The 57,671-nt window shown below is 69.8% G+C and carries 48 protein-coding genes; 30 read left to right on the plus strand and 18 right to left on the minus strand.

All coding sequences use genetic code 11. The features are described from left to right. Positions 1 to 232: 232 nt before the first annotated feature. The 9 genes from ACYVGI_RS11830 to ACYVGI_RS11870 all read left to right on the plus strand — a co-directional run bounded on the left by ACYVGI_RS11830 (position 233) and on the right by ACYVGI_RS11870 (position 9,394). Complete coding sequence (locus ACYVGI_RS11830; protein ID WP_460632804.1) at positions 233 to 1,204, plus strand: AraC-like ligand-binding domain-containing protein; 972 nt, start codon at positions 233 to 235, stop codon at positions 1,202 to 1,204. Between the two features lie 255 nt (positions 1,205 to 1,459). Then, on the plus strand, positions 1,460 to 2,593 hold the full coding sequence (locus tag ACYVGI_RS11835) for a zinc-dependent alcohol dehydrogenase (protein ID WP_460632805.1): 1,134 nt from the start codon (positions 1,460 to 1,462) through the stop codon (positions 2,591 to 2,593). Further along, positions 2,590 to 3,369, plus strand: coding sequence for an SDR family oxidoreductase (locus tag ACYVGI_RS11840; RefSeq protein WP_460632806.1), 780 nt, complete (start codon positions 2,590 to 2,592; stop codon positions 3,367 to 3,369). Before ACYVGI_RS11835 ends, ACYVGI_RS11840 begins: the two co-directional genes overlap by 4 nt. A gap of 26 nt (positions 3,370 to 3,395) precedes the next feature. After that, positions 3,396 to 4,235: a MoaF C-terminal domain-containing protein gene (locus ACYVGI_RS11845; protein ID WP_460632807.1), complete on the plus strand. Its 840-nt coding sequence runs from the start codon at positions 3,396 to 3,398 to the stop codon at positions 4,233 to 4,235. Between the two features lie 67 nt (positions 4,236 to 4,302). Continuing rightward, entirely contained in the window at positions 4,303 to 4,692 is a 390-nt protein-coding gene (locus tag ACYVGI_RS11850; RefSeq protein WP_460632808.1) for a nuclear transport factor 2 family protein, read from the plus strand. 129 nt (positions 4,693 to 4,821) lie between these two features. Beyond that, positions 4,822 to 6,009 (plus strand): ABC transporter substrate-binding protein, encoded by a 1,188-nt coding sequence (locus tag ACYVGI_RS11855; RefSeq protein ID WP_460632809.1) that lies wholly within the window; start codon positions 4,822 to 4,824, stop codon positions 6,007 to 6,009. Between the two features lie 67 nt (positions 6,010 to 6,076). Next, complete coding sequence (locus ACYVGI_RS11860; protein WP_460632810.1) at positions 6,077 to 6,937, plus strand: branched-chain amino acid ABC transporter permease; 861 nt, start codon at positions 6,077 to 6,079, stop codon at positions 6,935 to 6,937. After that, positions 6,924 to 8,702 carry a branched-chain amino acid ABC transporter ATP-binding protein/permease gene (locus ACYVGI_RS11865; protein ID WP_460632811.1) on the plus strand — a complete coding sequence of 593 codons (1,779 nt, stop codon included), beginning with the start codon at positions 6,924 to 6,926 and terminating at the stop codon, positions 8,700 to 8,702. The genes ACYVGI_RS11860 and ACYVGI_RS11865 overlap by 14 nt, the downstream gene beginning before the upstream one ends. Further along, the gene (locus ACYVGI_RS11870; RefSeq protein WP_460632812.1) at positions 8,699 to 9,394 is read left to right on the plus strand and encodes an ABC transporter ATP-binding protein; all 696 of its coding nucleotides are present in this window, start codon (positions 8,699 to 8,701) and stop codon (positions 9,392 to 9,394) included. Before ACYVGI_RS11865 ends, ACYVGI_RS11870 begins: the two co-directional genes overlap by 4 nt. Positions 9,395 to 9,487: 93 nt before the next feature. On the opposite strand, the gene ACYVGI_RS11875 is transcribed toward ACYVGI_RS11870, so the two are convergent. Genes ACYVGI_RS11875 through ACYVGI_RS11885 form a run of 3 tightly spaced genes read right to left on the minus strand, consistent with a single transcriptional unit; the run spans position 9,488 to position 12,587 of the window. Next, positions 9,488 to 10,294: an SDR family NAD(P)-dependent oxidoreductase gene (locus tag ACYVGI_RS11875; RefSeq protein WP_460632813.1), complete on the minus strand. Its 807-nt coding sequence runs from the start codon at positions 10,292 to 10,294 to the stop codon at positions 9,488 to 9,490. Between the two features lie 38 nt (positions 10,295 to 10,332). After that, positions 10,333 to 11,100: an SDR family NAD(P)-dependent oxidoreductase gene (locus ACYVGI_RS11880; RefSeq protein WP_460632814.1), complete on the minus strand. Its 768-nt coding sequence runs from the start codon at positions 11,098 to 11,100 to the stop codon at positions 10,333 to 10,335. A gap of 23 nt (positions 11,101 to 11,123) precedes the next feature. Beyond that, positions 11,124 to 12,587: an APC family permease gene (locus ACYVGI_RS11885; protein WP_460632897.1), complete on the minus strand. Its 1,464-nt coding sequence runs from the start codon at positions 12,585 to 12,587 to the stop codon at positions 11,124 to 11,126. A gap of 275 nt (positions 12,588 to 12,862) precedes the next feature. On the opposite strand from ACYVGI_RS11885, the gene ACYVGI_RS11890 reads away from it, so the two are divergent. From ACYVGI_RS11890 to ACYVGI_RS11910, 5 genes are all read left to right on the plus strand, one after another. Continuing rightward, entirely contained in the window at positions 12,863 to 14,848 is a 1,986-nt protein-coding gene (locus ACYVGI_RS11890; protein WP_460632815.1) for a primary-amine oxidase, read from the plus strand. 77 nt (positions 14,849 to 14,925) lie between these two features. Further along, the gene (locus ACYVGI_RS11895; protein WP_460632816.1) at positions 14,926 to 15,822 is read left to right on the plus strand and encodes a molybdenum cofactor biosynthesis F family protein; all 897 of its coding nucleotides are present in this window, start codon (positions 14,926 to 14,928) and stop codon (positions 15,820 to 15,822) included. Next, positions 15,819 to 17,483, plus strand: coding sequence for an amidohydrolase (locus tag ACYVGI_RS11900; protein ID WP_460632817.1), 1,665 nt, complete (start codon positions 15,819 to 15,821; stop codon positions 17,481 to 17,483). The genes ACYVGI_RS11895 and ACYVGI_RS11900 overlap by 4 nt, the downstream gene beginning before the upstream one ends. Positions 17,484 to 17,596: 113 nt before the next feature. Next, on the plus strand, positions 17,597 to 18,190 hold the full coding sequence (locus ACYVGI_RS11905; protein ID WP_460632818.1) for a TetR/AcrR family transcriptional regulator: 594 nt from the start codon (positions 17,597 to 17,599) through the stop codon (positions 18,188 to 18,190). A gap of 5 nt (positions 18,191 to 18,195) precedes the next feature. After that, positions 18,196 to 18,426, plus strand: coding sequence for a hypothetical protein (locus ACYVGI_RS11910; RefSeq protein ID WP_460632819.1), 231 nt, complete (start codon positions 18,196 to 18,198; stop codon positions 18,424 to 18,426). Between the two features lie 4 nt (positions 18,427 to 18,430). Here ACYVGI_RS11910 and ACYVGI_RS11915 read toward each other — a convergent pair whose 3' ends face one another. Beyond that, complete coding sequence (locus ACYVGI_RS11915) at positions 18,431 to 19,408, minus strand: MBL fold metallo-hydrolase (protein WP_460632820.1); 978 nt, start codon at positions 19,406 to 19,408, stop codon at positions 18,431 to 18,433. Positions 19,409 to 19,768: 360 nt separating this feature from the next. Beyond that, a complete protein-coding gene (locus tag ACYVGI_RS11920) occupies positions 19,769 to 20,758 on the minus strand; it encodes a methyltransferase family protein (protein WP_460632821.1) in 990 nt (329 codons plus the stop codon). A gap of 154 nt (positions 20,759 to 20,912) precedes the next feature. Here ACYVGI_RS11920 and ACYVGI_RS11925 point away from each other — a divergent pair, with 154 nt between their 5' ends. Then, positions 20,913 to 21,848, plus strand: a complete 936-nt coding sequence (locus tag ACYVGI_RS11925; RefSeq protein ID WP_460632822.1) for an alpha/beta fold hydrolase — start codon at positions 20,913 to 20,915, stop codon at positions 21,846 to 21,848. Positions 21,849 to 22,049: 201 nt separating this feature from the next. Here the strand turns inward: ACYVGI_RS11925 and ACYVGI_RS11930 are convergent, their stop codons facing one another. After that, on the minus strand, positions 22,050 to 23,024 hold the full coding sequence (locus ACYVGI_RS11930; protein WP_460632823.1) for an aldo/keto reductase: 975 nt from the start codon (positions 23,022 to 23,024) through the stop codon (positions 22,050 to 22,052). 101 nt (positions 23,025 to 23,125) lie between these two features. Here ACYVGI_RS11930 and ACYVGI_RS11935 point away from each other — a divergent pair, with 101 nt between their 5' ends. Further along, positions 23,126 to 23,866 carry an SDR family NAD(P)-dependent oxidoreductase gene (locus ACYVGI_RS11935; protein ID WP_460632824.1) on the plus strand — a complete coding sequence of 247 codons (741 nt, stop codon included), beginning with the start codon at positions 23,126 to 23,128 and terminating at the stop codon, positions 23,864 to 23,866. 504 nt (positions 23,867 to 24,370) lie between these two features. On the opposite strand, the gene ACYVGI_RS11940 is transcribed toward ACYVGI_RS11935, so the two are convergent. Further along, positions 24,371 to 25,957: an amidohydrolase gene (locus ACYVGI_RS11940; RefSeq protein WP_460632825.1), complete on the minus strand. Its 1,587-nt coding sequence runs from the start codon at positions 25,955 to 25,957 to the stop codon at positions 24,371 to 24,373. 112 nt (positions 25,958 to 26,069) lie between these two features. Between ACYVGI_RS11940 and ACYVGI_RS11945 the strand changes: the two genes are divergently transcribed. The 5 genes from ACYVGI_RS11945 (at position 26,070) to ACYVGI_RS11965 (ending at position 31,747) form a co-directional block, all read left to right on the plus strand. Further along, positions 26,070 to 27,224 carry a zinc-binding dehydrogenase gene (locus ACYVGI_RS11945; RefSeq protein WP_460632826.1) on the plus strand — a complete coding sequence of 385 codons (1,155 nt, stop codon included), beginning with the start codon at positions 26,070 to 26,072 and terminating at the stop codon, positions 27,222 to 27,224. A gap of 90 nt (positions 27,225 to 27,314) precedes the next feature. Next, positions 27,315 to 28,304, plus strand: coding sequence for an aldo/keto reductase (locus ACYVGI_RS11950; protein ID WP_460632827.1), 990 nt, complete (start codon positions 27,315 to 27,317; stop codon positions 28,302 to 28,304). An 89-nt stretch (positions 28,305 to 28,393) separates the two neighbouring features. Then, a complete protein-coding gene (locus tag ACYVGI_RS11955; protein ID WP_460632828.1) occupies positions 28,394 to 29,395 on the plus strand; it encodes an alpha/beta hydrolase in 1,002 nt (333 codons plus the stop codon). 43 nt (positions 29,396 to 29,438) lie between these two features. Then, entirely contained in the window at positions 29,439 to 30,470 is a 1,032-nt protein-coding gene (locus ACYVGI_RS11960) for an alpha/beta hydrolase (protein WP_460632829.1), read from the plus strand. Beyond that, positions 30,467 to 31,747 (plus strand): multidrug effflux MFS transporter, encoded by a 1,281-nt coding sequence (locus ACYVGI_RS11965; protein ID WP_460632830.1) that lies wholly within the window; start codon positions 30,467 to 30,469, stop codon positions 31,745 to 31,747. Before ACYVGI_RS11960 ends, ACYVGI_RS11965 begins: the two co-directional genes overlap by 4 nt. Here ACYVGI_RS11965 and ACYVGI_RS11970 read toward each other — a convergent pair. Then, entirely contained in the window at positions 31,728 to 33,287 is a 1,560-nt protein-coding gene (locus ACYVGI_RS11970) for a GMC family oxidoreductase (RefSeq protein WP_460632831.1), read from the minus strand. The two genes, ACYVGI_RS11965 and ACYVGI_RS11970, sit on opposite strands and share 20 nt — an antisense overlap. 200 nt (positions 33,288 to 33,487) lie before the next feature. Here ACYVGI_RS11970 and ACYVGI_RS11975 point away from each other — a divergent pair, with 200 nt between their 5' ends. Then, positions 33,488 to 34,927 carry an aldehyde dehydrogenase family protein gene (locus tag ACYVGI_RS11975; protein ID WP_460632832.1) on the plus strand — a complete coding sequence of 480 codons (1,440 nt, stop codon included), beginning with the start codon at positions 33,488 to 33,490 and terminating at the stop codon, positions 34,925 to 34,927. A gap of 103 nt (positions 34,928 to 35,030) precedes the next feature. On the opposite strand, the gene ACYVGI_RS11980 is transcribed toward ACYVGI_RS11975, so the two are convergent. The 5 genes from ACYVGI_RS11980 to ACYVGI_RS12000 all read right to left on the minus strand — a co-directional run bounded on the left by ACYVGI_RS11980 (position 35,031) and on the right by ACYVGI_RS12000 (position 42,626). Further along, entirely contained in the window at positions 35,031 to 37,421 is a 2,391-nt protein-coding gene (locus ACYVGI_RS11980; RefSeq protein WP_460632833.1) for an arylsulfatase, read from the minus strand. Beyond that, complete coding sequence (locus ACYVGI_RS11985) at positions 37,418 to 38,257, minus strand: ABC transporter ATP-binding protein (RefSeq protein ID WP_460632834.1); 840 nt, start codon at positions 38,255 to 38,257, stop codon at positions 37,418 to 37,420. Before ACYVGI_RS11985 ends, ACYVGI_RS11980 begins: the two co-directional genes overlap by 4 nt. Then, on the minus strand, positions 38,254 to 40,077 hold the full coding sequence (locus ACYVGI_RS11990) for a dipeptide/oligopeptide/nickel ABC transporter permease/ATP-binding protein (protein WP_460632835.1): 1,824 nt from the start codon (positions 40,075 to 40,077) through the stop codon (positions 38,254 to 38,256). Before ACYVGI_RS11990 ends, ACYVGI_RS11985 begins: the two co-directional genes overlap by 4 nt. Continuing rightward, the gene (locus tag ACYVGI_RS11995; RefSeq protein ID WP_460632836.1) at positions 40,074 to 41,015 is read right to left on the minus strand and encodes an ABC transporter permease; all 942 of its coding nucleotides are present in this window, start codon (positions 41,013 to 41,015) and stop codon (positions 40,074 to 40,076) included. Before ACYVGI_RS11995 ends, ACYVGI_RS11990 begins: the two co-directional genes overlap by 4 nt. An 87-nt stretch (positions 41,016 to 41,102) precedes the next feature. Continuing rightward, positions 41,103 to 42,626, minus strand: a complete 1,524-nt coding sequence (locus ACYVGI_RS12000; RefSeq protein ID WP_460632837.1) for an ABC transporter substrate-binding protein — start codon at positions 42,624 to 42,626, stop codon at positions 41,103 to 41,105. A 295-nt stretch (positions 42,627 to 42,921) separates the two neighbouring features. Between ACYVGI_RS12000 and hpaH the strand changes: the two genes are divergently transcribed. The 7 genes from hpaH (at position 42,922) to ACYVGI_RS12035 (ending at position 50,714) form a co-directional block, all read left to right on the plus strand. Next, a complete protein-coding gene (gene hpaH / locus ACYVGI_RS12005) occupies positions 42,922 to 43,707 on the plus strand; it encodes a 2-oxo-hept-4-ene-1,7-dioate hydratase (RefSeq protein ID WP_460632838.1) in 786 nt (261 codons plus the stop codon). Next, positions 43,692 to 44,501, plus strand: coding sequence for an HpcH/HpaI aldolase family protein (locus tag ACYVGI_RS12010; protein WP_460632839.1), 810 nt, complete (start codon positions 43,692 to 43,694; stop codon positions 44,499 to 44,501). Before hpaH ends, ACYVGI_RS12010 begins: the two co-directional genes overlap by 16 nt. 96 nt (positions 44,502 to 44,597) lie before the next feature. Continuing rightward, complete coding sequence (locus tag ACYVGI_RS12015; protein WP_460632840.1) at positions 44,598 to 46,079, plus strand: fumarylacetoacetate hydrolase family protein; 1,482 nt, start codon at positions 44,598 to 44,600, stop codon at positions 46,077 to 46,079. After that, positions 46,061 to 46,756, plus strand: coding sequence for a GntR family transcriptional regulator (locus ACYVGI_RS12020; protein WP_460632841.1), 696 nt, complete (start codon positions 46,061 to 46,063; stop codon positions 46,754 to 46,756). Before ACYVGI_RS12015 ends, ACYVGI_RS12020 begins: the two co-directional genes overlap by 19 nt. Positions 46,757 to 46,850: 94 nt before the next feature. After that, positions 46,851 to 48,347, plus strand: coding sequence for a 5-carboxymethyl-2-hydroxymuconate semialdehyde dehydrogenase (gene hpaE, locus ACYVGI_RS12025; RefSeq protein ID WP_460632842.1), 1,497 nt, complete (start codon positions 46,851 to 46,853; stop codon positions 48,345 to 48,347). A gap of 38 nt (positions 48,348 to 48,385) precedes the next feature. Next, entirely contained in the window at positions 48,386 to 49,468 is a 1,083-nt protein-coding gene (hpaD, locus tag ACYVGI_RS12030; protein ID WP_460632843.1) for a 3,4-dihydroxyphenylacetate 2,3-dioxygenase, read from the plus strand. A 130-nt stretch (positions 49,469 to 49,598) separates the two neighbouring features. Next, complete coding sequence (locus ACYVGI_RS12035; protein WP_460632844.1) at positions 49,599 to 50,714, plus strand: PLL family lectin; 1,116 nt, start codon at positions 49,599 to 49,601, stop codon at positions 50,712 to 50,714. 36 nt (positions 50,715 to 50,750) lie between these two features. Here ACYVGI_RS12035 and ACYVGI_RS12040 read toward each other — a convergent pair whose 3' ends face one another. The 5 genes from ACYVGI_RS12040 to ACYVGI_RS12060 form a co-directional block, all read right to left on the minus strand. Then, complete coding sequence (locus ACYVGI_RS12040) at positions 50,751 to 51,293, minus strand: isochorismatase family protein (RefSeq protein WP_460632845.1); 543 nt, start codon at positions 51,291 to 51,293, stop codon at positions 50,751 to 50,753. Between the two features lie 49 nt (positions 51,294 to 51,342). Then, positions 51,343 to 53,151, minus strand: a complete 1,809-nt coding sequence (locus tag ACYVGI_RS12045) for a glycoside hydrolase family 35 protein (protein ID WP_460632846.1) — start codon at positions 53,149 to 53,151, stop codon at positions 51,343 to 51,345. Between the two features lie 20 nt (positions 53,152 to 53,171). Next, on the minus strand, positions 53,172 to 54,041 hold the full coding sequence (locus ACYVGI_RS12050; RefSeq protein ID WP_460632847.1) for a carbohydrate ABC transporter permease: 870 nt from the start codon (positions 54,039 to 54,041) through the stop codon (positions 53,172 to 53,174). Continuing rightward, on the minus strand, positions 54,038 to 55,009 hold the full coding sequence (locus tag ACYVGI_RS12055) for a carbohydrate ABC transporter permease (RefSeq protein WP_460632848.1): 972 nt from the start codon (positions 55,007 to 55,009) through the stop codon (positions 54,038 to 54,040). Before ACYVGI_RS12055 ends, ACYVGI_RS12050 begins: the two co-directional genes overlap by 4 nt. Before the next feature lie 91 nt (positions 55,010 to 55,100). Further along, positions 55,101 to 56,399 (minus strand): ABC transporter substrate-binding protein, encoded by a 1,299-nt coding sequence (locus tag ACYVGI_RS12060; RefSeq protein WP_460632849.1) that lies wholly within the window; start codon positions 56,397 to 56,399, stop codon positions 55,101 to 55,103. 150 nt (positions 56,400 to 56,549) lie between these two features. On the opposite strand from ACYVGI_RS12060, the gene ACYVGI_RS12065 reads away from it, so the two are divergent. Then, on the plus strand, positions 56,550 to 57,587 hold the full coding sequence (locus ACYVGI_RS12065; protein ID WP_460632850.1) for a LacI family DNA-binding transcriptional regulator: 1,038 nt from the start codon (positions 56,550 to 56,552) through the stop codon (positions 57,585 to 57,587). Positions 57,588 to 57,671: the final 84 nt, after the last annotated feature.

The following is a 57,671-nucleotide window of genomic DNA, read 5'->3' on the forward strand; positions in this document are numbered from 1 at the left end:
CGCGCATCCCGGTTGCCCGCCCCCGCACGCTTCACCTTCCCGACGCCGCCGTCGAGCCCAGGGTTATTCACGGTAACGCGGCGGATTGCGGTGAAAAAGCCTGGGCTCGATGGCGTCGGGGGCAAGCAGGGCGGAAAGCGAGGAGGCGAGCGGGAGGCGCGCGGGGGCGCGCGTGATACGATCCGTGTCACGGATCGTATACAGTGTCGTCCCGATTCAGATGAGGTGACCCGTGCCATACCCGACAACGCAGGCCGTCAGTCCGTCGCGCGTGACCACGTCCGTCGCGAGGAACTTCAGCGAGTTCCGCACGGCGGTGTCCGAGTCGTTCGTTCCCCTGCACGTGACCAGTTCGCATCCCGACCCGTTCTGGGGGCGCATCCGATCGGCGGACGCCGACGAGGTGCACGTGTCCGAGGTGAGCGCCGCAGAGCACGTGGTCGAGCGGACGCCGGAGCTCATCGCGCGCTCCGACCGGCACTACTTCAAGCTGAGCCTGCAGCTCTCCGGCACCGGTCTGCTCATCCAGGACAACAGGGAGGCCGTGCTGCAGCCGGGCGACCTCGCCGTCTACGACACCCACCGGCCGTACTCGCTCGTCTTCGACGACGACTTCCGCACGATGGTCGTCATGTTCCCGAAGCACCTCATCGACCTTCCCGCTGACGTCGTCGCCCAGCTCACGGCTGTGACGATGAGCGGTAAGACCGGCGTCGGCAGCATCATCGTGCCGTTCCTCGCCCAGCTCGTCGGCAACCTGGAACAGCTCAACGGAGCCACCGGCGCCAGGCTCGCCCACAGTGCGCTCGACCTGGTGACCACGATGTTCGCCAACGAGCTCGACATCGCCAGCGGGCCAGGCAACCCGCACCAGGCGCTGATGCAGCGCATCCGGGCGTACATCGACGCGAATCTCGCCTCCACCGACCTCGGCCCGACGCAGATCGCCGCCGCCCACTTCATCTCCACCCGGCACCTTCACGGGCTGTTCCGCGAGCAGGGCACGACCGTCTCCTCGTGGATCCGCACCAGGCGGCTCGAACGGTGCCGCCGCGACCTGCTCAACCCGCTCTACGGTGACCGGCCGGTGGCGGCGATCGCCGCCCGCTGGGGATTCGTGGACGCCGCGCACTTCTCGCGCGTGTTCAAGGCGACCTACGCGGAGTCGCCGAGCGAGCTGCGCGCCTCCGGTCGCGCCGCCTGACGCGCCGCCCGTCGCGCCGCTCCGCGCGCCTCCGCCGCCCACCGCACCCATCGAGTGGTCCCGACTTGTCGCGCGCGCACGGGCGCCACGGCAATTCGGGACCACTCGATGGGTCGCGGCCCCAGCGATTGTCGGGGAGGGAACGAGGCTTGACGGTCGGGGCACGATCCAGGGCGCGCCATTGATGCCGGTGGATGCCGCCGCGCACGATGGGTCCGACCCGCGCGACGCAGCGTGGGCGGAAACGGAACCCGTATGCCAGGCACCGCCCTTCCCCCGGTCAGTCGTCAGGTGGTCTTCCCATCCGCGGGTGTGATCGAGACCGCCGAGCAGGCTCTCCCCTCCCCTGGACAGGACGACCTCATCCTGCGCATCGCCCTCGTCGGCGTGTGCGCGACGGACCTGCACCTCCTCGCCGGGCACATCGGCGACCCGTTCCCTCTGGTGCCCGGCCACGAGTTCGTCGGCGAGGTCGCGGCCATCGGCGATGCCGCGGCGGCGACGCGCGGACTGTCGGTCGGCGACAGGGTCGCCGTGGAGATGCTGCTGCCCTGCCAGGTCTGCGCCCGCTGCCGCGAAGGCAGATACAACCTGTGCGAGGCGGACGACCCGTCCTCCGGTCTCCCTCACGGTCGCCAGCTCGGGGTGAACATCCCGCGCACCGTGACGCCCGGGCTCTGGGGCGGCTACGCGGAGCACCTGTTCGTGCCCCGCGAGGCGATCGTGCACCGGCTGCCGGATGCGGTCCCCTGGCAGAGCGCCGTGCTGGTCGAACCGCTGGCGGTCGCCTGCCGCGCCATCGCTCGCGGGCGGGTCGCCCCCGGCGAGTCCGTGGTGGTGATCGGGCCGGGACCGGTCGGCATCCTCGCCGCCGCTGCCGCACGCGCGGCCGGGGCTGGGCGCGTGATCGTCGTCGGCACGCGCGCCAACCGCCTGGAGCTCGCGAGACGGTTCGGTGCCGACGCCGTGGTGAACTCCCGCGAATCCGACGCCGTGGATGCGGTCAGAGCCGACCTCGACGGACGACTGGCCGACGTGGTGATCGAGATCGCGGGCGCGACGGCCGCGCAGCAGCAGGCGGTGCGACTGGTGCGACGCGGCGGGCGCGTCGTGCTCGCCGGTGCGTGCGGGGCGAACGCTCCTGTGACGTTCCTCGCCGACGAGGACCTGCTGACGAGGGAGGTCGACCTACTGCCGTCGTTCCTGTCCGCCGGCGGTTTCGAGCCGGCGATCCGGATGCTCGAACGCGCCGAGTTCGACTACGCATCGCTGGTCACCCACCGGTTCGGGCTCGACGAGGTGCGGACCGCGTACGACGTGATCGAGAACCGCGACGGCGGCGTGCTGAAAGCCGTGATCGACCCGACCGTCGGGGTCTCAGCCCGATGAGCGGCGTGGGCGCAGGGCGCACAGGGAACGCAGGGAACGCAGGGAGCACAGGGAGCGCCGACCGGTTCGACGGGCGCATCGTCGCGGTCAGCGGCACTACCAGCGGGATCGGTCGCGGCATCGCCTCCCGGCTCGCCGCGGAGGGAGCGACCGTCTTCGGCCTCGACGTGGAGCCCGGCGGAATCGGCGAGCACCTGTCCTGCGACGTCTCCGACGCCGACAGCGTCGCCCAGGCGGCGGCCGACCTTCTCGCGCTCACCGGTGGCCGCATCGACCATGTCGTCGCGAACGCGGGCATCCGCGGGTCGGACACGGCGGCCGAAGAGCTGCCGATCATCGAGTTCGACGCCGTGCTCGCGGTGAACCTCCGCGGGGTGTTCCTGACACTGCAGGCGTTCGCGCCGACCATGCTCGCCGCCGGACGGGGCAGCATGGTGGCCGTCGCATCCATGTCGGGCAATCGGGTGGTGAACGTTCCCCAGCGCACGGTGCACTACAACACCGCCAAGGCCGGTGTGACGGCGATGGTGCGCACTCTTGCGGTCGAGTGGGGCGGCAGAGGGGTGCGGGTGAACACGGTCTCCCCCGGCTACGTGTCCACGCCGTTCCTCGACGGAGACACCGCCATGCACGCGCAGTGGCTTCCGAACACCGTCCCCGGCCGGTTCGCGACGATCGACGAGATCGCGGCAGGCGCCCTCTACCTGCTCTCCGACGACGCGGGCTACTGCTACGGCACCGACCTGCTGATCGACGGCGGATACTCCCTGCGCTGAGACGCGCGGACAACGAAAGGAACACGATGACGGACACCACGCACGACCCGGCGACGGACGAATGGCGCACCTACGACGAGTTCGCCGCGGGGATCGACACCTACCGGCTGCCGAACACCGACCTCGCGGGAACGGAGCTCGCGCTCACCCTCGACGACGGCTCGACACTGACCCTGGCGTTCGAGACGGAGGCCGTGGTGTGGACCGCCTCCGGTGCCGCTGACGGCGCAGACGGCGCTGACGGCGCGGACGGGGCGGACCGCGCGCGCGGCGGCCGTGACCCGTACGACGCCGTCGCCGCCCGCGACGACGTGATCTTCGTGAACCTGCCGCTGACGAGCGTGGAGCGGGAGGCGATCACGGTGGTGTTCTCGACCACGACGCACCGCGCGCTCGTCGCGCGCTCGGTGATCGGCGAGGAGGACGTGGACGGCACGCCCCGTGTGCGGCAGACGTTCCACGCCGCCGTCACCGATGCAGGAGAGCCCGCCGGAGAGGTCCCCGGCCCGTCCCGCGACCTCATCGGCAAGCGCAACATCTACCGCTACAGCCCGCACCACCTCTACGAGCACGTCTACGTCTCGTCGCAGCGCTACGCCTGGCAGTGCCTGGAGGGCGTGCAGCGCGGGCACGGCGACATGGACCTGTCCACCGTGTGGAAGTTCGCCGACGGACTCTACCTGTTCTGCTTCCGGGAATTCCGGATCGCGGTCGCGAGCGTCTGGCTGCACGACCTCGGCTACGCCCTGCGCACCACCGGGATCTTCCTCGGGCTGAACGGCGCGGGCGAGTCGGAGCACTCGCGCGCGGGTGGCCACATCTACCCGCTCGGCTCCGTGTCGTACCCCGACGCGCAGCCGGTGTGAACGCATCCAGAACCCGTCGCATCCAGAACCCAGCGCATCCACCGCATCCACCGATCGGAGCACAGCCATGACACGCAACCACGACATCATCAAGGCCCACTACGACGCCAGCGACCGAGGCGACATCGACGGGATGCTCGCCCCGCTCGCCGCCGACGCCCGCTGGACCGAGATGGCCGGCTTCCCGTACGCGGGCACATACGTCGGCCCCGACGAGGTGCGCGCAGGCGTCTTCGAGCGCATCGGCGCCGACTGGGACGGCTACACGGCCGCGATCACCGAGCTGATCGACGGCGGAGACACCATCGTCGGCCTCGGCACATACAGCGGCACGAACAAGGAAACCGGCCTGGCCTTCGAGGCCAGGGTCGCGCACGTCTGGCGGCTCTCAGACGGCCAGGTCGTGGCGTTCGAGCAGTTCACCGACACCGCGCGCGTCCGGGATGCGCTCGCCTAGTCACCAGAGCGCGCACGGGCAAGAAGGGTGCAGCCACAGGCAACCGGCGGCAGGGCACCCGGCCGTAGGTTTCAGAACGAGATGCCACGACGAAGTGGTCGTGGCGCAACCCGAGAGGCAGGGAAGCGCATGAGGAAACACCTTTTCTACGCCACCGCGGCGCTCGCGGCATCCGCAGCACTCGTGCTGAGCGGCTGCAGCGCAGGCGGCAGCGGCGACGGCAAGGCTCCGATCGTGGTCGGATCGGTCAACACCAAGAGCGGTCCGGCGACCTTCCCCGAGGCGTCGCTCGCCGCAGCGGCCGTCTTCGACGCCCAGAACGCCAAGGGCGGGATCAACGGCCACAAGATCGACTACAAGGCGCTCGACGACAAGGGCGACCCCGCCACGGCATCGGCCAACGCCCGCGAGATCGTGGGAAGCGACGAGGCCGTTGCGATGGTCGGCTCCGCGAGCCTGATCGAGTGCGAGATCAACGCGAAGTACTACGAGCAGCAGAAGGTCCTCAGCATCCCAGGGGTCGGGGTGGACACCGGCTGCTTCGACAGCCCCAACATCTCCCCGGCCAACGTCGGGCCGTTCAACGACATGACGCTCACGCTCTACTGGGGCTCGGAGGTCGCCAAACTCGACAACATCTGCGTGCTGCTGGAGATCGCGGGAAGCACCCGCCCCGCGTACCAGAAGGCCATCGACACGTGGACGGAGCTCACCGGCAAGAAGCCGCTCTACATCGACGACACCGTGCCGTACGGCGCGAGCGACTACACGCCGTACATCGTCAAGGCGAAGGACGCCGGCTGCAAGGCCCTCGCGATCAACCCGGTCGAACCCGACGCCATCGCCCAGGTCAAGGCGGCGAACGCGCAGGGCTGGAAAGACGTGAACTGGCTCTACCTCACCAGCGTCTACAGCGACAACTTCGCCAAGGCGGTCAGCGACGCAGGAGCAGGCATCTACGTCCCGGCCGAGTTCTACCCGTTCACCGACGCGTCCAGCGACATCAACAAGGACTGGCGCGACCTGATGACGAAGAACAACATCCCGCTCACGTCGTTCTCGCAGGGCGGCTACCTCGCTGCCAAGTACTTCATCCAGGTGGCAGAGGGCATCAAGGGCGACATCACCCGCGATTCGGTCACGAAGGCACTGCACGACATGCAGCCGATCAAGAACCCGATGGTCGGGACGCCGTACACCTTCGGAACGGCGAAAGTGCACGACGGGAACACCGCAGGGTGGCCGATCAAGCTCGTCACAGGCAAGAACGCCTGGGAGCTGAACGGCGACGACTGGATCACGATCCCCAAGAAGTGACCACCAGCGGGGCTCGCCTTCCGTGCGGAGGCGAGCCCCGCATCCACTGTTTCTGAAAGGAGCCCGGATGCTGCAGGGCGCCCTCGCCGGTCTCGCTGCCGGCGGACTATACGCCGTGCTCGCGGTGTGTCTCACCCTGATGTCCCGCCTGGTGCGGGTCGTCAACTTCTCCCAGGCCGCGACAGGAATGTTCGGCGGCTTCGTCGCCGTGTGGCTGGTCAGTCACGCAAGCTGGCCGATCTGGCTCGGCTCCCTGGCCGGCGTGCTCATCGGCGGCGCGCTCAGCGCCCTGATCGGACTCATCATCGCCACCTGGCTGCCGGAGGCGGACACCACGACGCGCTCGGCGGTGACCGTCGGGCCGCTGCTGCTGCTCATCTCGCTCTCCTTCATCCTGTTCGGGAACAAGCCGCAGCCGTTCAGCCCGATCCTCTCCGGACCCGCGTTCTCGATCGGCGGCGTGGTGGTCAGCCAGGTCACGGTCGCCACCGTGGTGCTGGCGATCGTCGTCGCGCTGGCCTGCCGCCTGGTGCTCACCCGCACCTCGATCGGCACCAAGCTGCGCGCCCTGTCGGAGCGGCCGACGACGGCCGAGCTGATCGGCATCCCCGCCCGACCGCTCAGCGTGGCGGTGTGGGCGGTGACCGGGATCATCTCGGCGCTCGTCATCATCATCGTGGCCCCATCGCAGTCCAACGACGCGACCAGCCTGTCGATGCTCATCGTCCCCGCCTCCGCCGCCGCCCTGCTCGGGGCGTTCCGGCGACTCGACCTCGCCGTGATCGGCGGCCTGGTGCTCGGCCTGCTGAGCGGGCTGGTGGCGCAGATCGACCAGGTGTCGTTCATCCGGAACTTCCTGCCGTTCCTGTTCATCATCGGATTCCTGCTGTGGACGCAGCGCAAGGAGGTGTGGGATGCGGCGCGCTAGCGGCACCCCCGCGGCACGGATCGCCCTGCCGTTCATCGTCGGAGCCATCGGCCTCGCAGCCGGATACCTGCTCAGCGTCTCGCTCTCCGGCTACTTCGTCTTCCTCGCCGTGAGCGCCGTCGTCGCCGCCATCGCGATCCTCGGACTCGGCATCGTGACAGGCAGCGCCGGCATGATCGCCCTCTGCCAGTTGACGTTCGCCGCGGTCGGGGCGTGGATCGTCTCGCTGCTGAACGTGCTCAACGCGCCGGGCGGCTTCATCGTCTGGCTGATCCTCGGCGGCCTGGCGGCCGGGGTGGTCGGCGTGCTCGTCGGCCTGCCCGCCCTGCGACTGCGCGGGGTCAACCTCGCGGTCGTCACGCTCGGCTTCGCCGCGGCGGCCGACGTCACCCTGGTGCAGATCCAGTTCCCCGGCTCGACGGACGGCGTCTCCGTGCTGCGGCCGGATGCGTTCAGCGACGACAGGTCGTACTTCTTCTTCAGCGTGCTCGTGCTGGTGATCTGCGGCATCGGGGTGTACTTCCTGCAGCGCGGGAGGTGGGGGTCGAGCTGGAAGTCTGTCGCGTTCTCCGAGCGAGGCACCGCATCCGTCGGCGCCAGCGTCCCCGGCTCCAAACTCACCGCGTTCGCGGTCAGCGCGACACTCGGCGGGGTGAGCGGCGGACTGATCGCCGGGCAGGTGGGGCTGCCGTTCGCGAGCAGCTTCACGCCCATCCAGTCGCTCGCGCTCTACGTACTGGCGATCATGTCCGGCGCATACCTCATCGACATGGCGATCTTCGGCGGCATCGTCTGGATCGCCGTGCCAGAGCTGCTGAAGCGCTGGGGCATCCCGCAGGACTGGGGATTCGTGATCTTCGGCGTGCTCGGCGTTCAGGCGCTGACCAGCGGGTCGAACCTGGGGCAGAGCATCCGGAACGCCTGGTGGAAGAGGCAGGCGGCGAAGCATCCCGTGGAGCCGGCTGCGGCGGTCGATGAGGCAGGCGCGCCCGGGGTATCCGCGCCCTCCCTCCTGGCCGCGCCGCCAGCAGTTCTCCCAGCGCCCGACCCGTCCGCCGCTCCCGTGCTCGTCGTCGACGACCTCGGCGTCGCGTTCGGGCAGGTGAAGGCTCTGAACGGTGTGAGCCTCTCGGTGCCGCCGAACACGATCATGGGACTCATCGGGCCGAACGGCGCAGGCAAGTCGACGTTCGTCGACGCGGTGACCGGATTCCTGCCGCAGCACACCGGCGCGGTCTCGCTCGACGGACGCGACCTGCGCGGCCTGTCGGCGACGGCGCGGGCCAGGCTCGGCCTTCGCCGCACCTTCCAGCAGGACAGGGTGCCTCCCACGCTGACCGTCGAGGCGTACGTGCGCTTCGTCGCCCGCAGACGACTCACCGCCGCGGAGATCGACGACACACTCGCCTTCTTCGGCTGCCCCACCTCCCGCACCCGCCTGCAGAACGTGGATGTGGGCACCCGGCGCCTCGTGGAAGTGGCGGCCAACGTGCTCGCCAGCCCGCGCATCCTGATCCTGGACGAGCCGGCGGCCGGTCTCTCGCACGAGGAGCACCTGGAACTCGGCGCGCGACTGGTGCAGGCGCCGGCCAGGTTCGGGATGTCCATCGTGCTGATCGAGCACGACCTCGACCTCGTCCGCTCTGTCTGCTCGACCATCACGGTGCTCGACTTCGGCGAAGTGCTCGCCAGCGGACCGCAGGCGGAGGTGCTCGCCGACCCCGCCGTCATGAAGGCGTACATGGGTGAAACGGAGATGCTGTGAACGCGCTCGTCCTGGAATCTGTCACGGTCAGCCGCGGGGCGGGCCCCGTGATCAGCGACGTCAGCCTCGTCGTTGAACCGGGACAGATCACGGCGCTCGTCGGCCCGAACGGCGCAGGGAAGACCAGCCTGCTCGAATCGATCTCCGGGATCGTCGCGCCGAGCGGAGGGACGATCAGCGTCGCCGGCGAGTCGATCGCCAAGCTGTCGAGAGTGCAGCGCGCACGACGCGGCATCGTGCACATCGAGCAGGGGCGCGCGATCTTCCCGTCGCTGACGGTGCAGGAGAACATCCGGCTCACCGCTGGCACGCAGGAGGGCGTCGACGAGGCGCTCGCCCAGTTCCCCGAGCTGGAGAAGCGGCGGACGAGCGCATCCGGGCTGTTGTCCGGCGGCGAGCAGCAGATGGTGGTGCTGGCTCGCGCATTCGCGTCGAAGCCGCGGTTCCTGCTGATCGACGAGATGTCGCTGGGGCTCGCGCCGGTGGTGTTCATGCGGCTGCTTCCGATGATCAAGCAGTTCAGCGAATCCGGGGTCGGCGTGCTGCTGGTGGAGCAGTTCACGCACCTCGCCCTCGGCGTCGCCACCGACGCGCTCGTCGTCGCGGGCGGCCGGGTCACCTACGCCGGGACCGCATCCACCCTCCAGTCCTCCCCCGAGATCCTCCACCGCGCCTACCTCGGCGCCCCCTGACCCCCTTCCCCACTTCCCCCGACCGACGCCATCGAGCCCAGGGTTTTTCACCGTATCCGCGCGGTTTACGGTGAAAAACCCTGGGCTCGATTATCAGGGGGCGTCGAGGGGGATGGTGGGCACGTCGACGATGTGGGCGCCGCCGTCGGCGACGATGGTGGCGCCGGTCACGTAGGAGGACTCTGCGGAGCCGAGGAAGCGGATCACCGAGGCGATCTCGTCCGGCTGAGCCGGGCGGGCCAGCGGAACGGCGGCCGTCACGATGCGGTAGCCGTCCTCGCGACTCGCCAGCCCAGCCGCGCGCGCGAAATCGTCCATCTCCTCGTCGGCCATCGGCGTCTGCACCCAGCCTGGGCAGACCGCGTTGACGCGCACCCCGTAGCGGCCGTAGTCGCGTGCGAGCGAGCGGGTGAGACCGATCAGCGCGTGCTTGCCGACCGTGTAGCCCGCGACGCCGGGGCCGGCGAACAGCCCGGCGAGCGACGACACGATCACGATCTGGCCGTGCGACTCGACGAGCTGCGGCAGAGCAGCCCTGGCGAGCACGAATGCCGTGGTGACATTGGTGCGGAACGACAGCTCCCACGCAGCGTCGTCGGTCTCGTCGACCGTTCCCACCCCGTGGCCGCCCGCGTTCGCGACCACCACGTCGATGCGGCCGAGCTCGGTCACGACCCTGCGCACCGCCGCCTCCGCGTCCTCGCGCACGCTCGCATCCGCGACGACGGCGACGCCGCCCGTCTCAGCGGCCACGGCGTCGAGCGGCCCCTGTCGCCGCCCGACGAGCACGACATGTGCGCCCTCCGCTGCGTAGCGGCGGGCGGTCGCGGCGCCGATGCCCGTCCCTCCCCCGGTGATGACGACGACTTTGCCGTCGACGGATGCTCGGCTCAGTGGCACGACTGCCTGCTCTCTCTTGGTGGTCGGCCCCGCGCGCCTCACGCGGGGAAGGACGAACGCGCCAGATACCCGAAGTCGGAGACGAGCGCGTGCCCGTTCACCGGCCGGGAGACCGGCGACGCGAGGTAGAGGACGTGCCTGGCGACCTCGTCCGGGCTCTGCACGGGGAACTCCGCATCCGCGAACCCGCCGGGCTCCACCCCGAGGTCGGCGCGCGCCATCGGGGTGTCCACGATCGACGGGCACACGGCGTTGACCCGCACACCGTCCGCTGCGAGGTCGACCGACAGCGCGCGCATGAGCTGCAGCACCGCCCCCTTGGATGCGTTGTACGGCACCATCCCTGGCGCCGCGACGAAGCTCGAATCGGAGGCGAGCAGCACGACGGCGGGCTGCGCGGCGAGCCGAAGGTGCTGCAGCGCGTGCTTCACGATCAGGAACGGGCCCGTGACGTTGACGGCGAGCACGGCGTTCCAGTCCGCGAGCGCGATCTGGTCGACAGGGGAACCGAACGGACCGGAGATGCCGGCGCAGGCGATCACCGCATCCACTGTGCCCAGTGCTGCTGCCGCTGCCGTGACCGCCGCGGAGACGGACGCCTCGTCCGTGACGTCGACCCGGACCGCGACCACAGCCGCAGCCCCGGATGCGCGCAGTTCGGCCTCCACGGAGGCCAGCCCCCGCGCATCCCGGTCGAGCAGCGCGACGCGTGCGCCTTCCGCCGCGAACGCCAGCGCGCACGCCCGGCCGATGCCGCTCGCCGCGCCCGTCACGAGCACGGCGCGGCCGTCGAGCTGGAGATCCATCTGCTGCGCCAGGTCCTCGCCGCTCAGTCTTCCCTGGCCAGTTCGGGCGCTCCGGCCAGTTCGGGCGCTCCGGCTTCCTCCGTGCCATGGCCGATCTGCGCATACACGCGCGGGTTGCGCTTCTTGAGGATGACGCCCCAGACGATGCCGAGGATGCCGGGCACGATCACGATGGCGGGCAGGATGAAGGTGGTCGCCGTCGGCGGCGCCGTCGGGTCGCTGGTGAGCAGCACGTTGAAGTTCACCAGGATCAGCACGAACACCACGAGCAGGGCGACCCCGGAGACGATCGGCGCGACGAGCCGCTGCCAGACGCTGACGCCGCGGCCGTCGCGCAGGAAGAAGCCGATCACGGCGACCGAGACGATGGCCATCAGCAGCACCAGCCCCATCGCGCCGCTGTTGGTCAGCCAGGAGAACAGGGTCAGCACGGGGAACAGCGCTGCGGGGGCTCCCTCAGGAGGCACCCAGCCGACGCTCGCGATGGCGAACGCGGCGATGACGACGACGGCGAGCACGGTCTGGGTCACCGAACCTGCCCACGGCGCCCCGCTGCTGGCGCGCACGCGGGACAGCCAGCCCGGAAGCACGCCCTCGCGGCCCAGCGAGAAGAAGTAGCGGGCGACGGCGTTGTGGAAGCTGACGAGCGAGGCGAACAGGCTGGTCACGAAGAGGAGCTGGGCGATGTCGCTGACGACGACGCCGACATTCGTGGACAGGAAGGTGAAGATGAGGTCGGGGCCCTGCTTGGTGGCGTCGGCGATGACCTTGCTCGGGCCGGAGCCCACCGTCATCGCCCAGGACGACAGCGCGTAGAACAGGGCGATGATGCCGACAGCGGTGTACGTCGCCCTGGCGACCGTGCGCTTCGGGTCCTTCGACTCCTCGCCGTAGATCGCGGCGGACTCGAAGCCCATGAAAGCGGCAATGCCGAACGCGAACACCGCGCCGATGCCGGTGACGAACAGGCTGGACGGGCTCAGCGCTTCGCCGCTCACGCCCTCCGGCGCGACGATGAAGGCGGCGACGTCATAGACGATGACCACCACGAACTCGAGGGCGACCAGCACACCGAGCACCTTCGCAGAGAGGTCGACGCGGTTCACGCCGAGCACGGCGATCAGGGCGATGCAGACGATGATCGGCACCCACCACGGCACATCCCAGCCGAACTTCGCGTTCAGCAGCGACGAGACCTGGAAGCCGAACAGCCCGTAGACGCCGATCTGCATGGCGTTGTACGACACCAGGGCCACGATCGAGACGCCGACGCCGGCCGGCCGCGAGATGCCGCGGGCCACGTAGGAGTAGAACGCTCCCGCGTTGGTGACGAACCGGCTCATCGCCGCGTAGCCGACAGCGAAGATCGCGAGCGTCACACCGAGGATGAGGAACGAGAGCGGCACGCCGGTCACCCCGGTGACGGCGAAGGTGGTGGTGACGCCGCCGGCGAGCACGGTGAGCGGGGCGGACGCCGCGATGATCATGAACGTGACGGCGGGGACTCCGAGGCGCCTCGGACGCGTGTTCGGTGTCACGGCGACGACGTTGTCTGCCTGTTCTGTGGAGGTCACGGGAGGTACTCCTCGGTCGGCGCGGCACGGGATTCGCCACGGCTACTGCGATGCTCCCGTTTCCTCCACAGGTTGGCCTTGGCTTCAACTGCACACAACTTGACTCAAAGGGAACATCGCACCCAGCCCCATTCCGCAGGATGGAGTACGGCTTCGATACTGAACAGACCACCACGAGAAGGATGTCCATGTCCGCGCACCACCACACCAGCACCTCGACCGCACCGACCGCTGTCGCACACCCCCTGGACCCGCTGACCGCCGCCGAACTCTCGCGCGGTCGCGACATCCTCGACGCGGCAGGGCTGATCGGGCAGGACACACGGTTCCCGTCCGTCCTGCCGGTCGAGCCGTCGAAGGAGGCCGTCGCCGCCTTCCAGCCAGGGGATGCGATCGATCGGCGCATCCTGTTCGTGCTGCTCGACACCGCGACGGGCGAATCGGCGGAGGCAGTCGTCTCGGTCACCACGTCCGAGCTCGTGAGCCACACGCCGCTGGCGACGGCGGACGCGCCATACGGCCAGCCGCAGTACCTCCTCGAAGAGTACGAGGCCGCCGAGCGGATCGCGAAGGCGTCGCCGGAGTGGCAGGCGGCCATGACGCGCCGCGGGCTGGCGGATCGCATCGAGCTGGCGTTCTGCGCGCCGCTCGCTCCCGGGTTCTTCAACAGGGCGGACGAAGCCGGCAGGCGCGCCATCCGGTCGCTGACGTTCCTGCGGTCGAGCCAGGAGGACTCGCCGTGGTCGCACCCGGTCGAAGGACTCATCGTGCACATCGACCTCACCAAGGGCGAGGTCATCAGGGTCGAGGACGAGGGCGATGTGCCCGTTCCCGCTCTTGACGGCAACTACGACGCTGCCACGGTCGGGCCGGCGCGCACCTCGCTCAAGCCGATCGAGATCACCCAGCCGGACGGCCCGAGCTTCCACGTCGACGGACAGGCGGTCGAGTGGGAGAACTGGAGGTTCCGCGTCGGGTTCAACGCCCGCGAAGGGCTCGTGCTCAACCAGGTGAGCTTCCGCGACGGCGACGAGCACCGGCCCGTGCTCTCACGCGCCTCCGTGCCGGAGATGGTCGTGCCGTACGGCGACACGACGCCGACACGCTTCTGGATCAGCTACTTCGACGCCGGCGAGTACCTGCTCGGCAAGAACGCCAACAGTCTGACGCTCGGCTGCGACTGTCTCGGCGTCATCCACTACTTCGATGGCGTCGTGGCCGACGACCACGGCAACCCGATGACCATCCCCCAGGTCGTGTGCATGCACGAAGAGGACTACGGCGTGCTCTGGAAGCACACCGATCTGAACGGCAAGGCCGAGGTGCGCCGTTCGCGCAGACTCGTGGTCTCCTACTTCTCCACCATCGGCAACTACGACTACGGCTTCTTCTGGTACTTCTACCTCGACGGCACCATCCAGGTCGAGGCCAAAGCCACCGGCATCGTGTTCGCCGGAGCGGGCATCCCCGGGTCTGACGACCCGCACGCCACCGAGATCGCGCCCGGGCTGTTCGCTCCCGTGCACCAGCACCTGTTCTGCGCCAGGCTCGACGTCGCCATCGACGGTGAGCGCAACTCGCTCGCCGAAGTGGATGTGGTCGGCATCCCGATCGGCGACGACAACCCGTACGGCAACGCGTTCACCTGGAACACCACGCCCATCCGGAGCGAACGGGATGCGGCACGGCTGGCGAACACGGCGTCGTCGCGGGTGTGGGAGATCACCAGCGCCGAGCGGCGCAACCTGGTGGGCAAGCCGACGGCCTACCACCTCATCCCGCAGCCGGGGGCGACGCTGATGGCGCAGCCGGAGTCGACGGTCTACGGACGGGCGACCTTCGCCACCAAACACCTGTGGGCGACGGCGTTCGACCCTGCCGAGCGCTTCCCGGCCGGCGACTACCCCAACGCACACGCCGGCGGCGCCGGCCTGCCGGCGTGGACTGCGGCGGACCGCTCGCTCGAAGACGCGGACATCGTGCTCTGGCACGTTTTCGGGCCCACCCACATCCCGCGCCCGGAGGACTGGCCGATCATGCCCGTCGACTACTCGGGCTTCCTGTTCAAGCCGTACGGCTTCCTCGACCGCAACCCAGCGCTCGACCTGCCGGACGGCGCGTCAGCCGCTGCCGCCTGCTGCGGTGGCGGCAGCGCGTGCAGTTGCGAGCACTGACCTGTGACCGAGCCTGCACGCTTCACACGCCACACACGCTTCACTCGCCACACACGCCACATCGAAACGGAGACATCATGAGCGCACTCACCCTGTCGGACACCTCCACCTGGCTGCCGCTCGACGGCCTCGCTCCCGGGTTCGACGCCAACAAGGCAGAACTCAGCGGCGACCTCGACGGCCGCACCGTGACGCTCGTCGACGAGCGCGGCACGCGGATCGTGCACCGGTTCGGGGCGGAAAGCGTCGAGTGGGAGTACCAGCCGGGAGCGACGGATGCGATCCCCGCGTCGTCCGGCACCGACCCGTACGAGGCGTTCGAGGTCGACGGCGGACTGTACTTCGCGCAGTTCCACCACCAGCACAAGCCGGACGAGGCCGTGTCGCTCGTCATCGACCTGACCAACGGCCGCGCGCTGTCGATCATCCAGGGCATCGGCGACCAGTTCCCCGGCACCACCGCCGTGCGCCAGCTTTTCGTCCCGTCCCTGATCGACGGGATCGAGACGGCCGGTGCCGAGCCGGCCCCGACCACCGCGCTGATCGGCCGCCGCGTGATGTGGGTGTACAGCAGCCAGCACGCGTACGAGCACGTCTACCTGAGCCCGCAGTGGTACACCTGGCAGTGCCTCGCCGGACCGGAGAAGGGTCTGGCCGACACCGACGAGAACTCGGTTTGGGAGATTCGCCCCGGCATCTACGTGTTCACCTGGCGCGAGAAGGTCATCCCGTGCGCGTCTGTGACCATCGCCGACCACCGCAATGTGCGCTCGATCCGCTCGCACGGCGTGCTCTTCGGGCTCGACGAGTCCGGAACCGTGCCGACGCACTTCACCTTCGGGGCGTACGGGCGGCTGCTGAGCAACACCGTGCATCCCGAGCCGTACGACCCGGCGGTCGGCACGACGGAGGGTGCTGAGGCGCACACTGCTGCTGCTTCTCCTGACGACGACGCTGCGGGCGCGACGCGATGAGCAGCGTCGACGGGGCAGCCGACTTTCTCGTCACGAACGCCGCCGTGTACACGGTAGACGGCGAGCGGTCACGCGCTGACGCCTTCGCCGTGCGCGACGGCCGGATCGTCGCTGTCGGGACGGAGGACGACCTCGCCGCAGTGCGCGGCGCGGAGACCGCCGTGCTCGACCTCGCCGGAGCGTTCGTGATGCCTGGCCTCGTCGACGTGCACAATCACCACTCCCACGCCGGGCGGGCCGCACTGTTCGAGCTGACCTTCTCGAACACGGCGGGCTACGACGAGATCCTCGCCGCGGTGCGTGCGTATGCGGCGACGAAGGGTCCCGACGAGTGGATCGTCGGCAGTAGCTGGGGCACGGGACTCCTCGACCTGCTCGGGCACGCCCAGGCGCGGCGCGGGCTCGACGAAGCAGCAGGGGGTCGTCCCGTGCTCCTCACCGACGACAGCCACCACAACCGCTGGGCGAACTCGCGGGCGCTCGAACTGGCCGGGATCGACGCATCCACGCCCGACCCTGAGCGCGGCGTCATCGTGCGCGATCCGGAGACCGGCGAGCCGAGCGGGGTGCTGCTCGAAGCGGCCGGCCTGCTCGTGGAGGACGTCGCCCGGCCCGCCGTCACGCTGACCGCCGCGCAGCAGGAGCAGTCGTCGGCGCACGCCATCGAGATCGTGCACTCGTACGGGATCACGGCATTCCAGGATGCGGCGATCTCCCTGGATCAGATGCGGGCGCTGAAAGCCCTCGACGACCGCGGCGAGCTGCGGGCGTGGGTCGTGTCGTCGATGACCGTCAACGACCAGATCTTCGGATACGCCGAGCTCGGGGATGCGCTGATCGCGCACCGCGGGGAACTCACCGGCGAACACCACCGACCGGACTTCATCAAGATCTTCCTCGACGGGACGCCGCCCGCGCACAGCGGCGCCTTCCTCGAGCCGTACCTGCCGTCCGACGCGCACGGCGCGCATTTCCACGGCACCACCACGATGCCCGCCGACGAGCTGCTCGACTGGCTGCGCCGCACCGCAGCGCAGGGCATCTCCGCCAAGATCCACTGCTCTGGCGACGCCGCCGTGCGAATGGTCCTGGATGCGGTCGAGACCGTTCGGGCGGAGGGCCACACCGCCCCGCTCTACCAGATCGCGCACGGGCAGTTCATCGCCGAGAGCGATCTGCCCCGGTTCGCGCAGCTCGGGGTGTCCGCCGACATCTCGCCGTTCCTGTGGTTCCCCGGCGTCATCGCGGACGCGCTCAGCACCGTGCGCCCCGCCGACGAGGTCGCTGGGCTGCAGCCGAACCGCGCCCTGATCGACTCCGGTGCGCTCGTCGCCGGCGGCTCCGACTGGCCGGTGAGCGAGACGCCGAACGCCTGGGAGGGCATCGAAGGGCTCGTGACGCGCGCCGACCCGTCCGGTCAGCGCGATGGCGTGCTCGGCCTCGAACAGGCCATCACGCTCGCGGAGGCGATTGAGGTGTTCACGGTGAACGGCGCGACGGCGATGGGCCTCGGCGCCGTCACCGGTTCGATCGAGCCCGGCAAGTCCGCCGACTTCGTCGTGCTCGACCGGGATCCGTTCGCGATTCCGGCCGACGAGCTGCACCTGGTCGCCGTCGAGCAGACGTATTTCGCGGGTGAGCAGGTCTTCTCACGCGACTGACGGCGGCTTCCGCGGTGTGGGAGGGCGGTTACCCTACACTTGTTGACAACGCTGCTGTTCGTGCCGACGACGCCATCGGGGCCGAGTCCCAGCGCGTTTTCGAGGGGAGCCGAATGCCCAAGGTGATCGACCACGATCAGCGCCGTTCCGACATCATCGATGTGACGTGGGCGCTGATCGTCAAAGGCGGCCTCGAAGCGGCGACAATGCGGGAGATCGCCAGCGAGGCCGGTTTCGCCAACGGCGCGCTGAAGCACTACTTCCCCGGCAAGGACGAGATCATCCAGGGCACGTACGACCGCGCCCTCGGCATGATGAGTCAGGGTGTCGCGTCCGCCGTCGGCGACGCCACAGGCCTCTCCGCCCTGCGCGCGATCGTCTACGCGTCCGCACCGCTCACCGAGGAGGCCATCGTCGCAGGCCGCGTCCTTCTGAGCTTCTGGGAGCGGGCCATGTCGAACGACGACCTGCACCAGGCGTACCTCTCCCACCTCACCAGTTGGCGCGGCGGCCTGCGCACCTACATCGAGCAGGGCAGGGCTGACGGCGACATCGTCACCCCGACCCCCGACGAGCAACTGGTCGACGAAATCGTCCTCATCAACGTCGGAGCGAACGTGATGAGCCTGATCGCCCCACACCTGTCGACGCCCGCCCTGCTGGAGGCCCAGCTCGACGCCTTCTTCGACCGGATCACGACCGCCTGACGCCCGTGGCGCTGGCGTCGGCGCGACGTCGGGGCGGCGCTGGCGTCGGCGCGACGTCGGCGCGGCGTCGGCGCTGGCGTCGGCGCGACGTCGGCGCGGGCGCGGGCGTCGGCATCGGCGCGGGCGTCGGCAACGGCGCGAGCGTCGGCATCGGCATCGACGCGGGCGTCGGCTTCGACGCGGGCACCGGCATCGGTATCGGCGCGACGCGTCAGGCGACACACCCGGTTAGCTGAGCGACTACCCGGCGTCCATGTAGCGCCGCGCGTCCGCAGAGCGCGCGAACTCGGCGTGCAGCGCGGTCTGCGCGAGCGCCGACAGGAGGGTGAAGCCGCCGAGTCCCTCCCAGCCGCCCGTCCACGTCAGCGTTCGCGCGATCTGCCACACCGTGGGCTCGTCGCCGGCTTCCAGCCGCGCCACCACTTCCCGCGTTCGTCGCAGGTGGTGTCGCGACAGTTCGCCGCAGCGCTCAGCCAGCGCGCTGAACACCCACTCGTGGCCAGGGGCCACGGTCCGGCCGCCGAGAGCGGCGACGCGTTCGAGCGATTCGAGGTAGTCGGCGATCGGGTTCCTCGTGAACCCGGAGCCGAGCCCGATGCCGGGGTTGACCGTGGGCAGCACGTGGTCCCCGGTGAAGAACATCCCGTTATCTTCGTCGTCGAGGCACATGTGTCCGGCCGTGTGCCCTGGCGTCCCAAGCACACGGATGCTGCGTCCTGGGATCGCGAGCAGGTCGCCGTCCGCGACGCTGACGATCCGCTCGGCGGCCCCGTCCGGCACCGCGGCCGACACAGCGGGTCTCGCCGCCGCCTCGAACAGTTCGGGCCGGCGGTCCTCCGGGACACCCCAGCCGTCGAGCCGCGCGGCAGGGTCCGGCGCGGCCGCGCGGGGCGCGAGCAACGCATCCCGTTCGCGCTCGTGCAGCAGGATCGGCGCCCCAGAGGCAGCGCTCAGCTCGAACGCCAGGCCGAGGTGGTCGGGGTGCAGGTGGGTCACGACGATCGAGGCGACCGTGTGCATCCCGTGGCCGATGTCTCGCAACGCTCCGCTGAGCACCGCGAGACTGCCCGCGCCCGCCGTGCCGGGGTCGACCACGTGGATGCGCCGGCTCGCGTCCTCGACGAGGTAGCACAGGCTGTACGGCAGGCCGCCCGGTGCCATCGGCACGCGGACCGCGTGCACGCCCGCGCCCACGTTATGCGCCTCCGTCTCCGTCACCCCGCCAGGCTACCGGCCGCGCCCGCGCGGCCCGCACGGCTCGTGAGAAAAGCGCGGTGCGTAGTCGCGGCACCGCTCATTCCGCACGAATCGCGCGACCCTGGCACGACCCACGGTGCCGACGCGCACGACTCGTGCGAAACGTGCGGTGCACGTCGGCACGACCGCACCTCGCGCACGAGTCGCGCATCCGGATGCGGGCACACGACTCGTGCGAAACGTGCGGTGCACGACCACATGACCCCACGCCGCACACGTGCATCCCGATGCGGGCACACGACTCGCGCGAAACGTGCGGTGCACGTCGGCGCGGCCGCACGTTTCACACGAGTCGTGCGTCGGGACGCGGGCGCGCGGCGGTCAGGCGGCGTCGGCGATCAGGATGCGCGGGCTGCCCGGGAGAGCGACCGTGCCGCGCGGCGTCCAGCCTGCCGCCGCGAGCCACTCGCGCACCACGGACTCCGGGTAGACCACCGTTCCGTCGATGTTGTAGTACTCGCCAGCGTGCAGGGCGTCGATCTTGCGCTGCTCCTGGTCGTCGTCGAGGAAGAAGTCGAGCACCACCAGTGTGGCGCCGGGGGCCGCTGCGGCGCGGGCGTGCTGGAAGATCGCGCGGTTCTCCGCGTCGCCGAACCGGTGGATGACGTGGTTGACGAGCACGAGGTCGTGCTCCCCTCCCGGCTCAGCGGTCGCCGTCTCTGCGCCCTCGACCACCGAGCGGTCTGCGAGCCCCGCCGCTTCGACCGCGGCCTGCACCGACGGGACCGACTGCTGGTCGAACACGAAGCGCGTGCGCAGGTCGGGGTTGGCGCGCATCGCCTGCGCGGCGAACGCCGGGCTGAGGCCGCCGAGGTCGAGGGCGTTGCGGTACGGCGCGAAGTCGAAGTGGCGCACGAGCATCGCCGCGTGCAGTTCGTTGTACGTCATGACGCCGTCGAGGAACGCTCCCCATCCCGCGTCATCGAGGTCGAGGGTGCCCGCGTCGTTGGTGTCGACCGTCGAGTCGTAGCCGAGCCACTGGGGGTAGCTCGTCGCGTTGAGGAACGCGAGGAACGGGGCGAGGTCGAGCTCCGCGCGGTCGCCGGTGAGGTAGGCGGCGGCGTCCTGGGTGAGCTCGTAGCGTCCATCGGTCCTGGTGAGGAGGCGCTGTGACGTCATGCTGTCCGCGAGCACTCGGATCTGCTGCTCGGAGACGCCGGTCGCCGCGGCGAGCCCAGCCACGTCGAGCGGGCCGTCGGCGAGGGCGGAGAACAGGCCGACGCGGCTGGCGGCGAAGAGCTGCTTGGCGCCCATGAAACCGATGGCGATGTCCACGATCGCTTCGGGCGTTGCTGCACGGGTTGAGGTCACTTGTCACGCTCTTTCTGTCGTGGCGCCGCCGCTGGACTTCGATCGAGCTGGCCTCCGGACGGCGATGTCTGAGTGGAGATGAGCCGACTCTACAGATGTTGACGTTTATTTTCTACTAGCATAGAAAAACAGATAGTCGTCGAAGGAGACCAACATGCCCACCCCGCCCCTCAGCATCCAGACCACCGTCGCGCCGAGCGCCACCCGGCCACCCGTGGTGCTGTTGCACGGCTTCGCCTCGAACGGCCACGACGACTTCGCCGCGACACACTGGCCCCAGACCCTCGCCGACGCCGGACGCACCACCCACATCGTCAACCTCCCCGGCCACGGCGACTCCCCCGCGGTCGCCACGCCGGACTCCGCCACCACGACAGCGGTCGTCTCCGCGCTCGTCGCCACCATCGACGCGCTGGGGGTCGAACAGGTGGATGTGGTCGCATACTCGCTCGGCGCACGCCTCGCCTGGGAGCTGCCCACCGCATCCGGCGGTCGAGTGCGGCGGATGGTGCTCGGCGGCCTCAGCCCGTTCGAGCCGTTTGCGGCAGTGGATGTGGATGCGCTGCGCCGGGTGACCGGGGCGGGGGCGGGAGATGCAGATGGAGCGGCTGCGGGTGACGCGAGCAGCGCGGCGGCGGGAGGGAAGAGCGCGGAGGGCGCGCGAGCAGGCGTGGACGCGGCACAGAGCGACGTGGACAACGCGGGGGCAGACGCCGCGGTACCCAGTGACGCCGCAGTACCCAGTGACGCCGCTGGCCCCGGCCACGCGGACAACCCGGGAGCAGCCGCCGCGACCGTCGATCCGCTGACGGGGATGATGGCGGCCATGGTGTCGGCGCCTGGCAGAGATACGGCGTCGCTGATCGCGCTGATCGCCGGGCTCGGCTCCGAACCGTTCGCACCCCAGAACGGCGCGCCGGACGTGCCGACGCTGTTCGTGGCCGGTTCGGAGGATCCGATGGCCGGCGGCATTGAGGAGCTCGTGGCCGCGGTGCCGGGAGCGACTATCGTGCGCGTGCCTGGCGACCACCGAGGCGCACTGGACAGCAGCGCGTTCCGGAAGGCGGCGCTGGCCTTTCTGGCCGAGTGACGTGCGGCGCCGTTCCTCGAACATCACGAACGGCGCCGCGCCACCGACAACCCACGCCACGAGCTACCGCATCACTGCCCACCCAACGGTGGGCGCACGCAAGCCACGAGCATCGGCATCATCACTCACCCACGCGATGGGCCCACCCGCCCGCGACCCCATCCCGCCACGTCCCCATCCCGATCACACATCCCATCCCGATCACACACCCCACGTACCGTCCGCGTTCACCTCGCGGTCCAGCCACAGTTCCGCCGTCGCCGCGCGAAGCGCATCCGGGCCCACCCGGTCGAGCAGGGCGAGTGCGCCGAGGTTGTCTTCGAGCTGTTCCGCGCGGCTGACGCCGAAGAGCACGTTGGCGGTCGCAGGATGCGCGAGCACGAACGCGAGGCCGAGCTGTGTCGGGGTCGCGCCGAAGTCGTCCGCGATCTGCCGCACGCGCGGGTACGCCGCCACGATCCGCTCCCGGATGCCGCCGACGTCCGCGCCGATCTTGCGGGAGGGCGCCAGCTTTCCGGCGAGGATCCCGCCCTCGAACACGTCCGACGCCTGAAGGGCGAGTTCGCCGGAGCGGAACAGGTCGCCGTAGTACGAGCCCTCCGCCATCGTGCGGCGGACGAGCCCGTACTTGAGCTGCGCGAAGGTCGGCGGGGTCAGCCCGTTCTCCCGCGCACAGGCGATGGCGAGGCGCACGTCGTCGATCGCCCAGTTGTTGACGCCCCAAGCGTCGAAGCGTCCGGCCGCGATCTCGGCGGCGACGTCGGTGACGATGGCGCGCACATCCACCTCGCCGAAGTAGTCGCCGACGACCACCAGGTCGGCCTTCTCGACTCCGATGCGGTCGAGCGAGGTGCGCATCTGGTCGGCGAACGATGCCTGCGGGTACTCCCACAGCCAGAGTTTGCCGCAGAGGAGGTAGTCGTCTCTGCTGACACCGGATGCGCGGACGGCCTCCCCGAAGATCAGGTCGGTCTTCGCGTTCTCCGCGTGCGGCCCCATGTTGTAGTGCGCGACGTCGAAGAACGCCGCACCGACCTCGTGCGCACGCCGGATGAGGGAGACCGCGTCGTCGAACCCCATCCTGTCCCAGGTGTTCCACGACCCGAGCGCGAAGACGGGCACATCGGGGCCGCTTGGGCCGAGCGTGCGGGTGGGGACGGTTCCGGTGAATGACACGACTGGCCTCCTGAAGCAGCTTCGCTTTTTTCTACGTTTGTATAATATAACTGCATTCGGCGCCATGACGTGGTGGCGCGAAGCCTGAGAAGGAGAGATCCGTGACCGAAACCCGCACTGTGCTCATCACCGGTGGAGGCGGCGGCATCGGCCGCGGCGTCGCCGAAGCGTTCATCGAGAACGGCGACCGCGTCGTCCTCGCCGACGTCGACGCCGACACCGTCGCCCGCGTCGCGAGCGAGATCGGCGCATCCGCCATCGCCCTCGACATCACCGACGAGAGCGCCGTCGCGGCGGCGGTCGAGGAGATAGCCGCCGACCACGGGCCGATCGAGGTGCTCGTCAACAACGCGGGCATCCTGTCGGTGCACGGACGCCTCACCGACCTCAGCGTCGCCTCGTACGACGCCATCGTGCGCGTCAATATCCTCGGCACGTTCTCGGTCACTCAGGCGGTCGCCCGCCACATGACGGCGGCCGGGACCCGCGGCGCGATCGTCAACATCTCCTCCATCGGCGGCCGCCAGCCGACGCCGGGGATGGGCGCATACGAATCCAGCAAGGCCGCGGTCGACTCGATCACGCGCTGGGCGGCCATCGAACTCGCGGCGGTGGGCATCCGGGTCAACGCGGTGGCGCCAGGGCCGGTGCTCACGCCGATGCTGCAGCTCGGGATGCCGGAAGGGTCGCCGGAGCGCGCGGCCTGGGCGGCGCGCATCCCCCTCGGGAAGCTGGCCGAGGTGGACGACATCGCCCCCGCCGTGCTGTTCCTGGCCGGGCCCGGCGCGGCGCACATCACCGGGACGAGCCTCGCGGTGGATGGGGGGCAGTTGCTGGTGTGACGACGCGGGGCGCGCTCCGGCCGGGGCGGCCCGGCGGACGACGCGCGCGGCGCATCCCCGTTCGGAAGGAGAACCGGGGCGACACGCCGCGCGCGACTCCGTTCGAAAGGAGCCTCATCACGATGCCGACGAATTCTCCTTCCGAACGGAGACTGCCGGGCGGCAGTTTCGTCTCCGTTCGGAAGGAGGCGGCGAGACCGCGACCACCGATCACCGTTCGGAAGGAGACCTGGACGGCGCGGCGGCGCGGGGCTCCGTTCGGAAGGAGGCCCGGGCGGCGTAGCGACTCGAACTCAGTTCGGAAGGAGACCTGCGCGGCGAAGCGACTCGAACTCAGTTCGGAAGGAGACCTGCGCGGCGAAGCGACTCGAACTCAGTTCGGAAGGAGACCTGCGCGGCGAAGCGACTCGAACTCCGTTCGGAAGGAGACCTGCGCGGCGTGGCGACTCGGGGCTCCGTTCGGAAGGAGAACTGCGCGGCGCGGCGGTGCGGCGGCGCAGCGCGTCAGCGCGTGTATACCGGCACGCGCTCGTAGACGATCTCGCCGTCGACGACCGTCAGGTCGACACCCACGCTCGGCAGCTCCGCGGCCGGAAGGTGCAGCGGGTCCGCCTCGAGCACGCAGAGGTCGGCGACCTTGCGGGGTTCGAGGGTGCCCTTCCACGGGTCGGCGCCGTCCTGGCGGGCGGGGGCGACCGTGTAGCCGCGGAGGAGGGCGCGCATCCGATCGGCCTCCGCTGCCGGGCCGCTGGCCGGTGCGCCGAGCCACGCGTCGGCGTCGGCGATGCCCTGACGCCAGTCGGGGGCGAGGATGGGGGCGTCCGAACTGAGCGACACGGAGACGCCGGCGCGGGCGGCGGCGGCGATCGGCCACGCGGAGGCGGCGACCTCGTCGCCCAGGACCGCCGCCAGCCAGGAAGCCGTCGTGACCGCGATGCCCGGCTGCACGTTCAGGCCCATGCCGATGGCGGCCATCCTGGCGAGAGCCGCCTGGGTCACCAGGTCGCCGTGGATGATGTAGTGCCGCAGCTCCATCCTGCTGTCGCGCATGGCGTCCTCGACCGCCGAGACGGCCGTGTCGATCGTGCGGTCGCCTGTGGCGTGGATGCCCACCTGGTAGCCGAGGCGGTTGGCCTCGACGATCATCCTGCGGAGGTTCTCTGCTCGCTCGTCCGCGTCAAGACCATCCACGAGGAGGCCGCCGGAGGTGCCGTCCGGGTAGCGATGACGCGTCCACGCCTGGTGCATGGGCGGGATGCCGTCGGCGAAGAGTTTGACGCCGGCGACCCGCAGCCACGCCGGACGGGTGGTCTCGCGGTCGAGAGAGCGCAGCCCGGCGGTCACCTCGCGGAGGGTGCTCGGCCCGTCGAGCACGCCGAACAGCGCGAGCACGTTCACCCTCCCGGTGAGGCGGCGCTCGGCTTCGAGCTCGACGTACGCCTCGAAGACGTCCTGGGCGAAACACCCCGTCGGCCCCGCGTCCTCGCCCGGCCCGATGCCCGGCTCGGTGTAGCTGGTGATGCCGAGGGAAGCGATCAGCTCACCCGCACGAAGGATCGCCGCACGGCGCTCGGCGCGGGTGGTGAGGAGGGGTGCGGAGTGGGAGGTGTCGTGCGGGTCGGCGTCGACAGGGGGATGCGCGCGGTCAGCGGGATGCGCGTGGTCAGCGGGATGCGCGCGGTCGGCAGCGGGATGCGCGCGGTCGGCAGCGCCCGCGGAACCCGCGGCAACGGAGGAATCCGGCGAGCCCGCAGAACTCCCCGACCCCGCACCAGCAGAGCCACCGGTCTCCCCTCCGCCACCTCCAACCCCCATCGCCCCGAACACCGTCTCCGGCCAGATCGCCCCGAGCCACGTCGCATGCAGGTGGGAGTCGTTGATCCCGGGGATCACCGCGCGCCCGTCGAGTTCGATCACCCGGGTGCGGCGGCCGATGGATGCGGTCACTTCTGCGTCGCTTCCGACGCGCAGCACGCGGCCGTGGCGGATGGCGATGGCTGTGCCCGTGGTGTCGTCCTCGTCGAGGGTGTGCACGGTCCCGCCGCGCAGAACGAGGTCTGCGCTGGGGTCTGGGGTGTCGCGTCGCTGCACTTCTCCTCCTCGAGAGGCTCGCTATTTTGGTCAACGTATGTAGAATAACCCACATCGACGACCGGATGCGCAGTGAGGCCACCGGATTCCGTCGAACGGAACGGAGACTTCGATGGCGAATCCAGGCACCACCACCGCACCGGCGGACACGGCACGCGCCCCCATCCCGCGCAGCACCCGCGCCGCCGTCCTCACAGCGCACGGCGAACCGCTCACCGTGCAGGACGTGCCGCTGCCGGACGCGCTCGAACCGGGCGCGGCGCTCGTGCGCATCCACTGTGCGACGCTGTGCGGCACCGACATCGAGATCTGGTCGGGGAAGATGACTTTCCCCGGGATGCTGCCGATGATCCTCGGGCACGAGATGGTGGGCGAGATCGTCGCCGCGGGCATCGGCACCAGGGATGCGCTCGGTCGCGCGCTCAGCGTCGGCGACCGCATCGGCTGGTCGGAGTCCACCTGCGGTGAGTGCTTCGGCTGCACCGTCCTGCGCGAGCCGGTCGCCTGCTCGAAGCGCGGCTACGGCTTCCTGCAGCGCTCCGACGTTCCGCCGTTCGCGACCGCGGGCCTCGCGGACTACGCGTACGTCACTCCCGGCGCCGCCAAGCTGCTGATCCCGGACGAGGTGCACGACACCTGGGCGTCGATGGCGGGATGCGCGGCCAAGACCGTGCTGCGGGCCTTCCACCGGGCGGGCGGCGTCCGCGCTGGGTCCCGGGTCGTCGTGCAGGGCTCCGGCGCTCTCGGCATTTTCGCGACGGCGGTCGCGCACCTCTCCGGCGCAGGCACCGTGATCACGGTCGGCGCACCGGCCGACCGGCTCGCCGTGGCGAAGCGTTTCGGAGCCGATCACGTCGTCGACATCGCCGGAGGCTCCGAGGCGACGGTGCAGCGTGTGCTCGACCTGACGGACGGCCAGGGCGCCGACCTCGTGCTCGACCTCGCCGGTGCTCCGAGCGTGGGTCCGGAGGCGGTCGCGATGGCCGCGCAGCGCGGAACCTTCGTGGTCGTCGGCAGCACGGGACCGACCGGCGATCCCGTGTCGCTCAGCACGATCATGGGCAAGGAGCTGACCGTCGTCGGCTCGCTCAACGGCGACATCTCCGACTACTACCGCGCCATCGAGTTCTTCCGCAGCTTCGGCGACAGGCTGCCGTGGGACGAGCTGTTCAGCGCGCCCGTCGGCCTGACCGAGGCGTCGCAGAAAGTGGCGACGATGGCCGCGCTCGGCGAGATCAAAGCGGTCATCGACCCGCGCATCGGCTGACCAGTGGATGCGCACGCAGTGGATGCGCAACCAGTGGATGCGCAACCCGTGGATGCACGCATCAGCAGTGAACCCCACCAAGGAGACACCATGACCACCAGCACCAGCACCAGCACCAGCACCACGCCCATCCTCCGCCGCCCGATCGGCGCCTCGGGCATCGACGCCTCCGTGCTGTCCCTCGGCTCGTGGCACACCTACGACAGGATGGACTTCGCCGACGCGGTGGACATGGTGTCGTTCGCGGTCGAGAGCGGTGTGAACCTGTTCGACGTCGGCGTGTACGGGTTCCGCGGGATGCAGCCTCCCGGGTTCACCGACGTGCTGTTCTCCGCGATCGTGCGGGCGGCGCGCATCCAGCGGGAGGACTACCTGCTGTCGGAGAAGCTGTGGCTGGAGGGGTTCGGGGACGACGGCTTCCGTCCGCAGCTCGAGCACGCGCTGTTCCGGGTGGGCAGCGAGCACGCCGACCTGGTGATCCTCGGCGACCTGCGCCGCGACGACCTGGAGCTGCGCGACATCGTCCTCGATCTCGCCGCGCTCGCCGACGCCGGGCTGATCCGCGCGTGGGGGGTCAACAACTGGTCGGCGGCGAACATCCAGTCGCTCATCGACATCGCAGCGGCGGAGGGGGTCGCCGGCCCTCAGATCGCGCAGCTCAAGTACAGCGTCGCGCGCCGCGCCATTCCGGACGGCGAGCCGTTCGCCCGCCTGTTCGCCGACGGGCTGACGATGCAGGCCTCCGATGTGATGGAGGGCGGCATCCTGGCGGGCAATGTCGCGCCCGGCCGAGAGGTCGGCCGCGATCCCGGTGCGATCAGGGAGCGCATCGTCGCGGACGTCCCCGCCTTCTCCGCCGTCGCCGACGAGCTCGGCACGACGCCGGCGCAGCTCGCCGTCGCCTTCACCCTCACCCACCCGGCCACCACGACCACGCTGTTCGGCGCCAGCAGGCTCGAACAGGTGCAGCAGAACCTGGATGCGGTCGCTCTGGCCGAGCGCGTCGGCGCCGCCGAGCTGCGCGCCATCGTCGAGCCGTTCTGGGCGGACAGGGGCATCGTCGACCCGGAAGGCCCGTGAGCGGGGCCAGCAGGCACGCCAGCACGCTCCCGCGCCGACCAGCACGCAGGCGCAGACCATCCAGCACCGCACACACCCCAGGAGCACCCATGACCATCGCACCAGAGTCCAGCACTGTCACCCGCGTCCCGTTCGATCCGGAGATCGCCCCCGTCCTCGACGCGATGGCGCAGAACCCGCAGCCGGCACTCAGCAGGGACACCCTGCACCTCAGCAGGGACGGCGCAGCCACCCTCTTCCCGAGCGCAGCGGAGGTCATCGGCGACCTGCCCATCGACGCGGTCGACCTCGTCATCCCCGGTCCGGAGGGCGCTCCGGAGCTGGAGATCACCGTCCTCACGCCGCGCGGCCGCGACGCGACCTCGCCGGCGCTGCCCGCGCTCTACAACATCCACGGCGGCGGCATGATCGTCGGCCACCGGAGCTGGGAGACGGCAAGGCTGGTCGAGCTGGTGGCCGAGCTGGGGGTGATCGCGGTGAACGTCGAGTACCGGCTCGCGCCCGAGCATCCCTTCCCCGCAGGCGTCGAGGACTGCTACGCCGGAATCGCCTGGCTGTCCGAGCACGCGGCGGAGCTGGGCGTCGACCCCGAACGGATCGTCGTGATGGGCGGCAGCGCGGGAGGAGGGTTCTCCGCCGCCGTCGCCCTGATGGCGCGCGACCGCCGGGGCCCGGCCATCGCGGGACAGCTCCTGCTCTGCCCGATGATCGACAACACCAACACCACCGTATCGAGCCACCAGTATGCGGGGATCGGCACCTGGACGCGCGAGGCCAACCTGCTCGCCTGGGAGTGCGTGCTCGGCGAGGAGCTCGCGTACAGCGAGGATGCGCCGGAGTACGCCGCCCCGTCCCGCGCCGCCGACCTGAGCGGCCTGCCGCCCGCCTTCGTGGAGGTGGGAGCCGCCGAGCCGTTCCGCGACGAGGACGTGGACTACGCCTCCCGCATCTGGGCGGTCGGCGGGGAGGCGGAGCTGCACGTCTGGTCCGGCGGGTTCCACGGGTTCGACATGTATGCGCCGGGCAGCGAACTGACCAGGGCGGCGCTCGCCTCCCGGTTCTCCTGGCTGCGCCGCATCCTCGGCCGCTGACCGCGCTCGAACCACCACACCGCCAGCACGAAAGGGACCAGCAATGACGCTCGACTCGACGATCCGCCCTGTGCCGTACGACCCTGAGCTCGAACCGGGGCTCGCGGCGTTCCTCGAACTGGTGGAGGGCATCCCGTTGCGCGCGGACACCATCCTCGCCAACCGCGCGCACTTCGCCACGATCATCCCGCCGGTCGAGGCGCAGGTCGCCGGGCGCGCGGTCACGGCGGAGCACAGGGTCATCCCCGGTCCCTCCGGCGCGCCGGACATCGAGATCACCATCGTCCGGCCGCAGCAGGCGTCGGCCGAGCGGGCGTCGGCCGAGCGGGCACAGGATGCGCCAGGCGTGCTGAGCATCCACGGCGGAGGGCAGGTGCTGGGCACGCGCTTCTTCGGCACCGGTGAGCTGATCGACCTCGCGGAGCAGTACGGCGCCGTCGGCGTCGCCGTCGAGTACCGGCTCTCCCCCGAGCATCCCGGCACGGCGGCAGGAGAGGACTGCTACGCCGCCCTCCGCTGGTTCGCGGCGAACGCGGAAGAGCTCGGCGTCGACCCCGCGCGCATCATCGTGTCTGGGGCGAGCGCAGGCGGCGGCCTGTCGGCGGCCGTCGCGCTGATGGCGAGGGACAGGGGCGGTCCCGCGCTCGCCGGACAGCTCCTCAACTGCCCGATGCTCGACGACCGCAACGAGACCGTCTCCAGCCATCAGTACGACGGCATCGGCGCCTGGGACCGCAACAACAACGACACCGCGTGGGATGCGATCCTCGCCTCCGACCGGTTCACCGACCGGGTGTCGCCGTACTCCGCGCCCGCTCGGGCCGCCGACCTGTCCGGCCTTCCCCCCGCATACATCGAGGTCGGCGCAGCCGAGGTGTTCCGCGACGAGTCGATCGCGTACGCGCTCCGGATCTGGGCGGAGGGCGGGCAGGCAGAACTCCACGTCTGGTCCGGCGCGTACCACGGCTTCTCCGGCTTCTCGCCGGATGCCATCGTGTCGAGGGCGGCCATCGACGCCAGGGAGAGCTGGCTCCGCCGGACCATGCGCGTCCCGGCATCCCCGCCTGCCGGATGACCTCGCCGTCTCCCGCCGCCGCGTCGACGTCGGTCGCACCCGTGATGAGCGTGCGCCGCAGCATCCTGGTGCTCGGTCTGCTCGAGGCCTTCGGGCCGCTGTCGATGGACCTGTACCTGCCGCAGTTGCCGCAGCTCGCCGCCTCCCTCGGCACCAGTGACGCGCTCGCCCAAGCGACGATGTCGGTCTGCATGATCGGACTCGGCGTCGGCCAGTTGGTCGCAGGGCCGCTCAGCGACCGGTACGGTCGACGCCGACCGCTGCTGATCGGCGTCGCCATGTTCACGCTGTTCTCGCTCGCCTGCGTGCTGGCCCCGAACATCCAGGTGCTGCTCGTCGCCAGGCTGCTGCAGGGGCTCGCAGGATCGGCGGGACTGGTGATCACGATGGCGGTCGCGCGCGACATGTACAGCGGCGTCGACCTCTCACGGATGCTGTCGCTGCTCGCCGTCGTCAGCGCATCCGCCCCCATCGTCGCTCCGGTCGTCGGCGGCACGCTCGCGCTCGTGATGGGCTGGCGCGGGATCTTCCTGGTGCTGACCGGTATCGGCCTCGCCCTGTTCGTCATCGCCCTCACCGGCCTGACGGAATCGCTTCCACCCGGGATGCGGCACAGCGGCGGCCTGCGGACCACCGCGACCCACCTGCGCGAACTGCTGCGCGACCGGCTGTTCGTCGTGATCGTGATCGCCGCCGCCGCCGGGGGCGCCGCGTTCTTCGCCTACCTGTCGATGTCGAGCTTCGTGCTGCAGGACCAGTACGGCCTCAGCCCGCAGCTCTTCAGCCTGTTCTTCGCTGTGAACGCGCTCGCCAACCTGCTCGGCGCACAGCTCAGCCGCCTGCTCGTCCGGGGCCTCGGACCGGCGAGGATGTACCTCACCGGCCAGGTGGCGACCGCGGCGGCCGCCCTGCTGCTGCTCTGCTCCGTGCTGCTCGGCTGGGGTCTGCCCGGCGTCTTGGCGTCGCTCGCGCTGTTCCTGTTCTCGTCGGGCGTCGGCGGGCCGAACGGCACCACGCTGGCCCTCGGCTCCCACTCGGCGCGGGCTGGCACGGCGGCGGCGGTGCTCGGCACGGTCACGTTCACGGTCGGGCCGATCGTCGGGCCGTTCGCGTCGCTCGGCGGTTCGACGGCGATCGCGATGGCGCTGACGGTGGCCGTGGCGGCGGTGATCGCCGGGGTGCTCGCCTGGGCGATCGTGCCGCGCCTGCTCCGCGCTGCGGTCGCTCCCCGCGCCGATGTCGGTCCCCCGGCGGCGGTCACTCCCCCGACAGAATGAACGCCGCCGCCTTCTCGCCGATCAGCACGCTCGGCGCGTTGGTGTTCCCCGTCGTCACCCGCGGCATGATCGACGCGTCGGCAACGCGAACGCCGTTCAGCCCGTGCACCCGCAGCCGCGGACTCACCACGGCCTGCGCATCCACCCCCATCGCGCACGTCCCCACCTGGTGGTGGTAGGTGACGGCGGTGGAACGCACGTAGTCGACGAGGTCGTCGCCGTCGCCGATGTCCGGGCCGGGGTACAGCTCTGTCGCACCCCACGCGGCTAGCGCCGGACGCGCGCCGATGCTGCGGCACTGCCGCACCGAGGCGACCAGGGAGGCGACGTCGTCGGCGTGGCCGAGCGCATCCAGGTCGATCAGCAGCGGGTCGTGCGCGCCAGGACCGGAGAGCGTCACGCTGCCGCGCGCCTTCGGAGAGACGATCCCGGCCATCAGGCTGAACCCGTCTGCCGGTCCCGTCATGCCGTCCTGGTACATCGGGACGGAGAAGTGGATGGGCTGGGTGTCCGGCACGTCGAGGCCGGGATCGGACCTCCAGAACAGGTGCGACTGGGTCACCGAGACGCCCTCCCGTGGCGCACCCACCTCGCGCTCGGTGGCGAAGATGACCGGGGAGAGCAGGTGGTCGTGCAGATTCTTCCCCACCCCTGGCAGGTCGACGACCGAGTCGATGCCGACGGCCGACAGCTCGCCGGCCGGACCGACGCCCGAGCGCAGCAGGATGCGCGGCGAGTCCAGCGCGCCCGCGCACAGCACGACCTCGTCCGCGCGCAGCTCCTGCACCTCGCCGTCCTGCTCGAACACGACGCCGACCACGCGCGGCAGCCCGTCGTCTCCGTCCTCGATCAGCAGGCGGTGCACCCAGCATCCCGTGCGCACGTCCACGCGGTCGCGCACCGGCTTGAGGTAGGCGAGGTAGGTGTTGAGCCTGTGGCCGTCGCGCACGGTGATCTGCTGCTGCGAGACGCCGTCGAGGTGGTCGCCGTTGTAGTCGGGATTGTGTTCGAGACCCTCCTCGACCGCGGCGTCGATGATCGACTGCTGGATGGGGTCGATGGCGTAGTCGTCCGTCACGTCGAGCAGGCCGTCTGCCCCGCGCAGCTCGGATGCGCCGCCGGAGAACCGCTCGATGGCCGTGTAGACGGGGAGCACGTCGCTCCACGCCCAGCCGTCGTTGCCGAGCGACGCCCAGTGGTCGAAGTCGGCGGGGGCGCAGCGCACCCAGATCATCGCGTTGAGCGCGTGCGAGCCGCCGAGCACCTTCCCGCGCGGCAGGTGCAGCCTGCGGCCGGCCGCGTGCGGCTGCGGCACGGTGAAGTAGTCCCAGTCGTCGGCGCTGTGCCAGAGCTCGCCCATCCTGCTGGGGTCGTGGATGGCCGGGTTGGTGTCCTCTCCGCCCGCTTCGAGCACGGTCACGGCGACACCGGCGTCCGCCAGGCGCCTGGCGACGACGGACCCGGCAGAGCCCGCTCCGATGACGATCACACTGCGGGCCGCCTGCGCTGCCTGGCCATGCGCATCCACTGTCTCCACCATGGTTCCTCTCCCTCGAGTCCTCCCGAGGGTCGCACGGCACGCGCACGCGGGGGAACGCCGCGCGGCCGACCATTCGCTCACCGACAACGCTCGTGCCTCACCGGTCAAGACACCGTGCGGCCGCCGCACGGATACTGCTTGCGTGGGCGTCCATCGGCGGCGGCCACGCGTCTCGTCCGGCTACGCAAAGGAGCACGAAAGTGGCCACCAAACTGTTCATCGACGGCGAGTGGACGGAAGCGTCCGGCGGCGCCATCGCCACCATCGACCCCGCAACGGAGCGGGTCATCGAGGAGGTCGGCACCGCATCCCGTGCCGACGTGGATGCGGCGGTCGCCTCCGCCCGCGCCGCCCTCGGGAAGGCCGAATGGGCAGGGCTCCTGCCGATCCAGCGCGCTGCGCTGCTGTTCCGCCTCGCCGACCTGATCGACGAGCACCACGACGAGCTCGCCGCCCTGGAGACGCGCGACCAGGGCCAGCCGCTCGGCATCTCCAAGATGGTCAGCGTCACCGGGGCGGCGGAGCACTTCCGTTACTACGCCGGCTGGGTCACGAAGATCCAGGGCACCGTCAACCCGGTGTCGTTCCCCGACACCCTGCACTACACGCGCCGCGAGCCTGTCGGCGTGAACGCGCTGGTCACGCCGTGGAACTTCCCGCTGATGATCCTCGCCTGGAAGCTCGCCCCCGCGCTCGCCACCGGCAACACCGTGGTGATCAAGCCGAGCGAGGTCACCCCGCTCACGAGCATCCGGCTGGTCGAGCTGTGCGCGGAGGCCGGCATCCCGAGCGGCGTGGTCAACCTGGTGACCGGCGACGGCGCGACAGGCGCGCTGCTCAGCGAGCACATGGATGTGGACCACCTGTCGTACACCGGGTCCACCGCCGTCGGCCGCATCATCACCCGCGCGAGCGCAGACTCCAACCTCAAGCGCCTCACACTGGAGCTGGGCGGCAAGGCGCCGTCGATCATCGCCGCGGACGCCGACATCGACGCGGCGGTCGGCGGCAACATCGCGGGCAGCATCCTCAACTCCGGCCAGGTCTGCGCCGCGTACACGCGGTTCTACGTGGACAAGAAGCGCGAGGCCGAGTTCGTCGAGAAGCTCGCGGGCGGCGTCGCAGGGCTGCGTCTCGGCAATGGCCTGGAGGAGGGCGTCGACCTCGGCCCGCTCGTCTCCGCGAAGCACCTCGGGCACGTCGAGCGCCTGGTGGAAGTCGGCAGGCAGCAGGGCGCAGAGCTGATCACCGGGGGTGCCCGCGCCGACCGCGACGGCTACTTCTTCACGCCGACCGTGTTCGCGGGAGTGACCGACGAAATGACGATCATGCACGACGAGATCTTCGGTCCCGTCCTCTCGATCACCAGCTACGAGGACGAAGACGAGCTCGACGCGATCATCGCGCGGGCGAACGACACCGAGTACGGCCTTGCGGCGACCGTCTGGACCAAGGACATCGCCACCTCGCAGCGCCTGGCCAACGGCATCCGCGCCGGTGCGGTGTTCGTGAACATGCCGTCCATCCCCGACATGGCGGCGCCCTGGGGCGGCTACAAGGCGAGCGGCTGGGGCCGCGAGATGGGCCCGTGGGCGATCGACGCGTACACCGAGACGAAGTCGGTCTGGCTGCACTACTGACGCCACGAACGAGTGGTCCCGAATTGCCGCGTGTGGATGCGTTCCCGCGGCAATTCGGGACCACTCGTTTGTGGGAGTGGGGGGGGGTGGGGGGCGAGGGGGGCTAGTCGTAGATGCGGGCGAGCTCGCGCTCGATCGGGACGATGACCTCGGGGTTCTCTGGCGCCTTGGCGCCCGGCAGGTAGCGCACGGAGTGCAGGGTTCCCGTGAACGGGAACGACCTGCGCTGCTCGTAGACGTCCCAGTCGACCGGGCCGCCGCGATCCACGCCGACGCTGATGCCGGTGAAGGGCGCCATCCCGACGAGCTGCAGCACCGGCCCGAGCGTGGCGACCCGCGCAGCGCCCGCCTCCGCCGCGCCCGCCTCCGCCGCGCCCGCCGCGACCGCGCCCGCCTCCACGCCGATCAGCCACCGGATGCCCGGGAGCGCCTCGAAGCGCAGCGTCACGTCCTGCACGCCCTGGCCACCCAGCGCGGCAAGCGGCACCGCGACCCTGTGCATCCTGCCGTACTCGTTGTACGCGAGCGTCAGCGCCCCGTCCGACACGCGCAGCACATAGCCGCCGCCCTGGTCGCCGTGGGCGACGAGCGTGCCCTCCCCCGAGGCGAGATCGGCGCGGACGACGACGTCGAAGCTGCGCAGCTTGGTGAGCTTGCTCGCACGGAACCGCTCCAGCGTCGGCGTCCCAGGGTGGAGCGTCACGGGGCGTTCCAGCTCCAGCTCGGTCGACGGCCGGTGGGTGAACAGCGAACCGTCGTCGCCGAGCGGGAACACCGTGTTCCACCACCCTGCCGCACGCCACTTCTCCGCCAGTTCTGCGACCAGCCCGGGATGCGTCCCCGCCAGGTCGACGCGCTCGGTCGGGTCGGCGTCGAGGTCGTACAGCCGCCACTCGGCGTCGGTGAATGCGTCGGCCCAGTGGTGGTCGGTGACGATCTTCCAGTGGCCGCTCACGAACGCCCGGTTGCCCGCGAACTCCGAGTACTGCTCGGTGCGCACCGCCGGAGCGGACGCATCCCTCAGCACACTGTCGAACGGCACGCCGTCGACCTCCCTGGCCGCCAGACCGGCACGGGAGGAGAGGGGCGCGACCCCGGCGAGCGAGAGCAGCGTCTGACCGAGGTCTGTCACGTACGCGTACTGGTCGCGCACCCCGGTGTCCCCGGCGGCGCGCGGCAGCCCGGCCGGCCAGGAGACCACGAGGGGCACGCGGATGCCGCCCTCGTACGTCGCGCCCTTGTAGAGGCGGAACGGCGTGTTCGACGCGTACGCCCAGCCGGCCGGGTAGTGCGCGAACACGCGCGGGCCGCCGATCAGCTCGGGGTCGCGGTCCACGTCGCGCTCCCAGTCGGAGGGGAGACCGGCGAGCTGCACGAACTGGCTGAAGTAGCTGCGGGTGCCCTCGGTGCCGCCCTCGCCCGTGCCGCCGTTGTCGGAGGCGACGACGATGATCGTGTTCTCGTACTCGCCAGACGCGCGCAGCGCATCCACCAGTCGCGCGAGGTTCTGGTCGACGTTGTCGACGGCCGCAGCGTAGACCTCCATGTAGCGGGCGAACAGCGCGCGCTGCTCGTCGCTGAGGTCGTCCCACGCCGTCACGGGCGCCAGCGGCTCCTCGTTGCGGGGCGCGGGGATCGTCTGCGGCGGGAACAGCCCGTCGCGCACCTGCCTGGCGAACCGCTCCGACCGGATGTGGTCCCAGCCGCGCTCGTACGCGCCGCGATACGTCGCGATGTCCGCGGCCTTCGCCTGGATCGGGCCGTGCACGGCGTGGTGGGCGAAGTAGAGGAAGAACGGCTTGTCGTCGTCGTTGGCGCGCAGCCCGCGGATCATCCCGATGGCGCGGTCGGTGAGGTCGTCGGTCAGGTAGTAGTCGTCCGGGAACTCGTCGACCGTGACGGGGCTGTTGTCGCTGACCAGCCGGTGCGGGTGGAACAGCGTGGTGAAGCCGTCCATCGAGCCGTAGTAGCGGTCGAAGCCGCGCTGCAGCGGCCAGGACGCCTTGTCTGCTCCGTCGTGCATCTTCGACTCCGTGGTCAGGTGCCACTTGCCGACCATGAAGGTCGCGTACCCTGACGCGCGGAACGACTCGGCGATGGTCGGCACGTCGTCCGCGATCTCCATCACATAGCCGGGGAACCCCGGATCGGCGTGCACCACCGACGCGAACCCGGCGCGATGCGGATTGAGCCCGGTGAGCAGAGCGGCGCGCGCCGGGGAGCAGACCGGAGTGGAGTGGTAGTTCGTGAACCGGTAGCCGGTCTCCGCGAGCCCCTGCACGGCCGGGGTGGCGATCTCGCTGCCGAACGGCGACAGGTCGCTGAAGCCGAGGTCGTCTAGGAGCACCACGATCACGTTCGGCGCACCCTCCCGCGCACGCACGCGCGCCGGCCAGGACGGCGTGGATGCGCTCGCCGTCTCCGCGACGAAGCCGCCGAACCGCTCGTACCCTCTGCTCGCCCGCGGCGCTCCGTTGCCTGCCGCCGCGCTCACGCCGCCTGCTCTCGCAGCTTCAGCCAGGCCGCACGCCGGGCGGCCTGCCCGGCAGGGTCCGCCACCGGCGACGCCATCAGCAGCCGCTTGCTGTATGGATGCTCCGGGTCGCGCGTGACCTGCTCGCCGTCTCCAGTCTCGACGATCTCCCCTCGGTACATCACGGCCACACGATGGCAGATCCTGCGCACGACTCCGAGGTCGTGCGACACGAACAGGTAGGAGACACCTGTGTCGCGCTGAAGCTCGATGAACAGGTCGATGATCGTCGCCTGCGTCGTGAGGTCGAGCGCGCTCACCGGTTCGTCGCAGACGATCAGCCGTGGACGCCGCACCAGGGCGCGGGCGATGGCGATGCGCTGCCGCTGGCCGCCGGAGAACTCTTTCGGGTAGCGGTCGATGACGGTCGACGGGAGCTTCACCCTGTCGAGCATGTCGGCGACGGTGGCGCGCGCATCCCGTCGGCTCGTCCCCGCGGTCGCGAGCGGTTCCGCGAGGATGTCGCCGATCGTCATGGCCGGGTTGAGCGAGCCGTACGGGTCTTGGAAGACCACCTGGATGCTCGACGCGAGCGCCCGTCGCTTGGCGCCTTTCAGATGGGTGATGTCCTCGCCGTCGAACCGGATCGTGCCGCTGGCGACCGGCACGAGGCCGAGGATCGCTTTGCCGAGGGTGGACTTGCCGGAGCCGGACTCCCCCACCAGGCCGACGCACTCGCCGGCGCCCACGTCGATCGAGACCTCTTTCAGGGCGCGGAACGATCCACGCCGGGTGCCGTAGTCGACCACGACGTTCTCCGCCGTGAGCAGGGGGGTCGGCTGCGGGAGAGTGTTCATGCGAGGACCGCCTTCCGCGGGTCGGTGGGTTCTGGCGCTGGGATGGACGCATCCAGTTGGGACCGGCTGGCTGCCCCGTCGAGGGAGGCCGCGATCAGCTCGGCCGTGTACGGGTCGGTCGGCCGCGAGAAGATCCGGTCGACCGTCCCCACCTCCACGATGCCGCCGTCGCGCATCACCACGACGCGGTCGCAGATGTCGGCGACGACTCCGAAGTTGTGCGTCACGATCACGAGCGCCATCCGGTACTCCTGCTGCAGTTCGCGCAGCAGCTCCAGCACCTCGGCCTGCACCGTCACGTCGAGCGCCGTGGTCGGCTCGTCGGCGACCAGCACCGACGGCTTGCCCGCGATGGCCCCGGCGATCAGCACACGCTGGGCCATGCCGCCGGAAAGCTGGTGCGGGTACGACTTCATCACCCTCGCCGGGTCGACGATGCCGACCTTCTCCAGCATCGCCAGGGCGCGCGCCTTCGCGTCCGCCTTCGACAGCTTGTGCACGGAGCGCAGCGGTTCGGTGAGCTGGTAGCCGATCGTGTACGACGGGTCGAGGTTCGACATCGGCTCCTGCGGGATGTATCCGACCTCGTGTCCGAGCAGCTTCTGGCGGTCCTTGTGCGGCATCCGGGTCACGTCGGCTCCGCCGATCCACAGGGCATCGGCGCTGTACTCCCCGCCAGCGGGGAGCAGATCGAGGATCGAGAACACCGTCTGCGACTTTCCGGATCCCGACTCGCCCACGATGCCGAGCACCTCGCCTGGCGCGACGTCGAGGGTGATGCCGTGCACCACCTCGATGGTGCCTCCATCCGGTGTCGCGTAGTTCACCCGCAGGTTCTGCAGTTGCACGGCCGAGTCGGCCGACTTGTGGGCGATGGAGCCCGTGGACGACGTGATCGTCTCCGGCTCCGCGCCGGAGCGGCTGCGGCGTGAGTGCTTCTTCCGCCTGCCGATGGGCGTCCGCACGCTCACCACGTCGGCGAGCGTCGAGCCGAGGATCGCCAGCGCCGCGATGGTGATGCCGAGCGCGAGCGACGGCCAGAGCAGCAGCAGCGGGTTGGTCAGCATGTTGCGGAAGCCCTCGTTCATCATCGCGCCCCAGCCGGGCGTCTTGGCCCCGCCGATGCCGAGGAACTGGAGCCCGGCCTGCATCCCCATCGCCATCCCGGCCGTCAGCGCGGTCTGGATGATGACGGGCGCGTACACGGCCTTCACGATGTGCTTCGTCATGATCCGCGCGTTGCCGAGGCCGGAGACCTTGGCGGCGTCCACGTACGGCTCGTTGCGGACCGCGAGCACGGTCGAGCGGGTGAGGCGGAAGTAGCCGGGCGCCATGAACACACCGAGCGTCGCCATCAGCACGGTGAAGTCGTTGCGCGTGCCTGCGGCCACGATGAGCAGGATGATCATGGCGGGGATGGCCTGCAGCGCGTCGCTCACCCAGGTGGCTGCGCGGTCGAAGAAGCGGCCGTAGTATCCGGCGGCCAGACCGGCGGGCACGCCGACGACCACGGCGACGAGGATGGTCACGAACGCGCCCCACAGGGTCGACTGCGTTCCCCAGATCAGGCGGCTCAGCACATCCCTGCCCGCGCTGTCCCCGCCCAGTGGATGCGCGGGGCTCGGCGGCGCCTTCGTCAGCGCGAGGTCGACGAAGTTGGGGTCGTGCGGCGACAGCAGCGGGGCGAAGAACGCCACCAGCAGCACGAGCACGAGCACGGCGAGGGAGATCGCGCCGGCGGGTCGCTTGATGAAGCGGACGAACGTGGAGCCGCGGCGGCCTGCGCGCGGGTCGATGATCACTTCGGTCGGCGTCGTCATTGCACTCGCGCTTTCGGGTTGATCCAGCCGAGCGCCACGTCGAGGACGAAGTTCACGATCACCACGAAGATGACGGTGACCACGGTGATGCCGAGCAGGATGGGGATGTCGCCGTTCTGCGAGGAGCCGCTGGTGAGCGCTCCGATGCCGGGCAGGGAGAAGATCTGCTCCACCACGATCGCGCCGCCGAGGAGGCCGACGAACATGAGGGCGAGCACGGTGAGGGATGCGGGGGCGGCGTTCCTGATCAGGTGCACGACCACGCGCGGCTGGGAGAGACCGCGGCTGCGCAGGGTGCGCACGTAGTCCTGGTTGTTCGCGGAGATGATCGCGTTGCGGAGCTGTTCGGCGATCATCACGATGGCGCCGAGCGAGAGGGCGATCGACGGGAGGGTGATCGAGCGGAGCCAGCCGTCGATGCTGAGCGACGGCTGCACATACCCGACGGCGGGGAACCAGTGCAGGTTCACGGCGAACCAGATGACCAGCACCAGGCTGACCCAGAAGCCGGGGAGGGCGAACAGGATCACCGACGCCGCCTTGATGACCTTGTCGAGGATGGAGCCGGGTCGGAGCCCGGCCAGCACGCCGAACAGAGCGCCGAACACGGCGGAGAGCAGCGTGGCCGCGGTCACCACCGAGAGCGTGACGGGCAGCTTGATCGCGATCTGGGCGTTCACGGGCTGGAAGTTGCGCCACGAGGTGCCGAAGTCTCCGACGATCGCGTGCGACGCCCACTCCCAGAACTGCACGAGGAGCGGACGGTCTGTGCCGATCTTCGCCGCGAGCGCCGCCTGCTGGGCCGGTGTCGCCGACGTGCCGAGGAGCCCGGCCGTCGGATCGCCGATGGCGGCGTGGGCGAGGAAGAACGTGCCTGTCGCCACGACGAGCAGGAGGATCACGCCGGAGACGAGCCTCTTGACCGTGAATCTGATCATGTCTTGTCCTGTCGGAGCCTGGGTGGAACGGGTGGGGTGGAACGGGGATGGCGGGCCGCGCTCTCACGCGGCCCGCCTGGTGGTGCGTCAGCCCTTGACGGCGATCTGGCGCAGGGTCGGGAACATCATTCCGGTCACCGGGGTGATCTCGATGTTCGAGGTGGAGACGTAGCTGTTGTTCGCCTGGTACCAGACGTCGAACCACGCCTTGCCTGTCACGAGCGTGTTCAGCTTCTCGATCTCGGCGGTCTGCTTGCTCGGGTCGGCCGCGAGGACCTTCTCGACCTGGGCCTGCACATCCGGGAACTGGTCGACCTGGGGGGTCGGGTTGAACCACTGCGGCAGGTTGATCATGCGCTGCACCGTCGCGACCGGGTTCGAGTCCATCGCGAGGAAGGAGACGAACATCGGGTATGTCGGGGCGTTCTTCTGGTAGTCCATGTACTGCATGTCGTCCCAGGTGACCTTGATGCCGAGCTGACCGAACGTCTGGTCGACGACGGGCTGCCAGACCTGGAAGACCTGCGACATCGGCATGTGCAGTTCGAACCCGTTGGCGTATCCGGCGTCGGCGAGGAGCGACTTGGCCTTGTCGATCGAGAACGCGTACTTGCTGTTCAGGCTCTTAACGTTGCCCGGCGTGCCGTCGGGGAAGACCTGGTTGGACACCGCGCCGGCCCCGCTGCCGACCGACTTCAGGATGCTCGCACCGTCGAACGCGTAGTTCAGCGCCTGGCGCACCTTCTCGTTGCCGAGCGGCTTGAACTTCTCACCTGCGCGGTCGGTGAACTGCAAGCCGACCCAGCCGGAGACCTTGGCCGCGACGTTCCAGTTGTTCTCCTTGGCCTGCTTGAGTGCGGTGTCGTCGGCGTAGTTCACGTTGATCTGACCGGAGGCCATCGCGTTGTCGCGGGCCGTCGCATCCTGGATCGGGTAGATCGCCAGCGGGTCGAACGGGAACTGCTTCGCGTCCCAGTGGTTCGCGACCTTCTTGAAGTGGTACTCGGAGCCTGCGACGCTCGACGACTCGAGCGTGTACGGTCCGGAGCCCTCCGGGGTCTTCGCGAGCGTGCCGGCTGCGATGGCCTTGGGCGCCATCATCCAGCTTCGGCCGATGCCCATGAAGTAGAGGAGGGTGTCGTCGCGCTTGGTGAGGTCGATCTCCAGCGTCTTGTCGTCGACCGCCACGAACTTCGAGACGTTCTCGTAAGCCTCGCCGGAGCGGGCGCCCTTCTTCAGGTAGTCGAGGCTCTTCACCGCTGCTGCCGCGTTGAACGCCTCTCCGTCGCTGAACTTCACGCCGGTGCGGAGGGTCATGGTGACCTTCAGGAAGTCGTCGGAGACCTTCCAGGAGGTGGCGAGGGCGGGGGTGGGCTTGCCGTCCCCGTCGACGCTGACCAGCGGGTCGTAGACCGCCGACAGGTACGGGCCGTCGAATCCGATGTCGGCGAGGGAAGGATCCCAGCTCGTCACATCGGCGAAGTTCCCGATGTTGAGCGGGCCGCCGGACGCGCCGGTCGTGGTCTTCGTGTCGCTTCCCCCGGAGCCGCACGCGGTCAACGCAAGCGCGGTCACGGCGGCGACAGCCACCGCGATCAATGCTTTCTTCATGTCTTCTTCTCTCGGTTGGCAGGGCAGGAGGTGGAACTTCATTTCGCACGCTGCGCAGGCGTACGACACAGCAGTTACTGATCCGGTCGTCAACCGAGGTTGGCTACACATCGCTGTGTCGTGGCGGTAATTCTACAGTTGTTGACAAGAAAAACAACCTGTGGAGAAAAACGGGGTGAGACGAGCTTTTCACGACTCGCTCCGTCCGCGAAATCGCGAAGGTGTACGGGATGATATACGATTCCCCCATGGCTGCCCCCGCGGGCAGAACCTCCGACGACGAAGGGACCACCCGGTGCTGGAAGACTCGACCATCCACTCGATCGCGGACGAACTGGCCGCAGCAGAGCGCGACCGCGGAACCGTCCCCCTCCTCACCGCCCGCCATCCGGGAATGACCGTCGAGGACTCCTACGCGGTGCAGAACGTGTGGAAGGAACGCGGCATCGCGGCCGGCCGCCGCCTGGTCGGCCACAAGATCGGCCTGACCTCCAAGGTGATGCAGCAAGCCACAGGGATCACAGAGCCCGACTACGGCGTGATCTTCGACGACATGGTGTTCGAGACCGGCTCCGTCATCCCGTTCGACGCGTACTCCAACGTGCGCATCGAGGTCGAGCTCGCCTTCGTGCTCGGCCGATCGCTCAGTGGCCCGGACTGCACGCTGTACGACGTGCTCGACGCCACGAACTACGTCGTGCCCGCGCTCGAGATCCTCAGCTCGCGCATCGAGATGCAGGGCCGCACGATCGTCGACACCATCTCCGACAACGCGGCGATGGGCGGCATGGTCGTCGGCGGCCGCCCCGTGGCAGTGGATGCGGTCGACCTGCGCTGGGTCTCCGCCCTCCTCTACCGCAACGAGACCATCGAGGAGTCCGGCGTCGCCGCCGCCGTACTCAACCACCCGGCCTCCGGCGTCGCCTGGCTCGCGAACAAGCTCGCCGCCCACGGCACGACGCTCGACGCCGGCGAGATCGTCCTCGCCGGATCCTTCACCCGCCCGATGTGGGTGGAGCGCGGCGACACCGTCCACGCCGACTACGGAACCCTGGGAGCCATCACATGCCGATTCGTCTAGACCCGACGCCCACGCTCGCCGACCGGCTGCGCACTGCATCCCGGCCACAGTTCGGCATCTGGGCGTGCTCCGGCAGCGCGCTCGTCGCGGAGATCTGCGCGGGAGCGGGTCTCGACATCGTGCTGATCGACGCAGAGCACTCCGCCAACGGGCTCGAGTCGATCCTCGCGCAACTCCAGGCCGTCGCCGCGTACCCCGTGACCCCGCTGGTGCGGGCGCCGATCGGCGACACCGTGATCGTGAAGCAGCTCCTCGACATCGGGGCGCAGAACCTGCTCATCCCGATGGTCAACGACGCTGAGCAGGCGGCGGCCATGGTCTCTGCCGTGCGGTATCCGCCCGCCGGGGTGCGCGGCGTCGGAAGCTCGCTCGCCCGTTCCGCCCGCTGGAACAGGATCGACGACTATCTCGGGCGCGCAGACGGCCTCGTCTCACTGTTTGTGCAGATCGAGACCGTGGACGGGCTGGCCAACGTCGCCGAGATCGCCGCGGTCGACGGCGTGGACGGGCTGCTGGTCGGCCCAGCCGATCTCGCCGCATCCATGGGCCTGCTCGGTCAGCAGACGCACCCAGACGTGATCGCCGCCGTCGAGACCGCCATCGCCGCAGGCGTCGCCGCAGGCAAGCCGGTGGGCGTGAACGCGTTCGACCCGGCCGCCGCCGACCGCTACCGCGCGGCCGGTGCCCGCTGGGTGCTCGTCGGCGCCGATGTCGCGCTGCTGGCCCGCGCCTCCGAGGCACTGGCCGACCGGTACATCGGCGGAGGATCGGATGCGGTCCGCGCGAGCTACTGACCGCCTCCCGAGCGCGGCGGTCGGCGGCACTGGCGCAGCCATTCCAGATCGTATACAATCTCAGATACAGTCACCGATGACGAGGAGATCCACCCCGTGAGCGACATCAGCCTTCCCGGCAAGATCATCGCCGTGCACCTGAACTATCGTTCCCGTGCAGCGCAGCGCGGTCGCACACCGGCCACGCCGTCCTACTTCCTCAAGCCCGCCTCCTCGATCGCTGCCTCCGGCGCGGAGCTGGAGCGCCCCGCCGGAACGGAACTGCTCGCGTTCGAGGGCGAGATCGCCCTCGTCATCGGCCGCCCGACCCGCCGGGTCTCCCCCGAGGACGGTTGGGCCGCGGTCTCCGGCATCACCGCGGCCAACGACTTCGGCGTCTACGACCTCCGCGCCGCCGACAAGGGCTCCAACGTGCGCTCCAAGGGAGGCGACGGCTTCACGCCGCTCGGCCCCGGCATCATCCCGGCCTCCTCCGTCTCCCCCGACGCACTCCGCGTGCGCACCTGGCTGAACGGCGACCTGGTGCAGGAGGGCACGACGGACGACCTGCTCTTCCCGTTCGGCCAGCTCGTCGCCGACCTCTCGCAGCTCCTCACCTTGGAACCGGGCGACGTCATCCTCACCGGCACCCCCGCCGGCTCGTCGGTGACCCAGCCGGGCGACGTGGTCGAGGTCGAGGTGGATGCGCCGACGGCTCCGGATGCGCCGAGCACCGGCCGCCTGGTCACCCGCATCACCGAGGGCACCGTGCCGTTCGGCGACTTCGGCACCAAGCCTGCTGTCGACGACCTGCAGCGGTCGGAGGCATGGGGCTCGCCCGGCTCTCCGGCCTCGCCCGGCTCTCCGGCCTCGCCCACCGTCGCCGATGCGCCGCGCCCGTTCGAACTGACCCCCGAACTCCGCGACAAGCTCGCGGCCGTCTCCACCGCCACCCTCAGCTCCCAGTTGCGCAAACGCGGCCTGGACAACGTCTCGATCGACGGCCTCACCTCCACGAGGCCGGACGCCAAGCTGATCGGGCGCGCCAAGACCCTGCGCTACATCCCGAACCGCGAAGACCTGTTCGCGTCGCACGGCGGAGGCTACAACGCGCAGAAGCGCGCCTTCGACGCCCTCGGCCCCGGCGACGTGCTCGTCATCGAGGCCCGCGGCGAGCGCGGCAGCGGCACGGTCGGCGACGTCCTGGCGCTGCGCGCGCAGGTCACCGGCGCGGCGGGCATCGTCACGGACGGCGGCGTGCGCGACCTCGCCATCGTCGCCGCGCTCGACCTCCCCACCTATCACGCCGGCGGTCACCCTGCCGTCCTCGGCCGCAAGCACGTGCCGTGGGATGCGGACATCACCGTCGCCTGCGGCGGCGCCGCCGTGCAGCCGGGCGACGTGATCGTCGGCGACGCCGACGGGCTGCTCGTCATCCCGCCAGGGCTGGTCGAGGAGGTCGTGGCGGACGCGCTCGAACAGGAGCGCGAAGAGGAGTACATCGCCCAGCAGGTCGCTGCCGGCGAACCGATCGACGGGCTGTTCCCGATGAACGCCGAATGGAAGGACAGGTACCGCGCGTGGCTGACACAGCAGTAGGCGCCGCGAAGACGGCGACCCCGAGCAAGTCCCAGCTCGCGTACGACTGGATCAGGGCCCGCATCGACGACGGCAGGTACGTCTCCGGGTTCCGGCTGGTGCTCGGGCAGATCGCCGGAGAGCTCGGCATCAGCGTCGTTCCCGTGCGCGAGGCCATCCGGCGGCTGGAGGCGGAGGGGCTGGTGACGTTCGAGAAGAACGTCGGCGCCCAGGTCGCCCTGCTGCAGGACACCGAGTACACGTACACGATGGAGACCCTCGCCCTGGTCGAGGGGGCGGCGACCCAGCTCTCCGCTCCCCTGCTCACCGGAGACCACATCTACCGGGCCAGGTCGATCAACCGCGAGATGATCGCGTGCCTCGACGACTTCATCCCGCACCGGTTCACGCAGCTCAACCAGGAGTTCCACGCCGTGCTGTTCGAGGAGTGCCCGAACCCGCACATCCTGGACCTGGTGCACCGTGGCTGGAACAGGCTGCGCGTGCTGCGCGACTCCACGTTCGGGTTCGTCCCCGGCCGCGCCCGCGAGTCCGTCGAGGAGCACGAGCAGATCCTGCGGCTGATCGAGAACGGCGCGGAGCCGCTGGAGATCGAGCTGACAGCGCGCCGCCACCGTCTCGCCACTCTGGATGCGATCCACACGTACCAGGACGAGCACAAGCACCCGCACACCTGATCCCCCACCGCATCCGCTGCATCACCGCATCCCTACATCCACTGCATCCACTGCATCCACTGCATCACCGACCGCCGAAGGAGGCGCGCGTCCCATGGCGCAGCACTACATTCCGGAGAATCTCCCCGACAGGATCCAGCACTTCATCGACGGCCGGTTCGTCGACAGCGTCTCAGGCGCGACATTCGACGTGCTCGACCCCGTGTCGAACCAGACGTACGTCACCGCTGCCGCAGGGCAGAAGGAGGACATCGACCTCGCCGTCGCCGCCGCCACCCGCGCCTTCCAGGACGGCCCGTGGCCGCGCATGAAGCCGCGCGAGCGCGCCCGCATCCTGAACCGCATCGCCGACGCCGTCGAAGCCCAGGATGCCCGCCTCGCCGAGCTGGAGACCTTCGACACCGGCCTCCCCATCACCCAGGCGCTGGGCCAGGCGCAGCGCGCGGCCGAGAACTTCCGGTTCTTCGCCGACCTGATCGTCGCCCAGTCGGACGACGCGTTCAAGGTTCCCGGCGCGCAGCTCAACTACGTGAACCGCAAGCCGATCGGCGTCGCCGGTCTGATCACCCCGTGGAACACGCCGTTCATGCTGGAGAGCTGGAAGCTCGCTCCCGCGCTCGCCTCCGGCTGCACCGTGGTGCTGAAGCCCGCAGAGTTCACGCCGCTGTCCGCGAGCCTGTGGGCGGAGATCTTCCGCGGCGCCGGAGTGCCGGACGGCGTGTTCAACCTCGTCAACGGCCTCGGGGAGGAGGCGGGCGACGCGCTCGTCAAGCACCCGGATGTCCCGCTCATCTCGTTCACGGGCGAGAGCCGGACCGGCCAGCTCATCTTCGGCAACGCCGCCCCGTACCTCAAGGGTCTCTCGATGGAGCTCGGCGGCAAGTCCCCCGCCGTCGTCTTCGCCGACGCCGACCTCGACGCCGCCATCGACTCGACCCTGTTCGGCGTGTTCTCGCTGAACGGCGAGCGCTGCACCGCCGGCAGCCGCATCCTGGTCGAGCGCAGCATCTACGACGATTTCTGCGCACGATACGCCGCCCGCGCCGCGAACATCGTGGTCGGCGACCCGCACGACCCGAAGACCGAGGTCGGCGCGCTCGTGCACCCGGAACACTACGACAAGGTGATGAGCTACGTCGAGATCGGCAAGCAGGAGGGCCGGCTGCTCGCCGGAGGCGGCCGCCCGGAAGGCTTCGACACCGGCAACTACGTCGCGCCGACCGTGTTCGCCGACGTTGCTCCGGATGCGCGGATCTTCCAGGAGGAGATCTTCGGTCCCGTCGTCGCCATCACCCCGTTCGACAGCGACGAGGAGGCCCTGGAGCTCGCGAACGGCGTGCGCTACGGCCTCGCCGCGTACATCTGGACGAGCGACCTGAAGCGCGCCCACACCTTCGCCCAGAACATCGAGGCCGGAATGGTGTGGCTGAACTCGCACAACGTCCGCGACCTGCGCACCCCGTTCGGCGGCGTGAAGGCGTCCGGCCTCGGCCACGAAGGCGGCTACCGCTCGATCGACTTCTACACCGACCAGCAGGCCGTGCACATCACCCTCGGCCAGGTGCACACGGCCCGCTTCGGCGCCAACTGACTCACACCCCCTCGACGAAGAGAAAGCGAAACACCCCGATGACCACCACCGCCATCCCCACCCCGAAGGCGACCCCGCCGGACATCGTCCGCTGCGCGTACATGGAACTCGTCGTCACCGATCTGCAGGCCAGCCGCGACTTCTACGTCGACGTGCTCGACCTCGTCGTGACCGAGGAGGACGAGAACGCCGTCTACCTGCGCAGCTTCGAGGAGTTCATCCACCACAACCTCGTGCTGCGCAAGGGCCCTGTCGCCGCCGTCGCCGCGTTCGCCTACCGCGTCCGCACCCCGGAAGACCTGGACCGCGCCGTCGAGTTCTACACCGAGCTGGGCTGCCGCGTCGAGCGCAACGCCTCCGGCTTCACGAAGGGCGTCGGCGACAGCGTGCGCGTGGAGGACCCGCTCGGCTTCCCGTACGAGTTCTTCTACGACGTGCAGCACGTCGAGCGCCTCGCCTGGCGTTACGACCTCTACACGCCTGGCGCGCTCGTCCGCCTCGACCACTTCAACCAGGTGACCCCCGACGTCCCGCGCGCCGTCAAGTACATGGAAGACCTCGGCTTCCGCGTGACGGAGGACATCCAGGACGAAGAGGGCACGACGTACGCCGCGTGGATGCGCCGCAAGCCCACCGTGCACGACACCGCGATGACAGGCGGCGACGGCCCGCGGATGCACCACGTCGCGTTCGCGACCCACGAGAAGCACAACATCATCGCCATCTGCGACAAGCTCGGCGCCCTGCGCCGCAGCGACGCGATCGAGCGCGGCCCCGGCCGCCACGGCGTCTCCAACGCGTTCTACCTGTACCTCCGCGACCCGGACGGGCACCGCGTCGAGATCTACACGCAGGACTACTACACCGGCGACCCCGACAACCCCGTCGTCACCTGGGACGTCCACGACAACCAGCGCCGCGACTGGTGGGGCAACCCCGTCGTGCCGTCCTGGTACACCGACGCGTCGCCGGTGCTCGACCTCGACGGCAACCCCCAGCCGCTGACCGCCCGCACCGACGACTCCGAGATGGAGGTCACGATCGGCGCAGACGGCTTCTCGTACACCCGCAAGAGCGAGGAGCAGGAGGAGAAGGGCTTCAAGCTCGGGGCCCAGGTCTAGACCGGAGTCGCTCGATCGTCGCCGGAGGTTCGGGGGCAGCACGGATGCAGCCCCCGAGCCTCCGGCGTTACCTTTGGTGCCACAACGCCGACCTCCGCCGACGCTGCACCATTCGATCGGAGCGTCAATCATGGGCTGGATCACCAAGAACCTCACCGCTCGCACAGCGGGCACCCCTCTCGCGGTCTACGAACCGACCGCGTACCTGTTCGCGCAGTACACCAGGCATGTCGTCTTCCAGGGCTTCAGCTACGCCGGGGGCGACAACGGGCATCTCTACGAGCTGTACTGCTCGAACAGCGACGACTGGCACGTCAAAGACCTCACCACCGAGGCCGGCGCACCAGCGGTCGCGACCGTCGCCAGCGGCTACATCTTCGCCACGGAAGGCTCCCAGCACGTCGTCTATCAGGGCATCCGGTTCGACGGCCACGTGCACGAGCTGTGGTGGGCGGGAGACGGCTGGCAGCACAACGACCTCACCGTCGCCGGGCACGCGCCGAACACCCAGTCGGCGCCGTTCGGATTCGAGACGCACTACGACGGCACGCAGCGCGTCGTCTACCGGGGACGCGACTCGCACATCCACCAGCTCTCCAACAGCACCAACGGCTGGCACGACATCGACATCAGCGCCGCGACGGGCAGCCCGGCGACGTCCGCCATCGCGGCTCCGACCGGATACTCGTTCGAGGCCCAGGGAACGGCGCACGTCCTCGCGCGGACGGAGGACGGCCACATCCTCGAGTACTGGCAGGATGCGTCGGCTTGGCACTGGGGAGACCTCACGGTCTCAGCGGGCGCCCCTCCGGCCTACGAGTCCGACATCGTGCGCGGTTACGTCTACCGAGGCGAGGGGTCGCAGCACGTCGACTACGTGGGAGCCGACCAGCACGTCCACGAGCTGTGGTGGGATGCGGCGGGCTGGCATCACAACGACCTGACCGCCTCCACCGGGGCGTCCCCTGCAGCGCTCGGCTCGCATCCGTTCGGCTACGCGTTCGAGTCGCAGTCGCGGCAGCCCGTCGCGACGCAGCACGTGATCTATCAGGGCTCGGACCGCTACATCCACGAGCTGTGGTGGGATGCGAGCGGCTGGCACGTCAACGAGCTGACCTCGGCGGCGGCGCAGTCGTTCGCGACCAACAGCGACGTGCAGGCGTTCGTCGAACCGGACAACGCGAGCCAGAACGTCTACTACCAGTCCGACGCGCACCAGATCATCCAGCTCCGCTGGACGCCCTGACCGATCGAGCGCGCAGGATGCGGGACCCAGGCCGCCCTAGAAGACGACGTCCGCCGCCCGCACGGCGTCGAACGTCTGGCCGGGGTAGCGCAGGCCGGAGAAGTACTTGTTGGTGTGCGCGACGATCTGCTCGGCGGTGATGGCCACACCGTCCCACTCGGCGTCCGTGGTCGTGTGGGCGTCGCTCACCAGCGTGACGTCGTACCCGCGCACCGCCGCGCTCTGCGTCGTGGTGCGGACACAGTAGTCGGACTGCGCGCCCGCGACGACGATGCGGGTGACGTCGAGTCCGTCGAGCAGTTCGTCCAGGTCGGTGTCGGCGAACGCGTCGCGGTACTCCTTGCGCACCAGCGGCTCGCCGAGCGCGCGGGAGAGCCCGTCTGCGAGCTCCCAGCCCGGCGTGCCGTGCGCGTGGTCCCCTTCGTCCTGCACCCAGATGATCGGCACTCGTTCGTCGCGCGCCCTGTCGACGAGGCTGGCGGTGCGCTGCACCACGCCGTCGGCGTCGTAGCAGTCCGCGATCACCCCGCTCTGCAGGTCGATGACGACGAGGACGGTGGGGTTCACTGATGCGCGCACCCCCTCATCCTGCCGCATGGCACCGACGCTCCGCCGCCCAGCGGGTCGGTCAGAACGTCTCCACGTACTCCTCAGGCGGGCCCAGCTCCGGTTCCCGACGGAACTCGACCGCCGTGCCGGAGTGCTCGAGTTCGAGCACTGTCACCGCGTTCTCACCTGCCACCAGCAGCGGCGCAGGGACGTAGAGCGTGACCTGCGGCCCGATCTCCCAGTAGCGCCCGATGAGGAAGCCGTTCACCCAGACGAAGCCCTTGCCGAAGCCGGGGAGCGCGAGAAAAGCGTCCGCCCGTTCGTCGCCGCCGACGACGAAGCGCGCTGTCGCGAATCCCGGTGCCTCCGCATCCCGTGGGGGCGCTGCCGCGACGAAGCCCGCGAGGTCTCCCGTCGTCCACTCGTCGAGGGGAAGACCACGCGCCGTCCAGCCGTGCACCAGCCTGCGGCCGATCTGCACGCCGCCGAGAACGCCCTTCCCCTGGCCGAGCAGCGGGCCGTAGTTGATGCGCCCCTGGTTCTCGACCAGCAGCTGCAGCACGACGGGAGCGCCTGCGCCTGTCACCTGGATCGAGCCGTCCTCCTCCAGCGTCCCGCGCAGCACGCCGTCCACGAACACCTGCGCGCGGTCGTGCAGGCCGCGAACGGCGATCGTGTTCTCGCCGCGCGGCAGCCGCGGGTTGGCACTGTAGAGCACCAGCCCGGATGCGATGCCCAGCTCCTCGAAGCTCGGGGGCGCCGCACGAACCGCGGTGGCCGGCGCGGTCTCCAGCGCGTCCAGAAGCGCGGAACCCGCCGTCACGGGCACGGCCATCGGAGCCAGGATGCGCGGATCCGCCGGCACGGGAGGAAGCGCCCCGTGCGCCCCGTCGTTCGTGCGAACGGCCGCGAACCGTTCCCGGAACGCGTGGAACTTCTCCGTCACCGCGCCGTGTTCGGCGATCGGAGCATCCGAGTCGTAGCTGGTGATCGTCGGCTGCAGGCGTCCGTCGTGGTTGGCGCCGGCCCAGAGCCCGAAGTTGGTGCCGCCGTGCGCCATGTAGAGGCTCACCGAGCCGCCGGCCTCCAGGATCTCGTCCAGCGTCGCGTCAGCGCTCGGCACCGTGCGCACGTGGTGCAGCTCGCCCCAGTGGTCGAACCAGCCGTTCCAGAACTCGGCGCAGAGGAACGGCTCGCCGTCGCGCCGGGAGCGCAGCAGCGCCGACGCCTCCCCCGCTCTCGATCCGAACGTCGCCGTCGCCAGCACCCCCGGGATGCTCCCCCCGTCGAGCATGAGGTCGGTCGGGCCGTCCGCCGTGTACAGCAGCTCGGTCACCCCGCGCCCGGCCAGCGCGTCGCGCAGCCAGCCCAGGTAGGCAGCGTCGTCGCCGTAGCTGCCGTACTCGTTCTCCACCTGCACGGCCACGATCGGACCGCCGTTGGACGCCTGCAGCGCCGCCAGGCGGGGGACGAGGTCGTCGAACCAGGCGGACACGGCAGCCAGGAACGCGGGCTCCGAGCTGCGCGCGCGCATCCCGACCCTCGCGGTCAGCCACGCGGGCAGGCCGCCGTTGTCCCATTCGGCGCAGATATACGGCCCCGGCCGCACGATGACGTCGAGGCCGACGTCTCCCGCGAGCCGCACGAACGCCTCCAGATCGCGCCAGCCATCGAACGACGCTGGGCGGTCCTCGTGCCGCTGGTGGAAGTTCCACGCCACATACGTGTCGACCGTGTTCAGCCCGAGGGCGACCAGCCGTTCCAGCCGGTCGCGCCACTGCTCCGGATGCACGCGGAAGTAGTGCATCGACCCGGACAGCACGCGGTGCGGCACTCCCCCGCGCAGCAGCGCGCCGCCCTGGTAGCTCAGCAGAGCCGCGCCGGTCACGACAGAACTCGTCGCGACCGTCACTTCACAGCTCCCGCCGTCATGCCCGCCCGCCAGAACCGCTGCAGCGCGAGGAAGGCGACGATGAGCGGGACGACGGAGACCAGCGAGCCGATCACCACGAGGGGCGGCGGCACCGCGACGTGGCTGGCGTTCCAGCCGACCAGACCGACCGTCACGGGCTGCATGTGGTCGTCGCCGAGCACCATCGCGGGAAGCAGGTAGTTGTTCCAGATGTCGACGAACTGGAACAGGAAGATGGTCACCAGGGCGGGCAGCATCATCCTGGTGGAGATGGCGCGGAAGATGCGGAACTCGCTCGCGCCGTCGAGGCGTCCAGCCTCGATCACCTCGTCCGGCACGGACTGCGCGGCGAACACGCGCGCCAGGTAGACGCCGAACGGGCTGACGATGCTGGGCAGCAGCACGGCGAGCGGGTTGTTGATGAGGTGCACGCCGGAGAACATCAGGTACAGCGGCAGCGTGAACAGGATCTTCGGCACGAGCACGGCGGCGAGGATCACGCCGAATGCGGCCCCTCGGCCGGGGAAGTCGTACTTCGCCAGCGCGTAGCCGCCCATCGCGGAGAGGACGGTGCCGATCGCGGCGCCGAGCCCGCAGTAGACCAGGCTGTTGAGCATCCACTGCCAGAAGATGCCGTCGTTCTGGGCGGTGAGCCTTGCCAGGTTGTCGAACAGGCCGAACCCGTCGAACCAGAGTCCGCTGCCGGAGAACTGCTCGCCGAACGGCTTGGTCGCCGCGACGAGCAGCCACCACAGCGGGAAGAGGAAATAGATCGTGGAGACGGCGAGGAGCACCATCACGACCGTGCGGCTGAGCGGCGACGTGTCCCTCCTGCTCCGGATTCCGCGGGGGCTGATGGCGGTCACGCCTTCTCTCCTTTACTGGTGAGGCGGAAGAACACGAACGAGATCACGCCGACGAGCACCGCGAGGATGACCGACTGCGCCGCCGCATACGGATAGTTGCCCGCCCCGACCGCGGCCTGCGCCGACATGATCGGGGTGAACGTCGACGACACGGAGCCGCCTGAGATGGGCTGCAGCACGGTCGGCTCGTTGTAGAGCTGTGCTGAGCCGATGATCGAGAAGACCGCCGTGAGCACGATCGCGCTGCGCACCATCGGGATCTTCACGCTCCACGCCGTGCGGAACGCTGACGCCCCGTCGAGCTTCGCCGCCTCCAGCACCTCGGCAGGGATCGACTGCAGCGCGGCGTAGATGATGATCATGTTGTAGCCGGTCCAACTCCAGGTGACGATGTTCGCCACCGACCACAGCACGGTGCCGTCGTCGAAGAACGGCAACTGGATGCCCAGCGGCTCGAGCAGGTGGTTGATCGGGCTGGAGGTGGTCGAGTACATGAACGACCAGACCAGGGCGGCGCTCACGCCGGGGATCGCGTACGGCAGGAAGCTCGACAGCCGGAAGAAGCCCTTTCCGCGCGCCGACTTCGAGTCGATCAGGAGCGCGAGCGCCAGTGCGAGGCCGAGCATCAGCGGAACCTGCACGACACCGAACAGCGCGACGCGGCCGAGCGACGCCACGAAATCGGGGTCGGAGAACGCGTGCGCGTAGTTCGCGAACGGGTCGAACACCTGCGTCGGCGCCGTGAGCCCGAGGCCGGAACGCTTGACCGTGAACAGGCTGCTGACGAACGCGTACACGATCGGCGCGATGTACATCGCGAGGAACAAGACGGCGAACGGCCCGAGGAACAGCAGCGGCGACCGCCAGTCGAACGACCGGCGCACGCGCGCGCGGGTCTGTCGCCTCCTGCCGCCGTCCGGCGGGGTCGCGGTGGTCGCCCGATGCTCGGCGACGGCCAGGTCGGTCACGTTTCCTTCTCTCCGCACACGGGATGCGCGTGCTCGTCGACGACGGATGCGGCGGCCGGTCTGCTGGCCGGGCCGCCGCATCCACCTGGTGCTACTCGGAGACCGTCAGGCCCTGCTTCTTCAGCTCAGCGACCGTCTTGTCCTGCGCGGTCTTCAGAGCGTCGGCGATGGTGCCCTGACCGGCCCAGGCCTTGCCGAGACCGTCGTCGAGGTCGGCGGCGGTCTTCGTCATGACGGGGCCCCAGGTCCAGTCCTGGTTGACCTTCGGCGCGGCCTTTGCGAACACGTCGAAGATCTTCTGGCCGCCGAAATACGGGTCACCCTCCGTGAGCGCGGGCAGGCCGGTCAGCGCCGTCGCGGCCGGGTAGAGGCCGGCCTTCTGCACGAGCGTGTTGTACGTGTCTTTGTCCGTGCTCAGCCAGTGCGCGAACTCCCACGCCGCCTTCGGCGTCGAGCAGCCCTTCAGCACGGCGGTCGCCGAGCCTCCTGCGTTGCCGACCTGGTCATCGCCTGCCGACCACTGCGGCATCGGGGCGACGGCCCACTTGCCTGAGCCCTGCGCCGCGCCGCCCTTGATCACGCCCGCCTGCCAGACGGCGCCGACGACGGTGGCGATGCTGCCGTCGCCGAGGCCGGTGTACCAGGCCTGGTCGTACATCGGAGCGCTGCTGATCAACCCTTCGGAGACGAGGCCCTGCCAGTAGTCTGCGACCTTCGCGTTGGCGTCGGACGCCATCGTCACCTTCCAGGCGTCGCCGTCGACGTCGAACCACTTCGCGCCGGTCTGCCAGGCGAACCCGGCGTAGTCGTAGTCGAGGTACGGCGACGAGATGAACTTCTTCGGGTCCGAGGCGTGGATCTTCTCTGCGTCCGCCTTGTACTCGTCCCAGGTGGCCGGGGCGGAGAGGCCGAGCGAGTCGAACACCTGCTTGTTGTAGAACAGGCCCATCGGGCCGGTGTCGACGGGAGCGCCGTAGACCGCATCCCCGATGCTCACCGAGCTCCAGGCCGCCGGCTGGAAGTCCTTTTTGTCATCGTTCGCATACGTCGAGACGTCGTCGAGCGCGCCCTGCGCCGCGAAGCTCGGCAGAGTCTCGTAGCCGACCTGTGCCAGGCACGGGGCGTTGTTCGCGGTGACCGCGTTGAGCATTTTCTGGTAGCCGCCCTTGGAGCCGGGCTGCACCTCCTGGTACTTCACCGTGACGTCCGTGTGCGAGGCGTTGAACGCCTTGACGGCGTCCGCGTAGCCTGGCGCCCAGCCCCAGAACGTGACTGTGGCCTTGCCGGACTCTGCCGAGCCGGTGCTGCCGGAACACCCGGCGAGCGACATCAGGCCGAGCGCGATCGCCCCCGCCGCGCCCGCCATGCGGATTGCTGCTGACTTCTTCACTGCCTCTCCTTTGATCACAGACACCCTTCAGCGGGTTCGAGATGCGAGTGTCGCACAGAATTGATAGCGATAACAACCTGTTCGCCCGAATTGATCGTAAACGCCGTAAAACTGCGCGAACACGCAGATGCGCCCGCTATCATCGAGACCATGAGCAGCACCGAAGCGCGGGATGCGGCAGCGAAGCCGCCCGGCATGACAGACGTCGCCCGCGTGGCCGGCGTCTCCGCCCAGACCGTCTCCCGCGCCCTCAGCGGCCACCCCAACGTGCAGGAGAAGACCCGCGCCAGGGTGCTCGCCGCCGTCGAACAGCTCGGCTACCGCAAGAACAAGGCGGCCGGCATCCTGTCGTCCGGGCACAGCAGGACCATCGGCATCGTGCTGCTGCAGACCAACTCGTACTCCCGCATCGCGGTCACCTCCGGTGTGGAGCAGGCCGCCCGCGACGCCGGGTACGCGGTCAGCGCGGCCACCAGCCCTTCGCTCGAACCGGTCGCGATCGAGGACGCCATGTCGCGCCTCGCGGAGCAGAACGTGGAGGGCATCATCCTCGCCCTCCCGCTCATCCAGGTGACCCGCGGCATCGAAGAGCTCACCAAGGCCATCCCCACCATCACCATCGACGGTTCGCGCACCTCCACGACCGAGGTCGTCGCCGTCGATCAGTCCCAGGCGGCCAAGCTTGCGACGCAGCACCTGCTCGACCTCGGCCACGAGACGGTCTGGCACGTCTCAGGCCCCACCGAATGGCTGGATGCGGTCAGCCGCAGCGAAGGCTGGCGCAGCACTCTGCAAGAAGCAGGCATCACCCCGCCGCCCGAGCTCAAGGGCGACTGGTCACCGGCGTCCGGCTACCAGAACGGGCTCATCCTCGGCCGCATCCCCGACGTCACCGCGGTGTTCGTGTCGAGCGACGAGATGGCGTTCGGCGTCATCCGCGCCTTCCACGAACTGGGCAAGCGCATCCCGGAGGACGTCTCCGTGGTCGGCGTCGACGACATCGCCCTCTCCGAGTACTGCTCCCCGTCGCTCACGACCGTCGCCCAGCCGTTCCCCGAGATGAGCCGCCTCGCCGTCGCCCACCTCCTCCGCTACATCGCCGACCCTGGCACCACCCTCGCGCCCGCCAACGTCGAGCCGCGCCTCATCGTCCGCGCCTCCACGGCCCCCGCGCCCCTCCCCCACTGACCGACGCGATCGAGCCCAGGCTTTTTCACCGCAAAACCGCGTCGTGCGGTGAAAAAGCCTGGGCTCGATCGCGTCGACGCCGCT

It is taken from the genome of Leifsonia lichenia, assembly GCF_054780215.1.

Coding starts and splice junctions, on each gene's coding strand:
- ACYVGI_RS11835 (WP_460632805.1), top strand. CDS start 1,460: ATGCCAGGCACCGCCCTTCCCCCGGTCAGTCGTCAGGTGGTCTTCCCA.
- ACYVGI_RS11840 (WP_460632806.1), top strand. CDS start 2,590: ATGAGCGGCGTGGGCGCAGGGCGCACAGGGAACGCAGGGAACGCAGGG.
- ACYVGI_RS11845 (WP_460632807.1), top strand. CDS start 3,396: ATGACGGACACCACGCACGACCCGGCGACGGACGAATGGCGCACCTAC.
- ACYVGI_RS11850 (WP_460632808.1), top strand. CDS start 4,303: ATGACACGCAACCACGACATCATCAAGGCCCACTACGACGCCAGCGAC.
- ACYVGI_RS11855 (WP_460632809.1), top strand. CDS start 4,822: ATGAGGAAACACCTTTTCTACGCCACCGCGGCGCTCGCGGCATCCGCA.
- ACYVGI_RS11860 (WP_460632810.1), top strand. CDS start 6,077: ATGCTGCAGGGCGCCCTCGCCGGTCTCGCTGCCGGCGGACTATACGCC.
- ACYVGI_RS11865 (WP_460632811.1), top strand. CDS start 6,924: ATGCGGCGCGCTAGCGGCACCCCCGCGGCACGGATCGCCCTGCCGTTC.
- ACYVGI_RS11880 (WP_460632814.1), bottom strand. CDS start 11,100: ATGGATCTCCAGCTCGACGGCCGCGCCGTGCTCGTGACGGGCGCGGCG.
- ACYVGI_RS11885 (WP_460632897.1), bottom strand. CDS start 12,587: ATGATCATCGCGGCGTCCGCCCCGCTCACCGTGCTCGCCGGCGGCGTC.
- ACYVGI_RS11890 (WP_460632815.1), top strand. CDS start 12,863: ATGTCCGCGCACCACCACACCAGCACCTCGACCGCACCGACCGCTGTC.
- ACYVGI_RS11895 (WP_460632816.1), top strand. CDS start 14,926: ATGAGCGCACTCACCCTGTCGGACACCTCCACCTGGCTGCCGCTCGAC.
- ACYVGI_RS11900 (WP_460632817.1), top strand. CDS start 15,819: ATGAGCAGCGTCGACGGGGCAGCCGACTTTCTCGTCACGAACGCCGCC.
- ACYVGI_RS11905 (WP_460632818.1), top strand. CDS start 17,597: ATGCCCAAGGTGATCGACCACGATCAGCGCCGTTCCGACATCATCGAT.
- ACYVGI_RS11925 (WP_460632822.1), top strand. CDS start 20,913: ATGCCCACCCCGCCCCTCAGCATCCAGACCACCGTCGCGCCGAGCGCC.
- ACYVGI_RS11945 (WP_460632826.1), top strand. CDS start 26,070: ATGGCGAATCCAGGCACCACCACCGCACCGGCGGACACGGCACGCGCC.
- ACYVGI_RS11950 (WP_460632827.1), top strand. CDS start 27,315: ATGACCACCAGCACCAGCACCAGCACCAGCACCACGCCCATCCTCCGC.
- ACYVGI_RS11955 (WP_460632828.1), top strand. CDS start 28,394: ATGACCATCGCACCAGAGTCCAGCACTGTCACCCGCGTCCCGTTCGAT.
- ACYVGI_RS11960 (WP_460632829.1), top strand. CDS start 29,439: ATGACGCTCGACTCGACGATCCGCCCTGTGCCGTACGACCCTGAGCTC.
- ACYVGI_RS11965 (WP_460632830.1), top strand. CDS start 30,467: ATGACCTCGCCGTCTCCCGCCGCCGCGTCGACGTCGGTCGCACCCGTG.
- ACYVGI_RS11970 (WP_460632831.1), bottom strand. CDS start 33,287: ATGGTGGAGACAGTGGATGCGCATGGCCAGGCAGCGCAGGCGGCCCGC.
- ACYVGI_RS11985 (WP_460632834.1), bottom strand. CDS start 38,257: ATGAACACTCTCCCGCAGCCGACCCCCCTGCTCACGGCGGAGAACGTC.
- ACYVGI_RS11990 (WP_460632835.1), bottom strand. CDS start 40,077: ATGACGACGCCGACCGAAGTGATCATCGACCCGCGCGCAGGCCGCCGC.
- ACYVGI_RS11995 (WP_460632836.1), bottom strand. CDS start 41,015: ATGATCAGATTCACGGTCAAGAGGCTCGTCTCCGGCGTGATCCTCCTG.
- ACYVGI_RS12000 (WP_460632837.1), bottom strand. CDS start 42,626: ATGAAGAAAGCATTGATCGCGGTGGCTGTCGCCGCCGTGACCGCGCTT.
- ACYVGI_RS12010 (WP_460632839.1), top strand. CDS start 43,692: ATGCCGATTCGTCTAGACCCGACGCCCACGCTCGCCGACCGGCTGCGC.
- hpaE (WP_460632842.1), top strand. CDS start 46,851: ATGGCGCAGCACTACATTCCGGAGAATCTCCCCGACAGGATCCAGCAC.
- hpaD (WP_460632843.1), top strand. CDS start 48,386: ATGACCACCACCGCCATCCCCACCCCGAAGGCGACCCCGCCGGACATC.
- ACYVGI_RS12035 (WP_460632844.1), top strand. CDS start 49,599: ATGGGCTGGATCACCAAGAACCTCACCGCTCGCACAGCGGGCACCCCT.
- ACYVGI_RS12065 (WP_460632850.1), top strand. CDS start 56,550: ATGAGCAGCACCGAAGCGCGGGATGCGGCAGCGAAGCCGCCCGGCATG.